The 57671-nt window shown below is 62.7% G+C and carries 46 protein-coding genes and 1 tRNA gene (2 of these 47 only partly in view); 12 read left to right on the forward strand and 35 right to left on the reverse strand.

Annotated elements, in window-relative coordinates:
* The 28 genes from FHW83_RS02525 to FHW83_RS02660 form a co-directional block, all read right to left on the reverse strand.
* A protein-coding gene (locus tag FHW83_RS02525) for an NADH-quinone oxidoreductase subunit M (protein ID WP_176644765.1) crosses the window boundary here: on the reverse strand, window positions 1-679 show its 5' portion. 821 nt of this gene lie to the left of the window's left edge; only the first 679 of its 1500 coding nucleotides appear in the window; its start codon is at window positions 677-679; the stop codon falls past the left edge of the window.
* Between the two features lie 31 nt (window positions 680-710).
* On the reverse strand, window positions 711-2798 hold the full coding sequence (nuoL, locus tag FHW83_RS02530) for an NADH-quinone oxidoreductase subunit L (protein WP_176644766.1): 2088 nt from the start codon (window positions 2796-2798) through the stop codon (window positions 711-713).
* Window positions 2799-2834: 36 nt separating this feature from the next.
* On the reverse strand, window positions 2835-3143 hold the full coding sequence (nuoK, locus tag FHW83_RS02535; protein WP_135200508.1) for an NADH-quinone oxidoreductase subunit NuoK: 309 nt from the start codon (window positions 3141-3143) through the stop codon (window positions 2835-2837).
* Window positions 3140-3769 (reverse strand): NADH-quinone oxidoreductase subunit J, encoded by a 630-nt coding sequence (locus FHW83_RS02540; protein ID WP_176644767.1) that lies wholly within the window; start codon window positions 3767-3769, stop codon window positions 3140-3142. Before FHW83_RS02540 ends, nuoK begins: the two co-directional genes overlap by 4 nt.
* A gap of 74 nt (window positions 3770-3843) precedes the next feature.
* Complete coding sequence (nuoI, locus tag FHW83_RS02545) at window positions 3844-4332, reverse strand: NADH-quinone oxidoreductase subunit NuoI (RefSeq protein WP_019920325.1); 489 nt, start codon at window positions 4330-4332, stop codon at window positions 3844-3846.
* 12 nt (window positions 4333-4344) lie between these two features.
* On the reverse strand, window positions 4345-5430 hold the full coding sequence (nuoH, locus tag FHW83_RS02550; RefSeq protein WP_176644768.1) for an NADH-quinone oxidoreductase subunit NuoH: 1086 nt from the start codon (window positions 5428-5430) through the stop codon (window positions 4345-4347).
* A complete protein-coding gene (nuoG, locus tag FHW83_RS02555) occupies window positions 5430-7748 on the reverse strand; it encodes an NADH-quinone oxidoreductase subunit NuoG (protein ID WP_176644769.1) in 2319 nt (772 codons plus the stop codon). Before nuoG ends, nuoH begins: the two co-directional genes overlap by 1 nt.
* Window positions 7749-7769: 21 nt before the next feature.
* On the reverse strand, window positions 7770-9065 hold the full coding sequence (gene nuoF, locus FHW83_RS02560) for an NADH-quinone oxidoreductase subunit NuoF (RefSeq protein WP_176644770.1): 1296 nt from the start codon (window positions 9063-9065) through the stop codon (window positions 7770-7772).
* Entirely contained in the window at window positions 9062-9541 is a 480-nt protein-coding gene (nuoE, locus tag FHW83_RS02565; protein ID WP_176644771.1) for an NADH-quinone oxidoreductase subunit NuoE, read from the reverse strand. Before nuoE ends, nuoF begins: the two co-directional genes overlap by 4 nt.
* Window positions 9542-9559: 18 nt before the next feature.
* The gene (locus FHW83_RS02570) at window positions 9560-10813 is read right to left on the reverse strand and encodes an NADH-quinone oxidoreductase subunit D (protein WP_176644772.1); all 1254 of its coding nucleotides are present in this window, start codon (window positions 10811-10813) and stop codon (window positions 9560-9562) included.
* A gap of 4 nt (window positions 10814-10817) precedes the next feature.
* On the reverse strand, window positions 10818-11408 hold the full coding sequence (locus tag FHW83_RS02575; RefSeq protein WP_176644773.1) for an NADH-quinone oxidoreductase subunit C: 591 nt from the start codon (window positions 11406-11408) through the stop codon (window positions 10818-10820).
* Between the two features lie 17 nt (window positions 11409-11425).
* Entirely contained in the window at window positions 11426-11902 is a 477-nt protein-coding gene (locus FHW83_RS02580; protein ID WP_008450353.1) for an NADH-quinone oxidoreductase subunit B family protein, read from the reverse strand.
* A gap of 3 nt (window positions 11903-11905) precedes the next feature.
* Window positions 11906-12265, reverse strand: a complete 360-nt coding sequence (locus tag FHW83_RS02585) for an NADH-quinone oxidoreductase subunit A (protein ID WP_072780614.1) — start codon at window positions 12263-12265, stop codon at window positions 11906-11908.
* A gap of 158 nt (window positions 12266-12423) precedes the next feature.
* A tRNA-Leu gene (locus FHW83_RS02590) sits at window positions 12424-12508 on the reverse strand.
* A 174-nt stretch (window positions 12509-12682) separates the two neighbouring features.
* Window positions 12683-13075 carry a preprotein translocase subunit SecG gene (secG, locus tag FHW83_RS02595; RefSeq protein WP_176644774.1) on the reverse strand — a complete coding sequence of 131 codons (393 nt, stop codon included), beginning with the start codon at window positions 13073-13075 and terminating at the stop codon, window positions 12683-12685.
* A gap of 61 nt (window positions 13076-13136) precedes the next feature.
* The gene (gene tpiA / locus FHW83_RS02600) at window positions 13137-13883 is read right to left on the reverse strand and encodes a triose-phosphate isomerase (RefSeq protein WP_176644775.1); all 747 of its coding nucleotides are present in this window, start codon (window positions 13881-13883) and stop codon (window positions 13137-13139) included.
* A 126-nt stretch (window positions 13884-14009) separates the two neighbouring features.
* Window positions 14010-14990 (reverse strand): NAD(P)H-quinone oxidoreductase, encoded by a 981-nt coding sequence (locus FHW83_RS02605; RefSeq protein WP_176644972.1) that lies wholly within the window; start codon window positions 14988-14990, stop codon window positions 14010-14012.
* 55 nt (window positions 14991-15045) lie between these two features.
* Window positions 15046-15654, reverse strand: a complete 609-nt coding sequence (locus tag FHW83_RS02610) for a tetratricopeptide repeat protein (protein WP_176644776.1) — start codon at window positions 15652-15654, stop codon at window positions 15046-15048.
* 5 nt (window positions 15655-15659) lie between these two features.
* Complete coding sequence (locus FHW83_RS02615) at window positions 15660-16424, reverse strand: GIN domain-containing protein (RefSeq protein ID WP_176644777.1); 765 nt, start codon at window positions 16422-16424, stop codon at window positions 15660-15662.
* Window positions 16425-16624: 200 nt separating this feature from the next.
* A complete protein-coding gene (locus tag FHW83_RS02620; protein ID WP_229224006.1) occupies window positions 16625-19144 on the reverse strand; it encodes a family 20 glycosylhydrolase in 2520 nt (839 codons plus the stop codon).
* 44 nt (window positions 19145-19188) lie between these two features.
* On the reverse strand, window positions 19189-20622 hold the full coding sequence (locus FHW83_RS02625) for an ATP-binding protein (protein WP_229223989.1): 1434 nt from the start codon (window positions 20620-20622) through the stop codon (window positions 19189-19191).
* A complete protein-coding gene (locus tag FHW83_RS02630; protein ID WP_176644780.1) occupies window positions 20615-21322 on the reverse strand; it encodes a response regulator transcription factor in 708 nt (235 codons plus the stop codon). Before FHW83_RS02630 ends, FHW83_RS02625 begins: the two co-directional genes overlap by 8 nt.
* Entirely contained in the window at window positions 21294-22592 is a 1299-nt protein-coding gene (locus FHW83_RS02635) for an ABC transporter substrate-binding protein (RefSeq protein WP_373997156.1), read from the reverse strand. The genes FHW83_RS02630 and FHW83_RS02635 overlap by 29 nt, the downstream gene beginning before the upstream one ends.
* Window positions 22593-22789: 197 nt before the next feature.
* Window positions 22790-25393: a TonB-dependent receptor gene (locus FHW83_RS02640; RefSeq protein WP_176644781.1), complete on the reverse strand. Its 2604-nt coding sequence runs from the start codon at window positions 25391-25393 to the stop codon at window positions 22790-22792.
* A gap of 43 nt (window positions 25394-25436) precedes the next feature.
* Complete coding sequence (locus FHW83_RS02645) at window positions 25437-26576, reverse strand: ABC transporter ATP-binding protein (protein WP_176644782.1); 1140 nt, start codon at window positions 26574-26576, stop codon at window positions 25437-25439.
* A gap of 13 nt (window positions 26577-26589) precedes the next feature.
* Window positions 26590-27408 carry a carbohydrate ABC transporter permease gene (locus FHW83_RS02650; protein WP_176644783.1) on the reverse strand — a complete coding sequence of 273 codons (819 nt, stop codon included), beginning with the start codon at window positions 27406-27408 and terminating at the stop codon, window positions 26590-26592.
* The gene (locus FHW83_RS02655) at window positions 27405-28304 is read right to left on the reverse strand and encodes a carbohydrate ABC transporter permease (protein ID WP_176644974.1); all 900 of its coding nucleotides are present in this window, start codon (window positions 28302-28304) and stop codon (window positions 27405-27407) included. The genes FHW83_RS02650 and FHW83_RS02655 overlap by 4 nt, the downstream gene beginning before the upstream one ends.
* Before the next feature lie 114 nt (window positions 28305-28418).
* Complete coding sequence (locus tag FHW83_RS02660; protein WP_176644784.1) at window positions 28419-29669, reverse strand: ABC transporter substrate-binding protein; 1251 nt, start codon at window positions 29667-29669, stop codon at window positions 28419-28421.
* A gap of 327 nt (window positions 29670-29996) precedes the next feature.
* On the opposite strand from FHW83_RS02660, the gene FHW83_RS02665 reads away from it, so the two are divergent.
* The gene (locus FHW83_RS02665) at window positions 29997-32681 is read left to right on the forward strand and encodes a TonB-dependent receptor (protein WP_176644785.1); all 2685 of its coding nucleotides are present in this window, start codon (window positions 29997-29999) and stop codon (window positions 32679-32681) included.
* On the opposite strand, the gene FHW83_RS02670 is transcribed toward FHW83_RS02665, so the two are convergent.
* Window positions 32678-33565 carry a LysR substrate-binding domain-containing protein gene (locus FHW83_RS02670; RefSeq protein ID WP_176644786.1) on the reverse strand — a complete coding sequence of 296 codons (888 nt, stop codon included), beginning with the start codon at window positions 33563-33565 and terminating at the stop codon, window positions 32678-32680. The genes FHW83_RS02665 and FHW83_RS02670 overlap by 4 nt on opposite strands.
* Before the next feature lie 77 nt (window positions 33566-33642).
* On the opposite strand from FHW83_RS02670, the gene FHW83_RS02675 reads away from it, so the two are divergent.
* Complete coding sequence (locus FHW83_RS02675) at window positions 33643-34044, forward strand: CidA/LrgA family protein (protein ID WP_176644787.1); 402 nt, start codon at window positions 33643-33645, stop codon at window positions 34042-34044.
* On the forward strand, window positions 34041-34724 hold the full coding sequence (locus FHW83_RS02680; RefSeq protein ID WP_176644788.1) for an LrgB family protein: 684 nt from the start codon (window positions 34041-34043) through the stop codon (window positions 34722-34724). Before FHW83_RS02675 ends, FHW83_RS02680 begins: the two co-directional genes overlap by 4 nt.
* On the opposite strand, the gene axe2C is transcribed toward FHW83_RS02680, so the two are convergent.
* Genes axe2C through FHW83_RS02715 form a run of 6 tightly spaced genes read right to left on the reverse strand, consistent with a single transcriptional unit; the run spans window position 34711 to window position 45889 of the window.
* Window positions 34711-35775, reverse strand: coding sequence for a bifunctional acetylxylan esterase/glucomannan deacetylase AxeC2 (gene axe2C / locus FHW83_RS02685; protein ID WP_176644789.1), 1065 nt, complete (start codon window positions 35773-35775; stop codon window positions 34711-34713). The two genes, FHW83_RS02680 and axe2C, sit on opposite strands and share 14 nt — an antisense overlap.
* 3 nt (window positions 35776-35778) lie before the next feature.
* On the reverse strand, window positions 35779-39900 hold the full coding sequence (locus FHW83_RS02695) for a GDSL-type esterase/lipase family protein (protein WP_218105922.1): 4122 nt from the start codon (window positions 39898-39900) through the stop codon (window positions 35779-35781).
* 2 nt (window positions 39901-39902) lie between these two features.
* A complete protein-coding gene (locus tag FHW83_RS02700; RefSeq protein WP_176644790.1) occupies window positions 39903-41105 on the reverse strand; it encodes a glycoside hydrolase family 27 protein in 1203 nt (400 codons plus the stop codon).
* Window positions 41102-42424, reverse strand: a complete 1323-nt coding sequence (locus FHW83_RS02705; protein ID WP_229223991.1) for a cellulase family glycosylhydrolase — start codon at window positions 42422-42424, stop codon at window positions 41102-41104. The genes FHW83_RS02700 and FHW83_RS02705 overlap by 4 nt, the downstream gene beginning before the upstream one ends.
* Window positions 42425-42440: 16 nt before the next feature.
* On the reverse strand, window positions 42441-44633 hold the full coding sequence (locus tag FHW83_RS02710; protein WP_176644791.1) for a beta-glucosidase: 2193 nt from the start codon (window positions 44631-44633) through the stop codon (window positions 42441-42443).
* Window positions 44630-45889 carry a sugar MFS transporter gene (locus FHW83_RS02715; protein ID WP_176644792.1) on the reverse strand — a complete coding sequence of 420 codons (1260 nt, stop codon included), beginning with the start codon at window positions 45887-45889 and terminating at the stop codon, window positions 44630-44632. Before FHW83_RS02715 ends, FHW83_RS02710 begins: the two co-directional genes overlap by 4 nt.
* Window positions 45890-46162: 273 nt before the next feature.
* Here FHW83_RS02715 and FHW83_RS02720 point away from each other — a divergent pair, with 273 nt between their 5' ends.
* The 9 genes from FHW83_RS02720 to fdhE all read left to right on the forward strand — a co-directional run.
* Window positions 46163-47191, forward strand: coding sequence for a LacI family DNA-binding transcriptional regulator (locus tag FHW83_RS02720; protein WP_176644793.1), 1029 nt, complete (start codon window positions 46163-46165; stop codon window positions 47189-47191).
* A gap of 2 nt (window positions 47192-47193) precedes the next feature.
* Entirely contained in the window at window positions 47194-48405 is a 1212-nt protein-coding gene (locus tag FHW83_RS02725) for an AGE family epimerase/isomerase (protein WP_176644794.1), read from the forward strand.
* 1 nt (window position 48406) lies between these two features.
* A complete protein-coding gene (locus FHW83_RS02730; protein WP_176644795.1) occupies window positions 48407-49315 on the forward strand; it encodes a carbohydrate kinase in 909 nt (302 codons plus the stop codon).
* A 75-nt stretch (window positions 49316-49390) separates the two neighbouring features.
* The gene (locus FHW83_RS02735) at window positions 49391-51484 is read left to right on the forward strand and encodes a TonB-dependent siderophore receptor (protein ID WP_176644796.1); all 2094 of its coding nucleotides are present in this window, start codon (window positions 49391-49393) and stop codon (window positions 51482-51484) included.
* 3 nt (window positions 51485-51487) lie between these two features.
* Window positions 51488-52759: a histidine-type phosphatase gene (locus FHW83_RS02740; RefSeq protein WP_176644797.1), complete on the forward strand. Its 1272-nt coding sequence runs from the start codon at window positions 51488-51490 to the stop codon at window positions 52757-52759.
* A 135-nt stretch (window positions 52760-52894) separates the two neighbouring features.
* Complete coding sequence (gene fdnG / locus FHW83_RS02745; RefSeq protein ID WP_176644798.1) at window positions 52895-55966, forward strand: formate dehydrogenase-N subunit alpha; 3072 nt, start codon at window positions 52895-52897, stop codon at window positions 55964-55966.
* Between the two features lie 18 nt (window positions 55967-55984).
* Window positions 55985-56899, forward strand: a complete 915-nt coding sequence (fdxH, locus tag FHW83_RS02750; RefSeq protein WP_176644799.1) for a formate dehydrogenase subunit beta — start codon at window positions 55985-55987, stop codon at window positions 56897-56899.
* Window positions 56896-57549, forward strand: coding sequence for a formate dehydrogenase subunit gamma (locus FHW83_RS02755; RefSeq protein WP_176644800.1), 654 nt, complete (start codon window positions 56896-56898; stop codon window positions 57547-57549). The genes fdxH and FHW83_RS02755 overlap by 4 nt, the downstream gene beginning before the upstream one ends.
* Window positions 57550-57603: 54 nt before the next feature.
* A protein-coding gene (gene fdhE, locus FHW83_RS02760; protein WP_176644801.1) for a formate dehydrogenase accessory protein FdhE crosses the window boundary here: on the forward strand, window positions 57604-57671 show its start. Its footprint extends 919 nt past the window's final position; only the first 68 of its 987 coding nucleotides appear in the window; its start codon is at window positions 57604-57606; its stop codon lies off the right edge, out of view.

Genomic DNA, 57671 nt, shown 5'->3' on the forward strand with positions numbered 1-57671 from the left:
CGGCGAACGCCATGAAGAAGGCCAGGAAGATGAAGATCTGTTCCGTCATCGTCAGCGGGGTCTTGTGCCAGTGCAGGATGTCCCAGCTGCCGGTCACGTTGTACAGGTAGACGATGGCCACCAGCGTCAGCAGCGAGCCGAAGAAGGTGTACAGGAAGAACTTGAACGACGCGTACACGCGGTTCTCGCCCCCCCAGATACCGATGATGATGTACATCGGGATCAGGGTCGCTTCAAAGAAGAAGTAGAACAGCAGGCCGTCGGTGGCCGCGAACACGCCGATCATGATGCCGGACAGGATCAGGAACGCGCCCATGTACTGGGCCACGCGCTTCTGGATCACTTCCCAGGCCGAGATCACCACGATGATGGTGATGAAGGCGGTCAGCGGCACGAACCACAGCGACAGGCCGTCGATGCCCAGCGCGTAGTAGATGTTGAAGCGCTCGATCCAGGCCGCTTTCTCGACGAACTGCATGCCGTGGGCGGCGTTGTCAAAGTTGGTGATCAGCGGAATCGTCGCGCCGAAGCTGACGATGGAGCCGATCAGGGTCAGCACGCGGGTGAAGCCGGCATTGCTGTCGCGCCCCACCGCCAGGACGATCAGGCCGAAAATAATCGGGAGCCAGATCGCCAGGCTCAGGTACGGAGGTAGTGTAGATATGGTTGACTGCATCATGGTTATCGTTATCTCTTTGCGTATCAGCTAATTAAGCGTGCCAAAACGGCAGGAAGTAGACCAGGAACCCCAGAATGCCGAGGATCATGACGAACGCATAGTGGTAGATGTAACCAGTCTGCGCCAGGCGGGTCAGCGTCGAGAACCAGCCGACCAGTTTGGCGCTGCCGTTCACCAGCAGGCCGTCGATCAGGGTCTTGTCGCCCACGTTCCACAGGCCATTGCCCAGCAGGCGGGCGCCGCCTGCGAACACGGTCTCGTTGAACTTGTCCATGTAGTACTTGTTGTCCAGCAGGGTGTGCAGGGCCTTGAACTTCTCGTAGAACCATGCGGGTACGCGTGGATTGATCATGTAGCAGTAGTACGACGCGGCCACGCCGGCGATCGCCAGCCACAGCGGCAGCGAGGTCAGCGAATGGATCGCCATGGCCACAGGACCGTGGAACTCGTGCGCCAGTTCTTCCATCGCGTGGTGGTTCTCGCCGACGAAGATCACGCCTTTGAAGAAGTCACCGAACAGCATAGGACCGATAGCCAGGGCACCGATGATGACCGACGGGATCGCCAGCGCAACCAGCGGGAACCAGACCACGAATGGCGATTCGTGCGGTTTCTGACCCGGGGCCAGGCCGTGGTGGGCGTGGTCGTCGTGATCGTCATGGCCGTGGTCGTCGTGACCATGGTCGTCGTGGGCAGCAGCCGCGGGCGCGTGATGGTGATCATCATGCGCATGCGCCTGACCGAAGCGCTCCTTGCCGTGGAAGACCAGGAAGTACATACGGAACGAGTAGAACGCGGTCACGAACACGCCAGCCAGCACGGCGAAGTGAGCGAAACCTGCACCAGCGATATGCGTTTCAGCAACGGCTTCGATGATCGAGTCTTTCGAGTAGAAGCCCGAGAAGAACGGCGTACCGATCAGGGCCAACGAGCCCAGCAGCGAGGTGATCCAGGTGATCGGCATGTACTTGCGCAGACCGCCCATGTTGCGGATGTCCTGGTCGTGGTGCATGCCGATGATGACCGAACCGGCGCCCAGGAACAGCAGTGCCTTGAAGAATGCGTGGGTCATCAGGTGGAACACGGCCACCGAGTAAGCCGAGCAGCCCAGCGCCACGGTCATGTAGCCCAGCTGCGACAGGGTCGAGTAAGCGACCACGCGCTTGATGTCGTTCTGGATGATGCCCAGGAAGCCCATGAACAGCGCGGTGATCGAACCGATCACGATGATGAAGGACAGCGCGGTGTCCGACAGCTCGAACAGCGGCGACATGCGCGACACCATGAAGATGCCGGCGGTAACCATGGTTGCCGCGTGAATCAGCGCGGAAATCGGGGTCGGGCCTTCCATCGAGTCCGGCAGCCAGACGTGCAGCGGGAACTGCGCCGATTTGCCCATGGCGCCGATGAACAGGCAGATGCAGGCCACGGTCAGCAGCATCCAGTCGGTGCCCGGCAGGGTCAGCGCGGCCAGCGCCTCGCGCTTGGCGAACACTTCCTGGTAGTTCATCGAACCGGCGTAAGCCAGCAGCAGGCCGATGCCGAGGATGAAGCCGAAGTCACCCACACGGTTGACCAGGAAGGCCTTCATGTTGGCGAAGATGGCGGTCGGACGGGTGTACCAGAAGCCGATCAGCAGGTAGGAAACCAGACCCACCGCTTCCCAGCCGAAGAACAGCTGCAGGAAGTTGTTCGACATGACCAGCATCAGCATGGAGAACGTGAACAGCGAGATGTACGAGAAGAAGCGGTTGTAGCCTTCGTCTTCCGCCATGTAGCCGATGGTGTAGATGTGCACCATCAGCGACACGAAGGTCACCACGCACATCATCATCGCCGACAGCGAATCGATCTGGAAGCCGACCTCCATCTTCATGCCGGCCACCGTCATCCAGTTGTAGATGGTGTCGTTGAAGGTGGCGCCGTTGAGCACGTCATTCAGCGTCATCGCCGAGATGATGAATGCCACCAGCACGCCCAGAATGGTCGCCGCGGTCGCGGTCTTGCGACCGACCACGTTGCCAAAGAATTTAGTACCCAGCAAGCCGGCCACCGCCGCGCCCGCGAGGGGCGCCAGTGGTACGACTAGCAGGAGATTAGGGTTAAGTGTAACCGCCATGATGAACCTTGATCGTTATTTTTCGAGAGGTTTAAATTAGCCCTTCAGGCTGTCCAGGTCTTCCACGTTGATGGTGTCCAGATTACGGAACAGCACCACCAGGATCGCGAGGCCGATTGCCGATTCGGCGGCCGCCACGGTCAGGATAAAGAAGACAAAGATCTGCCCTGCCGCATCACCGAGGTAATGCGAGAACGCGATGAAGTTCATGTTCACTGCCAGCAGCATCAGTTCGATGGCCATCAGCAGGATGATGACGTTCTTGCGGTTCAGGAAAATACCAACGATCGAGATCGCGAACAGGATCGCGCCCAGGACGAGGTAGTGAGCCAGGGATAAAGTCATGGTGCCTCCTTAACTTCAGTTTCGGCCGCGCCACGGGTGGTGACCGGGTCGATCTTGACGATCTTCAGACGGTCATTGCGTTTGACGCGCACGGCGTCGGCAGGGTCGAAGTGTTTGGTGTCCTTGCGCTTGCGCAGGGTCAGCGCCACGGCTGCGATGATCGCGACCAGCAGGATGGCGGCGGCGATTTCAAAGCCGTAGATGTATTTGGTGTAAATCAGGATGCCCAATTCCTTGGTGCCGCCGATGTTGCCGGCATTGACTGCCTGCTGGTCGAACGACAGGAACGAGCGCCACAGCACGGCGGCCATTTCCAGCACGATGATCACGCCCACGAAGGACGCCACCGGCAGGTAGCCCCAGAAGTTTTCGCGCAGCTTGTCGGTGTCGATGTCCAGCATCATCACCACGAACAGGAACAGCACCATCACGGCGCCGACGTAGACCAGCACCAGCACGATGGCCAGGAACTCGGCCTCCAGCAGCATCCAGATGCCGGCGGCGTTGAAGAACGCCAGCACCAGGAACAGTGCCGCGTGCACCGGATTGCGGGCCGTAATTACGCGCGTCGAGGCCAATACCATGATGGCCGCGAAGACGTAGAACAAAGCAGTTTTAAATTCCATAACTAACCCAAGAGACGTACAGTTTGTTGATCAGATCGCTGTAAGGGCGGCCGGTACGGCGCCGCCCTCTTCCGTCAGCGATATGGAGCGTCCGCCGCGCGGGCCTCGGCGATCTGGTTTTCGTAACGATCGCCAACGGCCAGCAGCATCTCTTTCGTGTAGTACAGATCGCCGCGTTTTTCGCCGTGGTATTCCAGCACATGCGTTTCAACGATCGAATCAACCGGGCACGACTCCTCGCAGAAACCGCAGAAGATGCACTTGGTCAGGTCGATGTCGTAACGGGTGGTGCGGCGCGAGCCGTCATCACGCTGTTCCGATTCGATGGTGATGGCCATCGCCGGGCACACCGCTTCGCACAGTTTGCAGGCGATGCAGCGCTCTTCGCCATTCGGGTAGCGGCGCAGCGCGTGCAGGCCGCGGAAGCGAGGCGACATCGGGGTCTTCTCTTCCGGGTACTGCACGGTGATCTTGCGCGAGAACATATACTTGCCCGTCAGCGCCATCCCTTTGATCAGCTCGGTCAGCATGAAGCTGCCGATGAAGTCTTTTAAACGTTCCATTTTCTTTAATCCTTACTTCCAGATATTCCAGGAGGTCTGCATCCAGCCTGCAACGAACACCAGGTACACCAGCGTCAGCGGGATAAAGACTTTCCAGCCCAGACGCATGATCTGGTCGTAACGGTAGCGAGGGAAAGTACCACGCACCCAGATGAAGACGGACACCAGGAAGAACGCTTTCGCGAACAACCAGAAGAAGCCGCCGAAACCGCCCCAGAATTCCAGGAAGGCGAATGGTGCCGACCAGCCGCCCAGGAACATGATCGAACCCAGCACAGCGATCAGAATCATGTTGGCGTATTCAGCCAGCATGAACATGGCGTAGGCCATGCCCGAGTATTCCACCATGTGGCCGGCCACGATTTCCGATTCGCCCTCCACCACGTCGAACGGGTGGCGGTTGCACTCGGCCAGGCCGGAGGTCAGGTAGACCACGAACAGCGGCAGCAGCGGAATCAGGTTCCACGACAGGAAATTCAGGCCATGCTCGGCACCGAAGCCCTTCTGCTGGCCTTGCACGATGTCGATGAAGTTCAGCGAGCCGGACACCATCAGCACCACCACCAGCACGAAGCCCATGGCGATTTCATACGAAATCATCTGAGCCGAAGCGCGCATCGCGCCCATGAAGGAGTACTTCGAGTTCGAGGCCCAGCCCGCGATGATGATGCCGTAGACTTCCATCGAGGTGATCGCCATCAGCAGCAGCAGGCCGGCGTTGACGTTGGCCAGCACAGCTTCCGGACCAAACGGCACCACCGCCCAGCAAGCCAGCGCCGGCATGATGGTCATGATAGGACCGATCACGAACAGGCCAGGGTTGGCCTTGGCCGGGGTGATGATCTCTTTGAACAACAGTTTCAGCGCGTCAGCGATTGGCTGCAGCAGGCCGCCAGGGCCGACGCGGTTCGGACCGACGCGGATCTGGATCCAGCCGATGAACTTGCGTTCCCACAGGGTCAGGTAAGCAACCAGACCCATCAGTGGCAGCAGCACCACGACGATGCGGATCAGGGCCCAGACGGCCGGCCACACAGGGGCCAGCACGCTGTTCGCGCCCAGGGAATTGATGGTATTGACGAATTCAGGCAGAGCCATTATTTCACCTCTCCTGCTTTTTCAACGGTGATGGAACCGAACATGCCGCCCAGTGCGGCGGTCGACGCGTGCGCGGCGGCCACGCGCACGGCGTTGGCTGGCAGTTTGGCGTCAACAGCGGCGACCAGGATCGCGCTGCCGGAACCTTGGGTGACTTTGACCTTGTCGCCGGCGGCGACACCCAGTTGCTGCGCCAGGGCGCTCGACAGGTGCGCTTTCGGCGCGGCCGCGTCGGCCATCTTCTGCAGCGACTCGGCGCGGCGCACGATGGCGTCGGCAAAGTAGATCGGTACGTCGGCGATGCGTTCGGTGCCGGTCGAGACAGCGGTGGCTGCGCTCAGTGCCACTTTGGACACGTTGTTCAGCTTGGCCGACACGTCGGTCACGCCGGCGCCCAGCACTTCGTCGCGGATCGCTTCCGAGGTGTCGTAGTCGAAGCCCGACAGGCCCAGCACGTTGCCCAGCACGCGCAGCACTTTCCACGCGGGACGGGTTTCCAGCAGCGGCTTGACGGTGCCGTTGAAGCTTTGCGCGCGGCCTTCGCAGTTGACGAAGGTGCCCGAGGTTTCGCTGAATGGCGAAACCGGCAGCAGCACGTCGGCGTAGTCCAGGCCATGCTTGTAGGCCGACATCACCACCACCATCTCGGCTTTTTTCAGCGCGGCAATGGCGGCTTGCGGGTTGTACGCGTCCAGTTCCGGCTCGGCGTTCAGCAGCAGGTAAGCTTGCTTCGGCTCGGTGAAGGCTGGCACTTTGCCGCCGTTGGCGTTGGCGATGTACGCACCGACGGTGTTGGCGGCTTCGGTCAGGTAGCCCAGCTTGGCGCCGGTCTGCTCAGCGATCCACTGTGCGGCCGCGTGCAACGCGGCAGCTTGCGGGTGCTGGGCGGCGGCGTTACCCAGGAACACGCCCTTGTTCTCGCCCGACAGCAGCGAAGCGGCGATCGCGGCAGCAGCGTCGGATGCTTGCACACCTTCGAAGCCGGCAGGAGCGGCGACCTCTTTGGCCTTGGCAACGGCAACCACCACTTGCGACAGCGCCGACAGCCACTCCGACGGCGCAACGATCATCTTGTTGGCGACGTTCATCAGCAGGTCGTCGTCGGTCGCGTGCAGGATCGACAGCTTGGCGCCGCCCTTCACCGCCGTACGCAGACGGGTGGCCAGCAGCGGGTGATCCTTGCGCAGGAACGAGCCGATCACGAAGGCGCGGTTCAGCGCGCCGAATTCGGTGATCGACATGCCCAGCCATGGGGTCACGTCCAGCGAGAAGTCGCTTTGACGCAGACGGGTTTCCACGCTGTCCGAGCCCATGGCGCGGGTCAGCTTTTGCAGCAGGTGCAGTTCTTCCAGCGTCGAGTGCGGCGTGGCCACGGCGGCCAGCGCATTGGCGCCGTGTTCGTGCTTGATGTTCTTCAGGCCGTGCGCCACGTATTCCAGGGCGGTCTGCCAATCGACTTCTTTCCACTCGCCGCCCTGCTTCAGCATCGGCTGGGTCAGACGGTCGGCGGTGTCCAGGCCTTCGTACGAGAAGCGGTCCTTGTCGGAAATCCAGCACTCGTTGACGGCGTCGTTTTCCAGCGGCAGCACGCGCTTGACCTTGCCGCCCTTGACCTGAACGATCAGGTTGGCGCCCAGGCCGTCGTGCGGCGAGACCGATTTGCGGCGCGACAGTTCCCAGGTACGGGCGCTGTAGCGGAATGGCTTCGACGTCAGCGCGCCGACCGGGCACAGGTCGATCATGTTGCCGGACATTTCCGAGTTCACGGTCTGGCCGACGAACGCGGTGATTTCCGAGTGTTCGCCGCGGCCGATCATGCCCAGCTCCATCACGCCGGCCACTTCCTGGCCGAAGCGTACGCAACGGGTGCACTGGATGCAACGCGCCATTTCCTGCATCGACACCAGCGGGCCGGCATCTTTAGGCGCGACCACGCGCTTGTCTTCTTCGTAGCGCGATTCGCCCTTGCCGTAGCCCACGGCCAAGTCTTGCAGCTGGCACTCGCCGCCCTGATCGCAGATCGGGCAGTCCAGCGGGTGGTTAATCAGCAGGAACTCCATCACGGACTTCTGTGCCTGCACGGCCTTGTCCGACGAGGAGCGCACAATCATGCCCGCCGAGACCGGCGTGGCGCATGCTGGCAAAGGCTTGGGGGCCTTCTCCACTTCGACGAGGCACATACGGCAGTTGGCTGCGATCGACAATTTCTTGTGATAGCAGAAGTGCGGAATGTAGGTTCCCAGTTTGTTGGCGGCGTCCATCACCATGCTACCAGCAGGGACTTCGACTTTTTTGCCGTCTATTTCGATTTCAACCATGGTGATCGTTACCTGTGACGCTTAGATGTAAGCGGGCACGCAGCATTGCTTGTGCTCGATGTGGTGTTCAAATTCTTCGCGGAATTGCTTGATGAACGCACGCATAGGCATGGCCGCCGCGTCGCCCAGCGCGCAAATCGTGCGGCCCTGGATGTTGTCGCAAACCGAGTTCAACACGTCCAGGTCCGACGGGCGGCCCTGACCGTTTTCGATACGGTGGATCATGCGGTACATCCAGCCCGTACCTTCACGGCATGGGGTGCACTGGCCGCACGATTCTTCAAAGTAGAAGTACGCCAAGCGTTCCATGGCCTTGACCATGCAGCGGGTCTCGTCCATGACGATGACCGCGCCCGAACCCAGCATCGAACCCGCTTTGGCGATCGAATCGTAGTCGAGGTCGGTCTGCATCATGATCTCGCCGCGCACCACTGGCGCGGAGGAGCCGCCTGGGATGACCGCCTTGATCTTTTTGCCGCCGCGCATGCCGCCGGCCAGTTCCAGCAGTTTGGCGAACGGGGTGCCCAGCGGGACTTCATAGTTGCCCGGACGCTCAACATCGCCCGAGATCGAGAAGATCTTCGAGCCGCCGTTGTTCGGACGGCCGATCGCCAGGTACTTCTCCGGGCCCATGTTCAGGATGAACGGCACGGCGGCGAAGGTTTCGGTGTTGTTGATGGTGGTCGGTTTGCCGTACAGGCCGAACGACGCCGGGAATGGCGGCTTGAAGCGTGGCTGGCCTTTCTTGCCTTCCAGCGATTCCAGCAGCGCGGTTTCCTCGCCGCAGATGTAGGCGCCATAGCCGTGGTGCGCGTGCAGCTGGAAGCTGAACTCGCTGCCCATGATGTTATTGCCCAGGAAGCCGGCGGCGCGCGCCTCTTCCAGCGCTTCTTCAAAGCGGGTGTACACCTCGAAGATTTCGCCGTGGATGTAGTTGTAGCCGACGGTGATGCCCATGGCGTAGGCGCCGATGGCCATGCCTTCGATCAGCGCGTGCGGGTTGTAGCGCAGGATGTCGCGGTCCTTGAAAGTGCCCGGCTCGCCCTCATCTGAGTTACATACCAGGTACTTCTGGCCCGGGAACTGGCGCGGCATGAAGCTCCACTTCAGGCCGGTAGGGAAACCCGCGCCGCCACGGCCGCGCAGCGACGACGCTTTCAGGTCGGCGATGATCTGTTCCGGGGTGATTTTTTCTTCGATGATACGGCGCAGGGCGCTGTAGCCGCCGCGCTTGACGTAGTCTTCCAAATGCCAATTCTCGCCGTCGAGGCCGGCGAGAATGACTGGATCGATGTGACGGTTATGGAGTGACGTCATTTCTTGAGTTCCTCCACCAGGGAGTCGATTTTATCGTTGGTCATGAAGCTGCACATGCGGTGGTTATTCACCAGCAGCACAGGTGCGTCGCCGCAGGCGCCCATGCACTCGCCTTCCATCAGCGTGAACTCGCCGTCGGCCGTGGTGTCACGGTAGTCGATGCCCAGCTTTTGTTTCAGGTGGTGCGCCGCGCGCTCGCCGCCCGACAGGGCGCAAGGCAGGTTGGTGCACACGGTGATCTTGTGCTTGCCGACCGGCTTCAGGTTGTACATATTGTAGAAAGTCGCGACTTCCTGCACGGCGATGGCCGGCATGCGGATGTAGTCCGCCAGTTCCTGCATGACGTCCGGCGACACCCAGCCCAGCTCCACTTGCGCGTGGGCCAGCGCGGCCATCACGGCCGACTGGCGCTGATCGTCTGGGTACTTGGCCAGCTCGCGATCGATTTTTTTGTAGCACTGCTCAGATAACAACATTCTTTTTGCCTCTCGGACTTAGCGGTCAATACTGCCGAACACGATGTCTTGCGTGCCAATGATGGTCACAGCGTCGGCAATCATGTGGCCACGCGCCATTTCATCCAGCGACTGCAAGTGTGCGTAGTCTGGAGCGCGCAGTTTCACGCGGTATGGCTTGTTGGCGCCATCGGACATCAGGTAGACGCCGAATTCGCCCTTCGGATGCTCCACCGCGCTGTACGCTTCGCCCGGCGGCACGTGGAAGCCCTCGGTGAACAGCTTGAAGTGGTGGATCAGCGATTCCATGTTGGTCTTCATGTCCACGCGCGATGGCGGCGCCACCTTGCGGTTGCTGGTCATGACCGGACCCGGGTTGTTGCGCAGCCATTCAACGCACTGCTTGATGATGCGGTTCGACTGGCGCAGCTCTTCCACGCGCACCAGGTAGCGGTCGTAGCAGTCGCCGTTGGTGCCGATCGGGATGTCGAAGTCCATCAGGTCGTACACTTCGTACGGCTGGTGCTTGCGCAGGTCCCACTGGATGCCCGAGCCGCGCAGCATGGCGCCGGTGAAGCCCATGGCCAGCGCGTCTTCCGGCGCCACCACGCCGATGCCGACGGTACGCTGTTTCCAGATACGGTTGTCTGTCAGCAGGGTTTCGTATTCGTCGACGTAGGTCGGGAAGCGGTTGGTGAAGGCTTCGATGAAGTCCAGCATCGAACCCTGGCGGTCTTCGTTGAGCTTGTCGATGGCCTTGGCCGAACGGATGATCGATGGCTTGTGCTGCGGCATGCTGTCCGGCAGGTCGCGATACACGCCGCCCGGACGGTAGTAGGCCGCGTGCATGCGCGCGCCCGACACCGCCTCGTAGCAGTCGAACAGGTCTTCGCGGTCGCGGAAGCAGTACAGGAAAGGCCCCATGGCGCCGACGTCCAGCGCGTGCGCGCCCAGCCACATCAGGTGGTTCAGGATACGGGTCATCTCGTCGAACATGACGCGGATGTACTGTGCGCGCAGCGGCACGTCGATGCCCAGCAGCTTCTCGATCGCCATCACGTAGGCGTGCTCGTTGCACATCATCGAGACGTAGTCCAGGCGGTCCATGTACGGCACCGACTGCAGGTAGGTCTTCTGTTCCGCCAGCTTCTCGGTGCCGCGGTGCAGCAGGCCGATGTGCGGGTCGGCGCGCTGGATCACCTCGCCGTCCAGCTCCAGCACCAGGCGCAGCACGCCGTGCGCGGCCGGGTGTTGCGGACCGAAGTTCAGGGTGTAGTTCTTAATTTCTGCCATGTTCTTACTTCCCGTAGTTTTCTTCGCGGATCACGCGCGGCACGTTTTCACGCGGCTCGATGGTGACCGGCTGGTAGATCACGCGCTTCTGCTCGGGGTCGTAACGCATTTCGACGTAGCCCGACACCGGGAAGTCCTTGCGGAACGGGTGACCGATGAAACCGTAGTCGGTCAGGATGCGGCGCAGGTCGTTGTGGTTCTCGAACAGGATGCCGTACATGTCGAACGCTTCGCGCTCGTACCAGTTCATGGCGCGCCACAGCGGCGTGATCGACGGCAGCAGCGGCATGTCGTCGTCGGCGCAGAACGCGCGCACGCGCACGCGCCAGTTGTGCTTGACCGACAGCAGATGCACGACCACGGCGAAACGCTGGCCGTCCCAGGCGCCGTCGCCGTAGTTCAGGTAGTCGATGCCGCACAGGTCGATGGCCTGATCGAAGCCCAGCGATTTGTCATCGCGCAGGGTCTGCATCACGCCGTAGTAGTCGGCGGCCTTCACCGTGATGGTGATCTCGCCTAGCGCAACGACCGTAGTAACGCGATCGCCCAGGGCAGTGCCGAGGGCGGTTTGGAGTTTTTCCAGATGAGTAGTCATTTCTTGTAGCGCCCCCGTTAGCGTGCGATGGTGTTGGTGCGCTTGATCTTGTTCTGCAGCTGCATGATGCCGTACAACAGGGCTTCAGCAGTTGGAGGACAGCCTGGCACGTACACGTCGACCGGCACGATGCGGTCGCAGCCGCGAACCACGGAGTAGGAGTAGTGATAGTAGCCGCCGCCGTTGGCGCAGGAACCCATCGAGATGACCCAGCGCGGCTCCGGCATCTGGTCGTAGACCTTGCGCAGTGCCGGGGCCATCTTGTTGCACAGCGTGCCGGCCACGATCATCACGTCGGATTGACGCGGCGATGGACGGAACACCACGCCGAAGCGGTCCATGTCGTAACGGGCCGCGCCCACGTGCATCATTTCAACCGCGCAGCAGGCCAGACCGAACGTCATCGGGAACATCGAACCCGTGCGCGCCCAGTTGATCAGCTTGTCGGCCGAGGTGGTGATGAAACCTTCGTTTAATACGCCTTCAATAGCCATGGCTTATTCCCAATCAAGGGCACCTTTCTTCCAGATATACCAAAAACCGACCACGAATTCAGCGATGAACACCATCATCGTCACGAAACCCTGCCAGCCCAGTTCGCGCATGGATACGCCCCAAGGGAAGAAGAATGCCGTTTCCAGATCGAACAAAATAAAGAGAATTGCGACGAGGTAGTAACGCACGTCGAATTTCATGCGCGCGTCTTCGAAGGCTTCGAAGCCGCATTCATACGGGGACAGCTTTGCAGCGTCAGGCTTTTTCGGGCCCAGGATATGGCCCAGCACTTGGGGAGCGATACCTACGCCGAGACCGACGAGGATGAACAAGAGAACGGGGAGATAATTTTCGAGGTTCACGATTGATGAGCTTATGTTGAACGGTCAGTTGAAAGGACACATCGCGGTGTTTTGCGGTGCGCTTAACGTTCGCCCCAATCGTATTGCTGAAGACCAGGATCGAACGACACATCCTCGTAAAAAAGCCAGCTTGGTACCACCCTTGCTGGCCTATGTTCTGGTGCCGACGACGAGACTCGAACTCGTACAGCTTGCGCCACTACCCCCTCAAGATAGCGTGTCTACCAATTTCACCACGTCGGCATAAGGCCGTTATTTTACTTCGTTTTCACGCGGTTGTTAATCCCGTATTGCGTCAAAACAAGAAGAAACACGATAAATCTTTAACTATTTTTGCCATCGCCAAGATACTGCCAAAACAATGTGCAAACAACTTAAAAAAATATCAACAACGACTGATTTACTACAGCGATTATATTACTTCGGGATCGAGTTTGCAGGAGCCGGGGTCGAAGCGGCTGGTGCGGCTGGTGCGGCCGGCGCGGCCGGAGCTGCCGCAGGCGCCGCGGCCGGAGCGGCAGGTGCCGCCGGCAGGGCTTTATCCATCACGCCGCCGCTGACATTGTTGGTCTGATGAGTGGTGATGTACGACAGGGCCAGGGTGGCGCTGAAGAAGATCGCCGCCGCCACGCCCGTGGATTTGGACATGAAGTTCGACGAGCCGGTGGCGCCGAACAGGCTGCCGGAAGCGCCGGAGCCGAAGGCGGCGCCCATGTCGGCGCCCTTGCCATGCTGCAGCAATACCAGGCCAATAATGGCGATTGCCGATACCACCTGCACTACGATAACCAGATTGAACAAGCTGCCCATGTTATTCCATTCCAAAATAAAAGTTTTGTATCGTTTTGTTTCTACTGCTTAAATCAGTGCTTTAAACGGCCTGGATAATCCCGAGGAAATCAGTCGCCTTTAATGCCGCACCGCCAATCAGGCCGCCGTCAATATCCGGCTGGGCCATCAATTCTTTCGCATTCTCCGGCTTCATGCTGCCGCCGTACAGAATTTGCACACCCTGCGCCGCCACCGCATCCTTCCTGGCCACGCACTCGCGCAGGAAGCGGTGGGCGTCTTGCGCGATTTGCGGCGTGGCGGTCTTGCCGGTGCCGATCGCCCAGACCGGCTCGTAAGCCAACACCAGCTTGCCCACCTGCGCCGGCTCGATCGCATCCAGCACGGCTTGCAGCTGGGCGCAGATCACATCCTCGGTCTGCCCCGCCTCGCGCTGCGCCAGCGTTTCGCCGAAGCACACCACCGGGGTCAGGCCGGAAGCCAGCGCGGCCAAGGCTTTTTGCGCCACCAGCGCGCTGCTCTCGCCATGATACGCGCGGCGCTCGGAATGGCCGCACAACACATAGGTCGAACCGAAGTCCACCAGCATGGCGGCCGACACCTCGCCGGTGTAGGCACCGCTGGCGTGCACCGAGACATCCTGACCACCCCACGCCACCGGCGTGCCGGCCAGCTGCGCCTGGCACTGGGCCAGGTAAGGCGCGGGCACACACACCGCGCAATCGGCGCCAAAGTCATTCAGACCGGCGACGATGCCGGACAACAGTGCCGAGTTGGCGGCGCGGTTGCCGTTCATTTTCCAGTTACCGATGACGAGTTTGCGACGCATAGCTAGCCTAAAGATTAATCAACTCGCCATTTTACCGTGCGCAAAAAGCGCCGGTCAAACAGGCAAAGGAAATCCCCGGCTAGCTAAAACCGTAAATTTACTACGCATTTTACAATGAAATCGCTATCAAATCACCTGCAACATGATTTTTCCGACGTGGCTGCTGCTCTCCATGAGCGCATGCGCGGCGGCCGCCTGTTCCAACGGGAAGACGGTGTGGATCACCGGCTTGAGTTTGCGTTCGGCCATCATCGGCCACACCCTTTCCTTCAGCTGGCGCGCGATCGCGCCCTTGAATTCCGCCGAACGCGGGCGCAGCGTCGAGCCGGTGATGGTCAGGCGGCGGCGCAGCACCTGGCCCACGTCCAGCGTCGATTTGCCGCCGCCCAGGGTGGCGATGACGGCGATGCGGCCATCGTCGGCAAGGCAGGAAACCTCGCGTGGCAGGTAGTCCCCGGCCACCATGTCGAGAATCACGTCGACGCCGCGGTCGTTGGTGAGCGACTTGACCACGGTGGCGAAATCCTCGGTTTTATAGTTGATGCCGCGCTCGGCGCCGAGCGCCACGCAGGCCGCCACCTTGTCGTCCGAACCGGCGGTGGCGAACACGCGATGGCCCATGGCCGAGGCCAGCTGGATCGCCGCGACGCCGATGCCGGAGCTGCCGCCCTGCACTAATAATGTCTCTCCGCCAACTAATTTGGCGCGGTCAAACACGTTGCTCCAGACTGTGAAGTAATTTTCCGGAATTGTGGCCGCTTCCAGCATCGACCAGCCTTTTGGGACCGGTAAAACCTGCTGCACGGGCGCAACAACATACTCGGCGTAGCCGCCGCCCTGCACCAAAGCGCACACATGATCGCCAATATCGAGGGTGGTGTAATCGAGGTCGCCGTCGACGATTTCGCCGGCCACCTCGAGGCCGGGGATGTCGGAGGCGCCCGGCGGCGGCGCGTAATTGCCCATGCGCTGGAACACGTCCGGGCGGTTGACGCCGGCGGCATGCACTTTAATCAACACTTCGCCGGCCTTGACCGCCGGCATCGGGCGTTCGCAGAGTTTCAGGACATCGGCCGGGCCGGGGTGGGTGATTTCAATCGCGCGCATCATTCGCCCTCTATCAATGCTTATTAATAAAGGGCGATTGTACGACTTCCGGGCCTCAGCCGCCGCCCGTGCGCGATTTCTGCGGCAGCGGCGTGTTCGGCTTCCAGGAGGCCGACAGCGCCTGCCCTTCCTCGATCTGCTCCGGCGTCATGGTCTTGATGACGGCCGAACGCTGCTCGGCCGCGTTGACCGAGCCGTTGGCCGCCGCCAGGTTCCATAACATATAGGCAATCACGTTATCCTGCGGCATGCCGCCGATGTGATAGCGATACATCAGGCCCAGCACCTGCTGCGCATCCGGATGGCCCTGCTCGGCGGCGCGGCGGAACCAGGACACCGCCTGCTTGTGGTCCTGGATCACCGCGTTGCCGGTGTAATACATGGCGCCCACCACGTATTGCGCGTCGGCCTTGCCCTGCTGCGCCGCCTTGCGGTGCCATTCCAGCGCCTGCTTGTAATCCTGTGGCACGCCACGCCCCATGTAATACATCAGGCCCAGCAAGTGCTGGGCGTCGGCGTTGCCGGCTTGCGCCAGCGGCCGTATCTCTTTCAATGCCACCGCGTAGTTTTTACTGTTGTACGCGGTTGCTCCCTCGGCGAATCCGGCCATCGCGGCTTGCGGCAAGCCCAAGGCGATGACCAACATGAGTATGATTTTTTTCATAGTTATTATTTCCAGCTGACTTTGCCCAAACCATCAACACTGACGTTGCGATTCAAAGGCTTGCCATAAACGATGACTGATCCCAGGCCACTCAGGTTCAGGGTGGCGTTGGTTTTGGCGGTGACGGTGGCGTTGCCCAGTCCGCTCAACTCGACATTGACCGACTCGGCCTGGAACTGCTGCGCGTTCAAGCCGCCCACCCCGCCCAGATTGGCCTTGAGCAGCTTGCTGCGCCCGCCCAGCGTGATGTAGCCGGCGCCGCGCAGGTCGAGGTCGGCGTGCTCGTTCTCGCTGACCCACAGGTTCATGCTGCCCACGCCGCCCAGATTGGCCTTGATCGCCTTGTAGTCACACACCACCTTCATGCTGCCGGCGCCATCCATGGTGAGTTCCAGCTCCTCGCCGCTGAAACCGTTGATTTCGGTCTGGCCCACGCCTTCCGACACCACTTGGCGCAAGTTTGGCAGCACCAGCTCGGCACGGGTGGTTGAACGCCCCACTTTCATGCCGCGCCCCTCGGTTTCGAGATGCAAGGTGTCGCCGCTTTGCGACGCCGTCAGTTTTTCCAGATAGCGCCTTTCGCCGATCAGGCGCAGCGAGGGCACGTCGCCCTGGCGCAATTTCAGGTCGATCACGCCGTCCAGCTTGACCCGCACCACGCGCGCGTCGATGGGAATCGAGCGGGTTTCGGTGTCATCGGCGGCATCCGCGCGGCCAAACAGGGCGCAGAAAGCGGCAAACAGCAGGCCAAACTGGAGAAACTTATTCATGGGAGAATCCTCGGATATTAGTCAAACAATCATACTCCCGCCCCGCCGCCCACCTCCGCGGATTGCGACGAACTGCAGAAACTGTGGAATAAGCCGCTGTCATTCCGGCGCAGGCCGGAATCCATGGAAGGCGTGAGCAGTGCTGCCGCATGCGTTCCACGAACCGCGGCGGCGGACCGCTCACCTACGCCGGATAACGATCAACGATTGACGATGCGCGCCACCAGCCCGGCGCGGCCGGTGCGGTCGAACGCGGCGGCCCGGATCACGCCCTTGGTGCCGATCGGCCCGGTGACCGGCTTGCTGCGCGCCGTGGGCGCACTGCCGTCGGTGGTATAACGCAGGGTCAGGCCGGGCAACGCGTGGTTGACCAGCACCTTGCCGCCCTCCACCACCATCCCCGGCGGCGCGATCCGGTAGCGCACGTCGCCGCGCTCCAGGTCGAGGCGCGGCAGCACCCGCTGGCCGAGCGTGTTCACGAAACCGGACCACGCCGCCCGGTGCAGCGCGGCGGCGCGCGCAGGGTCCGGCTCCAGCGCCCATGCCGGATCGGCCGCCCACGCGCGTTCCGCCACCGCCAGCAGGCGCGGCATCATCAGGTAATCGAGGCGGCTGGCGTCGCGGATGGTTTCCGAGAACAGCGTGGCCTCGATGCCTCGGATGCGCCGGCGGCCGGCGTCGGTCAGGCTGGCGCCGAGCGGCTTGAAGTCGTACACCGAATCCAGCTCCACGTAGGCGCCCCAGTTCACGCCCGGTTCCTCGGGGTTGGGATTGGCAGCCATGTCGAGATACATATTGGTGACCGGCGCCAGCACGATGTCATAGCCGGCGTTGGCCAAGCGGTAGGCGAAGTCCTCGTTGCCCGGCGTGTTATTCCACACATAGAGACTGAAGCCGCGCTGCGTGAAGCGCGGGTTGGGCAGCTGCTGCCCGCCCTCCTTCTCCGAGCGGCGCGCGCCCAGCTCCTCCCAACCGGAGGCGAACATGCCGTGCTTGCGCAGGATGCCGTCGACGCGGTTATAGAAGTAGTCCCACAGGTCGGCGGTGCCGGCCAGCTTCTCGCGCTCCATCAGCGCGCGGCTGAGCGGCGATTTCTCCCACGCGCCGTGCGGCAGCTCGTCGCCGCCCACGTGCATGGTCTTGAGCGGCGCGCCGGCTTCGCGGTGCAGCGTCACCACTTGCGCCACCACCTGCTCGATGAAGGCGTAGCTGGATTCCAGGCCCGGGTTGATCACATGGTCGGTGTACTCCTGCGGCGAGCGATACACCGAGCGGTCGTCGAAATCGTTCAACAGGTATTGCGCCGCGCCCTGCTCGCCGGCCGCCCGCATGCGATGGTAGCGCGCCTCCATCGCCTTGACGGCGGCGCGCGCGTGGCCCGGCATCTCGATCTCCGGAATGACCTCGATGTGGCGCGCGGCGGCGTAGCGCAGGATCTCGATGTAGTCGGCGCGCGTGTAGTAACCGCTGCCATGCGGATCATCCGTACGCGGGCCGGAACCATAGGTGGGCGGCAGGCGCTGACCTTCCTTCGTGTAATGGCCGCGCACCGCGCCGATGCTGGTCAGCTCCGGCAGGCCGGCGATCTCGAGCCGCCAGCCCTCGTCATCGGTGAGGTGGAAATGCAGCTTGTTCAGTTTGTAGGCGGCCATCAGGTCCAGCGTCTTGAGCACCACTTCCTTGGGCTGGAAGTTGCGCGCCACGTCCAGCTGGAAGCCGCGATAGGCGAAGCGCGGCGCGTCGGTGATTTCCAGCTCCGGCAGCGCGAGTTGCGCGCCGTCCGATGGCGACGCGGATGGCAGCGGCAGCAGGTCGTGCAGCGATTGCAGGCCGCGCGCGACGCCGGCCGCGCTGTTGCCGGTGATGTTGATGCCGGCCTCGCCGCTGATGGTGAGTTCATAGGCCTCGGGCGACGTCTGGCCATCGATGGCGTTGATGCGCAGGCGTAGCGGCACCGGGGCGCGGCTGGTGTCGCCATGCGGCAGATAGCGGGCGAACAAGGCGCGGGCGAAGGCGGTTTCGTTTTGCAGGCCGGGGCCGGAGATCACTTGCGGCGCGCGAACCAGTCGCACCGTGCCGCTGCCGGTCTTCAATTGCAGCGGCGTTGGGAAGACAGGCGGCAGCGCGCCGGCAGGCAGCACGTCCGCGCCGGCATTGCGGCGGTAGATGTCCTGCGTGGTCACCAGCGCGTGCTGGTCGCGCGGGCGTTGCAGTTGTTCCGGGCGAGTGGGCAACCGTTGCTGGTAATCGTTGATGGCATAGGCCACCTCCGGCGCGGCATCGAACACCAGATAGGGACCGACCGGCGCGCGCGCCATCTTGATCACCAGGTTGGGATAGTCGTAATCAATGTTCAGCGTGCGGCCGGCGGGCAGGCCCTTGAAGCCGGCCGTCGGGCGGACGCGGAACAAGCTGCCGCCCACCACCTGCTCCAGCAGCAGATTGCCCGGCAGCGGACCGGTGAGCAAACCGTCCATGCAGTTGAAGTACAGCGACCAGCCCTGCGCCGGCAGCGATTGGCCGCGCAGCGGCGTCACGCTCAGGCGCGCCTTGGTGCGGCCGCCCTGCGCGCTCAACTCGTTGCGCAGGATCTCCCAGCGCATGCTGACCGGCGCGGCGGCAGGCGCCAGCGAGGCTGCGGCGCCGGCCACACCGGCATCCGCGACGTTGGCGGTGGATGCGGTCGCGCCTTGTGTGGCGACGCCTAACGCCAGCGCCATTGCGGCCACGGATATTCTGCTTATAAGTTTTGTCATCGTCTCTCTCATGCAGGCAAACGGATGGTGGCATGCAGGCCGCCCTCCGGATGATTCTCCAATATCAGCTGGCCGCCATGCGCTTCGATCACGCCACGCGCGATGCCCAGGCCCAGCCCCAAGCCATTGTCATTCTGCTCGCGCCCATGCTCCAGCCGCACATACGGATCGAACAAGCTGGCCAGCGCATCCTCCGGCACGCCCGGCCCATGATCGCGCACCGCGATCGCCACCGCGCCGTCTTCGGCCCGCGTGCTGATCTCCGCGCGCTTGCCATAGTACAGCGCGTTGTCCAGCAGATTGCCAATCGCCCGCTTCAACGCCAGCGGCTTGCCGCGCACCGTCAATCCGGACTCCCGATATCCGACCTCATGCCCCGCCAGCCGCGCGCTGCGCACCAGGCGCCCCAGCAAGGCATCTAGCTTGATCTCGGCCGGGTTCTCATGAATGTCGCTATCCTTCACGCACTGCAAGGCGCCCTTCACCATCATATCCAGTTCGTCGAGGTCCTCCTCGAACTCATTGCGCAGCGCCTCGTCGTCCAACAACTCGGAACGCAGCTTGAGCCGCGTGATCGGCGTGCGCAAATCGTGCGAGATGGAGATGAACAGGCGCTCTCGATCCTCGATGTAGCGCTGGATGCGCTCCCGCATTGCGCTGAACGCGCGCGCCGTCTTGATGAACTCCCGGCTGCCCGTCTCCGGCAGCGGCGGCGTATGCTCGCCCTGGCCGAACGCGCCGGCCGCATCGGACAGCGCCGCCAGCGGACGCGTGATCGAGCGCACCACCAGCAGGCAAAGCAGCAGCACCACCGCCAGCGACAGGCCTTGCAGCGCCAGGCGGTCCCACGCCCACGGATCGTTCGCGCTCAGGAAATACGGATTGGGCATCAGGGCCGCCATGTACAACCAATTGCCCGGTTCAAGCTCGGTCTGGATCACCAGTATCGGCGCCGGCTCCGGCTTGACCAGCAGGATGTGCTGCACCCACGCGTCAGGCAGATCGCTCAGGTGCACCTCGTCCGACACCGCCAGTTGCTCGGGCCACGCGAACGCCAGGCGCGCGGCCGGCAGATGCGGCAAATCGCTTTTCAGCGCCGAAGCCAGCGTCGCCTTCACGCTGTCCGCCAACGGATGCGGCGCGATCTCTTGCACCGGCACGTAAGCATGATTGAGATTGACGAAGAAGCGTGTGCCGCCCATCTCGCGCATTTGCTGGATCACCAGCACGCGATAGCTGAGCGGCAGACTGCGGTAAAAGCGGATCGCCGCCGCAGCGCTATGCGCCACGTACCGCGCCGCCGATTGCGCCTCGACTTGCGCCTTGGCGCGCAGCTGCGCGGCCCAGATGGCGTTGGCCACCAGCTGCGTCACCAGCAGGCCGGCAACCATCACCAGCGTGAGGCGGCCCAGCAGCGACGCCGGCCAAAGACGCTTAAGCATGCGACACGTTGACTTCGGCCGAAAACACATAGCCGGCGCCGCGCACCGTCTTGATCAGCGCCGGCTGCTTGCCGTCGTCGTTGAGGCGCAGGCGCAAGCGGCTGATCTGTACGTCCAGCGAACGGTCGAGCGGGCCGGCGTCGCGCCCGCGCGTCTCCTCGCACAACACGCCGCGGTCCAGGATAACGCCGGGATGCTCGACGAAGTACTTCAACAGCTGGAAGTCCAGCCCCGTCAACGCCAGCGGCGCGCCGGCGCTGTCCACCACCTTGCGCTCCTTCAGGTCCAGCGTGAAGCCCACGAACCGGTAGTAGCGCACCGACGGCGCATCGACGGCGGTACGCCGCAATATCGCCTTGATGCGCGCCAGCAGCTCGCGCGGGCTGTATGGCTTGGCGATGTAATCGTCCGCGCCCAGCTCCAGGCCTACGACGCGATCCGTTTCGTCCGAACTGGCGGTCAGCATGATGATCGGCACGTTGGAGCGCTGGCGTACCTGCTTGCACAGCGCGAAACCGTCGGTGTCGGGCAGCATCACGTCCAGTATCACCATCGACAGCTGGTCGGCGTGCGTGTGCAGCTCGGCCAGAAAACTCTCGCCGTCATGCGACAGCACCACGTCGTACTGATTCTTCTCGAGATACGTCTTGAGCAGAACGCGGGTCTTTTGGTCATCGTCTACGATCAGTATCTTGCGCACCGAATGCTCCTTGACTTCTCAGGTTAAACAGCCGGAACAGCACCCCCAGGCGGCGCTGCGCCTCGGCCGGCGTGGTCCGGTCATCCAGAAAATACCGATGGATCTCGGCGATGATGGCGTCGCGGCTGGCCTCATCGGTCGCCATGCGGTGCACCAGGCTGGGCGCCTGCACCGCCGCGCCTTGCGCGAAGGTGGTCCACGAGGCGCGCGCGCAGCTGTCCATGCGTGCGGCATCCGCGTCGCGCCGCACCGGCACCGATCCCTTGTAGCCGTTGTATTCGACCTGCACCGGCGGCGACACCAGCAGGCGCGCCATCTTCTCCTGCGCCGCCATGTGGCGATAGTCGCCGGCGAACATGGTGAAGCTGTCCACGCTGTACAGGTGATACCTGCCGGTGCCGGGCGGCGCGCCGCAGGCGAAGTCCTCGTCCAGCGTCATGCCCTGGTCGCGTAACTCCGGCTTGGCCCAGTCGCCCATGATCATCATGGCCGCCTCGCGCCGCGCGAACTGGCGCGCCACCTCCGGCCACGAACGCTCTTCGATCTGGCCATTGGCCCAGCCCTTGATGATGCGCAGGCGCTGCAACGCTTCGGCCGTGCGCCTGTCCGCGGCGGCCGCAGGGTCGCGCCTGACGAACAGCTGGCGGTAGAACTCCGGGCCGCTCTCCGCCAGCAGCAGATTCTCGAACAGCGTCGCCACCTGCCATGCTTCGCTGCTGAGCGCCAGCGGCGTCACGCCGGCCGCCTTCAGCTTGTGGGCCGCGTCCTCGAAATCGGCCCAGCTTTGCGGCGGCGCGATGCGCAGCTGCGCGAACAAGGCGCGGTTGTAGAACAGGGTGTTGACGCGATGGATGCCGACCGGCGCCGCCACCACATGCCTGCGGTGCGTGACCAGCGCCTGTATGGTCGGGAACAGCGCGCCGTTCCAGTTGCCGGCGCTGGCGACGTTGTCGATCTCCAGCAGCAGCCCGAGATCCGCCCACTCCGCGATCGACACGCCGATCATCTGCGCCACCTCCGGCGCATCGCCGGCCAGCACGCGGCTCTTGAGCACCTTGCCGGCGCCCAGCCCCGCGCCGCCCGGAATGGCGGCGTCCTTCCATTCGATGCCCTCATCGGCCGCGCGCGCCGCCAGCGCGTTGGCGGCCTTGCGCTCCGACGGCGACGTCCACCAGTGCAGCACCTGCAGGGTCGCCGCGGCCTGCGCGGATGGCGCCAGCAGGCACGCGGCCAGCAGGCCGCAGATGGAACGTGTACGTAGGCGTATCACTCAGCATCCCAAATGGAAATAATGACACGATTGTAATAGAAAAAAGCCCGACGCCAAACAGCCAGTCGGGCTTGCGCCAAAACGAAAGCGGTGTCAGAACTTAATGCCGCTAAGTTAAGCCTTTTTTGACCGCAAACTGATGCGCCGTCATTCCCGCGCAGGCGGGAATGACGGCGCATAATTTAGCGGCATTACCGTCAGAACTTGGCTTTCAAACCGATGCTGTAGCGCGCACCGTTTTCGTACACGCCAACCGGCAAACCGTCGGTGGTATTGGTGCGGATGACCTCATTCCCGATGTTCACCGCCGTCAGGTACAGCGAGATTTTCGGCGTCACATCCCAGCTGGCCGAGGCATCCCACTGGCCATAGGCGCTGGTCACATCCTGGCCGCCCTCATCCAGCGCGCCATAGGATTTGGAACGGTAGTTGTACGACAAGCGCGCGCTATAGCCGTTCTTCTCCCAGAAACCAGTAATGTTGGCCTGGTTGCGCGAATTGCCGATCACATTCAGCTTGCGGCCTGCCGCGTTGGCACCAGTCTTGGCGTCGGTGAAGGTGTAGTTGACGATGGCGCCGAAGCCACTGCTGAAGGCCTGCTGCCACTGGATTTCCAGACCATTGACCGTGGCGCCGTTGTTGGCGTTGTACGGGCGGGTGACGGAGCGCGTCACGCCGGCCACGTTCTCGGTCGCGGTCTGGGTGTAGATGAAGGTATCCAGCTTCTTGGCGAACAGCGTGGCCGACAGCAGCGACGCGTCGGCGTAATACCACTCGGCGCCGATCTCGCCCTGATTGGCGTGGAATGGCTTAAGCAGCGGATTGCCAGCGGTGGCGGCGTTGGTGGTGCCACTGACCTCGGTACTGGCGCTCAAGTCGCTGTAGGTGTTACGCGCCATGACGCGCGCCACGGCACCGCGTATCAGCAGGTCCTTGCTGACGTTGTAGACGGCGTTCAGGTTGGGCAGCACGTCGGTGTAGCTGCGCTTCACGTCGCCCAGCACGTAGTTGCCGTTGCCGGTCAGGTCCTGGTAGGCTTCCGAGGTCTGGTCGGTCTTCACCACGCGGGCGCCGAAATCGCCGCGCCACTGGCCCACCGCGAAGTCGGCGCGCACGTAGGTGGCGTAGATTTTTTCCTTGATCTTGTAGTACTCGCCCTTGGCCTCGGCGTAGGTCATGGCCTTGTCGTACATCGGGAAGCCCTTGGAGTAGGCCAGGCCATCATCCACCCACGCATACTGCGTCAGCGAGCCGGCGGTGGCGGCTTCCTGGCTCAGCATCGGCGACGGGCCGGTCGACAAATCCGCCAGCGAGTAGGAGATCCAGCCAGGGCTGCCCGGACCGGCGGTGCCGATGGTGCGGCGGTTCTGCACCGTGGTGTCGCGCAGCTTGGCGCCGATCTTGATCGACTTGAAGAAGTCGCCGTTCAGGTCCAGCGTCAGGTCGCCCTGTGCGTAGTTCTCCTTGGTCTCCATGCGGCGGATCCAGTCACGAGCGCTTTGCAGCGTGAGTTTGCTCGGGTCCAGCGGGCTGATATCGAGGTACTTCACCTCGTAGGTATCGGGCGAGATGTTGAAGGTGGTGCGCGTATTCCCGACGAACCAGAAATTGCGGTCATGGCTGCTGCCGCCCGAACCCTTGGTGGTACCGGCCTGGCCGTGGAACTTCCAGTTGTCTGCGTCATAGGTGCCTTCCAGGTCCAGCACTTCCGACTTCACGTAGGACTGGCGGAAGATAGGCTCGAACGACACGCCGCCCGTAGGACCGACGGTGCCGCCGACCAGCGCCTTGGTGCCGTCCGAGGTGGTGATGAACTTGGGATTGGCGACCTGGATATTGCCCTTGGCATCCGCCAGGCCGCCCGCTTCCCACAGGTAGTTCTGGTTGCTGTTGTCCATGTCCATATCGGAGTTCATGTAGTTCAGCGTGATATCGGTATTGGCATTCGGGCGCGCCTGCAAGGTCAGGTTGCCGGTGGTGCGCTCGCGGTCCTGGCGGAAGATGGCCGAGCCGCCGCCCCATGAGGCATAGGCGCCCGGCGTCACCGCGCCGTTCTGGTCGACGATGTTGTACTTGGTCGAGTCGGTGAAGTTCTCCAGACCGTCGCGGCGCATGGTGCGTTTCTGCTTGCTGACGGCCAGCAGCGCGCCGAAGGTTTTCTGCTCGTTGGTCCAGCTCAGCAAGCCGGAAAATTGCGGATCGGTTTTCTTCGGCAGTTCGCTGTAGGTGGCTTCCACCGAGGCCTGCGCCACAAAGGGCTTCAGCTGGAACGGCTTGCGGGTCTTTACGTTGACCAGACCACCGATCGAACCCTCATCCAGGTCCGCCGATGGGCTCTTGTACACGTCGATGCTGCCGACCAGTTCCGACGCCAGGATGTCGTAGTTGAAGCCGCGGCTTTGCGAATCGTTCTTCCACCAGTAGCCGGAAGCCACGGCCTGGCCGTTCAGTTGCGTGAGGTTGAGGTTCTTGTCGGTGCCGCGCACGAAGATATCGCGGCCTTCGCCCCAGGTGCGATCGACCGAAATGCCCGGCACGCGCTGCAGCGAGTCGGCCACGTTCTTGTCGGGGAACTTGCCCACCTCCTCGGCGGTGACGGTGTCGATCACATTGCCCGCATCGCGCTTTTCCGCCAGATTGCGCTTGAGGCGTTCGCGGATGCCGCGCACCTCGACGGTGTTGGCTTCCGCAGCCGATACAGTGTTATCCGCCTGCGCGTGGACCTGTGGGGCAAAGGCCCCGCTCACGGCCAGCGCGATCACGTGAGGTAGTATTTTCTTCTTGAGTACCGGCTGTTTCATTAACGCTCTCCCTATTATTGAAAGTAAAAGAACCCCTTGAGTGTCAGGCGGTGCGCATCATGCCGCGCGCCGCAGACACCATATTTCCGGGACGCAGACGCCGCCGCGCCTCGCCCTTTTCGTCAAACACGTGGAAGGCGGTACTCTCGGCCGAGAAGGTGATGGGCTGTCCCGGCGCGACGTGGCGTTCGCCATCCCCGCGTATCACTACGTCTTCCCTGCCCTCATGGCTGACGTAGATGTAATTGGCTTCGCCCAGGTGTTCGACCACACTGACCTCGCCCGTGAAAATCTCCGAACCGCCGCGCGATTCGCTGATGTGTTCCGCCCGCAGGCCCAGCGTGATGTTTTCGCCGATACGCAAGCCGGCACCGTCCACCGCCGCGCGCACGGTTTCGCCGCTGCTCAACAGCGCGGTGACGCCGTTGGCGTGCGCTTCCAACACCGTGCCCGTCATGAAGTTCATCTTGGGCGAACCGATAAAGCCCGCCACGAACAGGTTGCGCGGCTGCTGGTACAAGTCCAGCGGCGAACCGGCTTGCTGGACGTGCCCCTCGTGCATGACGACGATCTTGTCGCCCAACGTCATCGCCTCCACCTGATCGTGCGTGACATAGACGATGGTGGCGTCCAGCTGGCGATGCAGCTTGGCGATCTCCAGCCGCGTTTGCACGCGCAACGCCGCATCGAGGTTGGACAGCGGTTCGTCGAACAAAAACAGCTGCGGTTCGCGCACGATGGCGCGGCCAATCGCCACGCGCTGCCGCTGGCCGCCAGACAGCTCGCGCGGCAGGCGCTCCAGCAAGTGATCGATCTTCAGGATGGCTGCCGCCTCGCTGATACGTTGCTTGATGGCCGTCTTGTCCTTGCCGGCCACCTTGAGGCCAAACGCCATGTTCTGGTACACCGTCATATGCGGATAAAGAGCGTAGCTCTGGAATACCATGGCGATGCCGCGTTCCGCCGGCGGCAGATTGTTGACGGTGCGCTCGCCGATTTTCATCGTGCCGCTGGTGATGCTCTCCAGGCCGCACAGCATGCGCAACAGCGTCGATTTGCCGCAACCCGACGGCCCGACCAGCACCACGAATTCCCCATGCGCGATGTCCAGGTCGATGCCGGCCAGGACGTCGGTCTTGCCGTCATACGATTTGCGCAGTTCTTTCAGACTTACACTTGCCATTGATGCCTTCTCCTTATTTCACAGCACCGGCCGTGAGGCCGCGTATCAGTTGGCGCGAGAACAGCGCGTACAGAATCAGCATCGGAATCACCGCCAGCGACAACGCGGCCAGCACCGAGTTCCAGTCCGTGACGTACTGCCCGATGAACTGCTGCACGCCCAGCGTGACGGTTTTGGTGCGGTCGGATGGCGCGAGGATAAGCGGGAACCATAAGTCGTTCCACGCCGGGATCATGGTGAACACCGCCACCGTCGCCATCGCCGGCCGGATCAGCGGCAGAATCACCTTGAAGAAGATGCTGATCTCGCCCACGCCATCGCAGCGCGCCGCATCCTTCAACTCGGGAGGCACCTGGCGCATGAATTCGGACAGGATCATCACCGCCAGCGGCAAGCCTTGTGCCGTGTACACCAGCACCAGCGCGGCCAGCGTGTTCACCAGCTCCAGCTTGACCATCAGCTCCAGTATCGACACCGTGCCAAGCCGGATCGGGATCATGATGCCGAACGCGATGAACAGCGCCAGCGCACGGTTGCCCATGAAGCGGTACTCCGACAACGCCCAAGCGGCCATGGCGCCAAACAACAGGATGAAGAACAGCGCCAGCACCGTCACGATCAAGCTGTTGCCGAAGTAAAGCAGGAAGTTGGTGCTGGCCAGTACCTTCTGGAAGCCGACAAAAGTCAGCGACTCCATGGTGGGCAGCGCCAGCGGATCATCGAAGATCGCCTCGCGCGTCTTGATCGAGTTAATCAGGATGAGCGCAATCGGAAACAGCGCCAGCACCGTGTACGCCATCAGGGCGCCATGTACCATCAGGCGGTTCTTCATAGCGCGAACCTCGTCAGGCGGCGCTGCACGCCAACAAAGTAGATGCCAACGCCGGCGAGGATCACCAGGAACATCAGGGTCGCCACCGCCGAACCGAGATAGGCATTGCCGACCTGCGCCTGGTATCCGAAGAAGGTCCGGTAGAACAAGGTGCCAAGGATATCGGTCGAATAATTCGGTCCCGCCAGCGCCCCCTTGATCGAATAGATCAAGTCAAACGCGTTGAAATTGGCGACGAAGGTCAGGATGGTGACGAGGCCCAGCGTCGGGTAGATCAACGGCAGCTTGATTTGCCAGAAGATGCGCATGGCGCTGGCGCCTTCCACGTGGGCCGCCTCCACGATTTCGTCCGGCACCGCCAGCAGCGCCGCGTAGATCAGCATCATCGGCATGCCGATGTATTGCCACACGGAGACCATCGAAATGGCCGCCAGCGCGCTCTCCTCCTCGCCCAGCCACGGCGCGAAGAAGTCCGCCAGGCCGGCAAAGCCCATCAGCTTCTCGCCCACGCCCCACAGCGGCGACAGGATCAGTTGCCAGATAAAGCCGATGATCACCACCGATAACAGCGTGGGCAGAAAGATCAGCGTGCGATAGGTGCGCGCACCGCGCAAGCCCTTCAGGCTAAACAAGGTCGCCAACAGCAGGCCTATCGGATTTTGCAGCAGCATGTGAATGCAAAAGAATTTGGCGTTATTGACCATGGCGTTCCAGAAGCCCGCCGACCAGTCAGGGTCCAGCAGCACCGTGCGGAAGTTCTGCAAGCCGGCGAAGGCCGCGTGGCCGTTGTCGTCGGCGACGAAGAAGCCCTGTCCCAAGGTCTGCGCCAGCGGCAGTGCGCTGAACAAGCCGTAGACCAGCAGGGCCGGCCCAAGGAACAACAGCAACTGCCACATCTTTACTTCATGCTTCAAGAGCACCTCCGGAATTCAGGAAAAAAGAACCGGCGCCGCGCCCGGCGCCGGCCCAACTGGATCACACACAATCGACGGGAGAGATGTAGTGTGACGCTACTTTTGCTGTGGTTTGTACCACTTGGCAAAACCGCTCTGCAGCCGCGCCGCCGCATCCTTTGGCGCCAGCTTGCCGTTCAAAACCTGCGCGTTGATGTTCCAAAGTTCGCTTTCCATGCTGGGCTGTCCGCGGTTCAGCACCTGCGCATTGAAGCGGATGGTCGAGGCGCAGCTGTTGCGCCACTCCGCCATCTGCTTGGCAACCGGGTCGCGCACCGAAATCAGGTGGTGCGACAGCGAGAAGAAGCCGGTCACGCGGTTGGTGTAGATGTCCGCGAACTCCTGCGAGCCCACCCATGCCAGGAACTTGAACGCGTCATCCTTGTTGCGCGATTTCCGGTTGATGCCGATGCCGATGTCCATGTGGTCGGAGATAAAACAGGCGTCGCCCGCTTTGCGCACCGGCGGCGCGAACGCGCCGAGTTCCAGTCCCGGCGTTTGGCTGAAATACGAGATGTCCCACGAGCCGGTTGGATAGATGGCGGCGCGGCCCAGCGCGAACTGGTTCTGGCTGTCGCCGTAGGTTTGGGCGCTGGCACCCCGCCCCATATAGCCGCCCATGCGCTGCTCGAACTGCAGCGCTTCCACGAACGGCGCGTCGGTCAGCTTGGCCTTGCCGGCGATAAGAGCCTTGCGCCCTTCCTCGCCACGCCAGAAGTTGGGACCGATATTGGTATAAACCATTTGGCTCGATTCCCACTGGTCGGCCGTGCCCAGCGCCAGCGGCGTGACGCCGGCTTTCTTCAACGCCTCCAGCAGCGCGAAAAATTCGTCCACTGTTTTCGGCGGCTGCAGGTTGAGCTTCTTGAAAATCTTCTTGTTGTACAAGAAGCCGTGAATCACCGACGCCACCGGCATGCAGAAAGTGTCCTTGCCATCGTCAGTCTGCCATGCCACGGTGGCGGTGGCCGGGAAGTTCTGCATCCCCGCCTTGCCGTCGAGTTTTTCGAGATGGCCTTTTTTGTAAAGTGCCAGCGACACGTCGAATGGACGGCAGGCGATCAGGTCGCCGGCGGTGCCGCCGGCCAACCGCGCGGCCAGGCTGGAGTCGTATTCGGTCGGCGCGGTCGGCGCGAATTTCACTTCGATGCCGGGATGGTTTTTCTCGAACGCGGGGATCAGCACTTTCTCCCACAAAGTCTTGTCGTCCACGCGCCAGCTTTCGATCACCAGCGTGCCCGCGCGGACATTTGTTGCGGAGAGCATGGCGAGCAGCAGAGCGGTGCTGATCTTGCGGCGGAGCGGCATTGATGTCCCTTTCATTACAACGATGGGACCATCCTAGCTTGCTTTTTCCGTAACAGCACCCACGCCCCGCCGCAATCTAAGTCATTGAATTGATTACTATCCCGCCCTGCCGCGATTACATTTCCTAACGCCGCAAGGTACGGCGGACGCGCGGGCTGCAACACTACGCAAGATACGCTTACAAAACTTAACAAAAAGGTGTGACGGCTGTTGCACAAAGACCGAGTTTAGTAAAAACAAAGAAACTTCCAGTCGTTTTCTGGATTCGTTTGACCTTGTTTTTTTTGCAGCAAATACTAAAAAAGCAAACAAAACCAAGGAGACGACATGCGACACACCACACAACAGACTTTGATTAGCCTGGCCGTCGCCAGCGCCTGCACGTTCATGAGCGCCGGCGCTCATGCGCAAGCCGGAAATGGCGCCAGCGGCGATGCACAAGCGGCGACCGCCGCCGCGCCCACCACGCCGCAAGACCAGATCCCGGAAGTGAAGGTCACCGCCACGCGCTATTCCACCTCGCTGCTGAAAACCCCGTTGGCGGTGACGGCGCTGAGCCAGGACCAGCTGACGCGCAAAGGCGCCACCAGCCTGCGTGACCTGAGCGGCGAGATGCCCAACGTGGTCATCGAGAACACCGGCCTCGATTCGGCGGTGCAGATCACCATTCGCGGCATCACCTCGACCAACTTCACCGAGACCGGCGACCCGGCGGTCGGCTTCCACGTGGACGGCATGTACTCGCCGCGTCCACAAGGCGCGCAGGCGCTGATGTTCGATCTTGAACAAGTCGAGGTGCTGCGCGGGCCGCAAGGCACGCTGTTCGGTCGTAACTCCACCGGCGGCAGCGTCAACGTCATCCCGGCCAAACCAGATTGGACCGGCAACTACGGCAAGGCCGATCTGGATCTGGGCAACTACGACAAGAAGCAAATCAATCTGGTGCAGAACGTGGTGGTCAACGACTCGCTGGCCCTGCGCGGCACCTTCATGAAAGTGAAGCGCGACGGTTACGCACACCAGACGCGCGACGTCAGCGAGGCCAACGCGCCGGCGCTGGGTTGGGTCCCGAACGGCAAACCGGACGTCGACCAGCGCTTCAACCGCTACGTCGGCCCGAGCGAGTACTACACGAATCAGAACGAGTGGGCCGGCCGTCTGAGCGCCCTGCTGAAGATCAATCGCGACGTCACCGCCAAGGCGTCGTATGAAGAGTTCCAGGACTCCAGCGCTGGCGGCGCCGCGTTCCGCGATTGCGAGGCCGGCGCCGGCACGCGTTACGCCTGCACCGACCAGGGCAAGTGGGACATCAACGTCAACGTGCCCGGCCACATCGACATGAAGATACGCACCCTGCGCACCGGTGTGAACTGGAATATCAACGATCATACCAACTTCGACTACACCTTCCAGATCGCCGATCAACGCCGCAACGAGATCACCGATGACGACAAGGGCTTGCAGAACGCCGCACCATTCCAGATCAACGGCGCCTACCCGAACTCCGCGGATGGCAACTGGGGCACCTGGCCGCTGACCGACTCCTTCCACCGCACGCTGGATTCGCGATACCTGTCAACTGTGCACGAAGCCCAGCTCAAGCAGCAACTGGGCAGTGTGAAATACGTGGCCGGCCTGTTCTGGATGCACGAACGGAACAACATCGACTACGAAATCACCAACACCATCCAGAAGCCTTATGGTGACGTCGGCAGCGTGTTGTATCACCAGCCTAACCGCCAGGTGGATGCGAAGGCCGCCTTCGCGCAGGCCGACTGGCAGTTCATGCCGACGTGGACCGCCACCGCCGGCGCGCGCTACAGCGTGGACAGCAAGGAGGACAAGGGCGGCGAAGTGTATGGCGCCAACTGGATCGGCAATCCGGCCTACTACAACGGCTGGTACTCGCAAGGCACGCCGGGCACGCCGGGCTTCCACGTCCACGATGGCACCGACCTGTCGCCGGGCATGGGCGGCAGTGTGGCGGCCTATCATCTGTATGGTTCTCCAACCTCCAACGACCACAAACAGACTTGGAACAAGGTGACCTGGCGCCTCGGTCTGCAAAAGCAGATCGACAACAACAAGATGGTGTATGGTTCCATCTCCACAGGCTACAAGGCCGGCGGCTTCGCCGACAAGACCGATAGCTGCAACTACCACAAGTGCGCGGACGGCAAACCGGGCGTGGTCACCTTCCTGCCGTACGAACCGGAGACCGTCACCAACTATGAACTGGGCTTCAAGGGCAAGTTCCTGGAGAACCGCTTGAGCCTTTCGGCGACGGCCTTTTTCATGAAGTACAAGGGCATGCAGCTGACCGGCACTTACTTCGTCAACCAGATCATCCCGGACAACGGCCTGCCTTGCCCGGCCGACCAGCCGAAGTGCGACGTGTATGAAACCTGGCGCACCATCAACGTCGGCAAGGTGAATATTCCCGGCCTGGAGCTGGAGTGGGATTACAAGCCATGGCGCGGCGGCCGTATCGGCGGTGGTTTCGCCTACATCAACACCAGTGTGCACGACTTCAATTCGTACAGCGACGATTATCAATGCGACGTGCGTACCGAACTTGGTCTGCCGGCTTGCCCCGCGGTGTACAACGGCCCTGACAAGACGCTGCTGGGCCGCCGCCTCGCCAACATCGAGGGCAATCACCTGCCGAACACGCCGAAGTATCAGTTCAACATCAACTTCTCCCAGGAGTTCGGGCTGGATAACGGCTACAAGCTGATTCCCTATGTGAAGGTGAACTGGCGCGACAAGGCTTACTTCGATCTGCTGAATTCCGACTTCGCGCACATCGGCCGCTATCAGAAGGCGTATGCGATGACCGACGCGTCGGTGCGGTTCGAGGCTCCGGAGGACAAATGGCACGCGGAGCTGTACGTGCGCAACCTGACCGACGAGCATGCGAAGACCAGCACCGATTCGGCCTTCGGCGGCTTCATGCGTGCCTATTACGTGGAGCCGCGCATGTATGGCTTCCGCATCGGCGCCAACTTCTAAGCTTTACTTCTCACCAGCTCCAGCCAGGCGCGCGCGGCGAATGAAAGATGCGCGCCGCGCCGCCAGGCCAGCATGAGCTTCCAATCCAGGGCCGGCTCCTCCAGCTTCGCGATGGTGAACTGGCCCTGCTCCAAAGTGTCGCAGAATACCTTCGGCAGCAGCGTGATGCCCACGCCCAGCCGCACCAGCGACGCCACGAAATCCCATTGGCCGCTACGGCTGCTGATGCGCGGCGTGAAGCCGGCGCGCTGGCAGGCATCCGCGATGATGTCGTTCAGGGCGAAGCCTTCGCCGTAGAAAATGAAGGCGCTGTCGGCCAGTTCGCGCAGCTTGACGCGCTTGCGGCCCTGCCACGCCGAGTCTCTGGGCGCGAGCAGGCACATAGGTGAACGCACCAGCGGAAACGAGTCGAAGTCCTGCCAGATATGCTGGTTGGCGGCATGATCGAGCAAGGTGCCCATTTCCAGCACGCCGCTACGCAAGTCTGTTTCGATGCCGTGCGAGCCACCCTCGAATAGTTTGAGTTCGATCTGCGGATGGCGGCGGTGATAGGCGGCCAGCAGCGGCGCCAGCGGTGCGTGCGCCTGCTGGGTGACACCGATGCGCAGGTCGCCGCGCCGCAGTTGCTGCAGGTCCGCCAGTTCCACGCCCATCTCCTCGTGCATGGCCAGCAGCGCGCGTCCGCGTTGCAGAACGATCTGGCCGGCGTCGGTCAGGGTGAAGCGCTTGCCGGCGCGCTCCAGCAGCGGCAGGTCGAGCGACTGTTCCAACTGCTGAATCATCTTGCTGACGGTGGGCTGGGTGACGTACAGCGCTTCGGCGGCGCGGCTGAAGCTTTGATGGTCTACCACGGCGACGAAATAGCGCAATGCGCGGATGTCCATGATGCATTCCATTTACGAATGATTTTTATAATTTTAATTCATTTTATCTTTGATTCCAGCTTGCCTAGAATGGTGGCATGAAACGCATAGCCTTTACATTAATGCAGGTGCTCGGGCTGATCGCGGCGTGGTATGCGGCGGACCGCGCGTCCGCCTGGCTGGGATTACCCTTCTCTGGCGGCTTGGTCGGCCTGATCGCCGTGGTCGCGCTGCTGCGGAGCGGCATGCTGCGTCCGGCCGCCATCGAGCATGGCGCGGACTGGCTGCTGTCGAACATGCTGCTGTTCTTTATTCCCTTGGTGGTGTCGGTGGTGCAGTTCACCGGTTTGCTGAAGGCGGATGGTCTGCGCCTGTTCGCCGCCATCGGCTTAGGTTTTATCAGCGTGCTGCTGGCGACGGCGTTCACGGTGGAGTGGGTGTGCCGCTTTGAGCGCGGCCGCCGCCTGCGTCATCTGCGAGCGCGGCGAGGCCTGTCGTGAAGCCGCTGCTTTACCTGCTGTTGACATTGAGCCTGTTTTACGCCAACCAGGCCTTGCATCGGCGTTATCCGCACTGGTGGCTGACGCCAGCCATCGCCACCTCGGCGGTGCTGATCGCGGTGGTGCAGCTGTCGTCAACGCCCTTCCCTGTCTACTTTGGCGACACGCGCTGGCTGTCCTGGCTCCTCGGCCCGGCCACGGTGGCGTTTGCGCTACCGATCCATCAGTACCGCGATCTGGTGCGGCGTCACTGGCTGGCGCTGACGCTGGGCAGCCTGGCCGGCATCGTCGCGTCACTGGCCAGCACGCTGCTGCTGGACCGGCTGCTTGGCCTGCACGGCAGCATCGCGCAAAGCCTGCTGGCACGCTCGGTGTCGACGCCATTCGCGCTGGAGGCCACGCGGCATCTTGGCGGCTCGGCGCAATTGACCGGCGTGTTTGTGATTATTACCGGCCTGTTTGGAATTCTGCTCGGGCAGGTGCTGCTGGCGCGGCTGCCGCTGCGCATGCGGATCGCGCGTGGAGCGCCGTATGGCGCCGCGGCCCATGGCTTTGGCTTGAGCAAGGCGCGCTCGATCGGGCCGCAGGAAGGCGCGGTCGCCAGCCTCACCATGATTTTCAGCGGCGTGCTGATGGTGCTGCTGGCGCCCGTGATCGGGCATCTGCTTACCAGTGCATGACGGCGCGCACTTGCGGCAGCAGGTCGTTGACGATGCTGACGTTCTGTTCTTTGGTCGGGTGGCCGTCGATGGCGTCGCCGGGATAGCCGGTGGAGGCGATGGCATCCACACGCTGGTCGCCAACGCGCCGCACCGTCTCCGCGATGTAGTCGCGTAGCGCGGCCTGTTTCTCATCGCGCAGGATGCCGCCTTCAGTCAGCATGATTTGCGCCTGCCGATGGTCTTGCAGCAGCGTGCGCACCAGCGATACGTAGGCTTGCACGTATTGTTCGCGGTCCGGTATGCCGACGGTCATGTCATTGGTGCCGATGGCGACCAGGATGGCGTCCGGACGGTAGTCGTTCTGGTTCCATGGTACGGACGTGGGTTGCGTGGGCAGCGCCATACCGTAGTAGTCGGCCAGATTGAGTTCGTCGGTCTTGCCTTCCCATGTGCGGACCAGGCCCCGGCCGCCGTAGCAGACCAGTTGTACTTGCGCGTTAAGCTGCCTGGCCATCAGCATTCCGTAGCTTGCGCGCGGATTGGCCCAGGAAGCGCCGGATTTTTCGCCGGCCACGCGGTCGATCGAGGCGCCGCAGGTGACCGAGTCGCCCAGCAAGAGCAGCTTGCGCGCCGGCAGCGTTGGCGCGGCTTGCCATGTGCCGTCGGTGTCGAAGGACAGCAGCGCGGCATTGCCCTGCCAAGTTTCGGAGCGATTGACGATTTCCACCGTGTGCCTGCCGGAAGCCAGGCCTTCCGCCAGCGTCACCGTTTGCCGGCCGGCGGCCAGCCGCAGCTTGCGCGCCGCGCCGTCCACGATCACGTCGAGATAGGTCTGGTCGCCGCTGGCCTGCGCCTCGGCGTTCAAACGCGTACCCTCGAAGTTCAGATAGAAGCTGACACCCGGATAGCTGAAACGCACCCCGCCATCCGCGTCCAGCGCCGCCCGCCCCATGCGGGCGACATGCGGGTCGCTCGCGGCGATGACGCTGCCTGCCACAGCGGAGGTCACGCCCGCAGTCATGAAGGCGATGGCGATTGCCGCGCGCGTGGCGGCCAGACATGGATGCATGGCTTACTCCATCAGTTTGCGTATATCCGGCAGCATGGCGTCCGACCAGATCTGGTAGCCCTTGGCCGTCGGATGGAGGAAATCACCCATCACTTCCGCCGACATATCGCCGTTCGGTTGCAGGAACTGCCTGCCGTAGTCGTGATACAGCACCTGCTTGCCATCGCCCAGCGTCGCGATCATGCGATTCATCTCCGCCACCTGCAGGCGCTGCGGGCTGGTTGGGTACTGCCCATACGGCAGCACCGCGTTCAGCAAAATGCGCGACGATGGATACAGCTTGCGCAACTGCGTCACCACCGCCTTGACGCCCTCAAACGCCTGCTCCGGCGTCGCACCGCAGAAGCCGAGGTTATTCACGCCGACAGTCAGCACCACCAGCTTCGGGTGCAGCTTGTCCGCATGCCCGTTCTGCAGGCGCCACAGCACATTACCCGTGTGATCGCCGCCGATGCCGAAGTTCGCCGCACGCCAGCCGCCGAAGGACTTGTTCCAGATTTCCTGATTCCAGCCCTCGGTAATCGAGTCGCCAACGAACAGCAGATCGACGTCGCCCTTGTCGGCCACCGCCACGTCTTCCCTGAACATCTTCTGCCACTTCTCGCGCGACATCCAGTGATAGTCGATCTTGCGCGGCTCCGGCGTCAGGCTGCACGCCGCGCCATCGCCCGCCAGCCCGGACTTGTTGTCCACCGCCAGCGACTGCGGCGCCACGTTCCAGCCGCGCAGCTCCAGTTTTACATCCCCTTCCGCCTTGAAAACCGCCTTCACCGTGCGGCTTTCGCCCGGCGGCAGCGTGACGTAGTTGTCCGAATAGTAGACAGGCAGCACGCGCGCGCCGTCCGCCTTCAACAAGGTCAACTTGCCGGCCAGCGCCGGCACGCCGTTACGGTTTTGCAGCGTAACCTCCAGCTGACGCTCGCCTTCCTTCTCCGCCTTGCCCCAGCGTGCCGTCACGCTCAGCGGCACTTGCGGCAGCTGGTTCAAGGCCTGGCGATCCCGCGGCGTCGCGCCCGGCCAGTAGATATTCTGCGAGACCAGCTGGTTGCCGGCATCGCGCAAGCTCAAACGCACGATCAACAGCTTATGCTGCGCCAGCAGCGCATCGAGGCCGATATCGAGCGGCGCGGAGACGCCACCGGCGGGCGCCGACACCGGCACATTGGTGCCGCCCACCAGCTTGCCGTCCGCCGTCCATGCCACCCACGTCAACGTGGCGTCTTTCAAGGGCGCCTGCGGATTGTTCACCACGACGACGCGATGATCCGGCAGATTCATTTGCACGTGCACCGGCTCCGCCGCACTCTTCACGCCATAGAAAGCCGCATGGGTATCGTAATCGTGGCTCAGGATCTGCCACATGGTGCTCGGCCATGCCGGCTGCGTCATCCACAGCATGCGGCCCGAGTTCTGTGTCCACAGCCCTGCGTTCATGCCCTCGAAAATGGCGCGATGGCTTTCGTAGTTCATCAGCTGCGCCTTGCGTTCGAAGTCCGCCAGCGAGGCCGGCGCACCATACTCTGTCTCCATCGCCTGGTTGAAGGTCTTCACGCCGCCATTGCCGTCCGGATGCCAGTCGTGATATGCCACCGTATCGCCCAGCGGCCACAGATCGGTGGCCGGAACGGCGGCCTTGATGGACTCCAGCGTCGGGAAGGACTGTGTGCCGACTTCCACCGAGAAGCCTTTGGCATGATCAGTGAAATAACTGGCGGCCGGCTGGTAGTTATACGGGCCGCTGTTTTGCAGGTTAACGCGATTGGAACTGCCGGTGTACCAGCGCGTGCCATCGAGCTTGTAGATCATGGCTTCCAGCTGCTCGTTCAGCACCGGTTGTGGCACACCTTCATTGCGGCCGAACCACAGCACCACCGACGGGTGATTGCGGTAGCGTCGCACCACGTCGCGCGCGTTTTCCATGAACAGATTGACGTCCTGCGGCTCCAGGTTGTAGTCCTGCGTGGAAGCCCAGAAGTCGTTCAGCACCATCAAACCATATTCATCGGCCAGGTCGAAGAACGCGTCCTCGGTGTTCTGCCCCACCCAGTTGCGGATGATGTTGACGTTTGCGTCCCGGTGCTGGCGGAAGTATGGTTCCAGCCGTTCGCGTTCGATGCGCTTGCGCCAGTCTTCCGTGCCCCAGTTGCCGCCGCGCGCCGCGATGCGCACCCCGTTCACCTTGATGACGAGGAATGGACTGAGCGTGGTATCCGGCAGCGCCTTGATGGCTGCCGTTCCGTCGGCCTCCGCGCGCAGGCTGGTGGCCCAGTTGTTATCGGCCAGTTTCCTGATCGCCTGGTGACTGCCATCGGTAATGCGTACGCCGAGCTCACGGCCCTTGGTGAAATCCGCCTCGACGCGACGCAGATGGCCGCCCTGGTCCACCAGCGACAGCTCGTAGGTCACCGCGCGCACGCCGAAGCGGGTGTTGCTGGCATCGGACAGCTGTTTGCCCTGCACCGCTTCCAGTTTCAGCTCGTGCAGGTCCGGGGCGCCGTAACCGTTGGGCCACCAGAGTTTAGGATTCTTCAGAATCAGCTTGTCGAAGCGGACGTTTTGCTGTCCAGGCGCCAGCGTGACTTCCTTGCTGATCTGGACCGGCTTCATGCTGCCGTCGCGGCGAGAGATGGTGGCGCGCACGGTGGTGCGTTGCGCCGTCTTCGACAAGTTGATGACCGGGACTTCGATGCTGATCTCCGCCTCGCTGTTGTCGGCTTTGGGCAGCGCGGTGATGACGTGGGCATCGCCCAGTTTCAGGTCGTGCGTGGCGTGCAGGACCACGTCCTGCCACAGGCCGGTGTTACGGTCGCGGACGGACGGAATCCAATCCCAGCCCTCGGCGGCGATGAAGGTGGGACCATCTTGCGCCAGCGTGCCGCCGTTCTCGCCGACGCCGGCGGTCATCGACTCCTCCTGCGGAATGCCGGGATGCGGCGGAGGCGAGACCTTGACGGCGATGACGTTCTGGCCTTTGGCCTTCAGGTATGGACTGAGATCGAAGGTGCCGCGCACGAAGGCGCCCTTCATTCCGCCCAGTTTGCGGCCGTTGATCCACACTTCGGCTTCGTAGTTCACGCCCTTGAAGGTGACGAACAGGTGCTGGCCCGGCTTGAAGCCGGCCGGCAGCTCGAACGGGCTGCGATACCAGTAATCCTGTTTGTTCAGTTGTTCGGGGATGGCGAGGTTGTTCAGGCCATAATCCGGGTCCGGATAGACGCCACGGTCCACCAGCGTGGTGAGCACGGTGCCGGGCGTGGTGGTGGCGTACCAGCCCTCGGCGTTAAAGCCAGCCGAGGAGATCTGCTCCGGCGTCGCGCGGACTTCAGGCGCGGCCCGCAGCTTCCAGGACTTGAGCGTCCAGAGGTTGAAGGCGTTCTGCGCCAGCGCGGGGCCGTCGTAGGCCGGCTTGGCGACCGGCGCTTGCAGCGGTGAGCCGGATTTCGGCAACGTCCAAGGATCTTGCGGTGCGAGTTGGCCATACATCTGGCGGACCTGGATCGGCCACGATGGGCTGCCCGTTTCGAAGTTGATCAGCGACTCCTTGGGCGGGGTGGCCGATGCGGCGCGCAGCGCGTCCGCGTCCAGCGCCGTGCCGGTAACGACGAAACCGGCAATGCGGCCCGCGTACCCCATCAACGCCTTGCTGCGCGGCCCGAGCGATACTTGCGCCACAGCGCCCGCGCTGTCCACCGCCTCGCCGGACAACGCGACATCATGCCGGGCGATGGCCGCGCCGTTGGCGTAGAGGGTGATCTGCTTGCCGTCGTAGCTGGCCGCGAGGTGCGTCCAGGCGTTGGCCGGCAACGTCAGCGGCGAGACGACTTCCGTACCGTAGCCGCAGAAGCCGAACTTGCCGTCCACGCTGCACAGGAACCATCCCGTTCCGGCCCGCGCGCCGGTCACGCCGGCGATCAGCGTGCGTCCCACGGCAGGTTCACTTGGCTTGAACCAGCCACTCAAGCCGAATGGCTGTACCGCCGCCGTGCCGAAAATCCCGCCCTGCGTGACTTTCTTCAGCAAGCCATCACTGGCCGACGGGAACTCCGCGTTATAAGGCCCCCACTGCGCCCCCGCCTGCGCGGCGGCGGAGGCCAGCGCCATCAACACCATCAACTTGCGGCTCATGTCTATCCTCGCGCCTTCAGGCGCAACAACAGCACGCTGTGCGGCGCGAGTTTCGCGTCCAGCTTGCGGGAAGTATCACCCGACTTGCCGGCCCAGATATCACGCCAATTGTAGACAGCCTTCTTGAAGTCGATCTCGCGCTTGCTGACGTCATCGCTGACAAAATGGGCTTTCCAATCGTAGTTCAGCGTCACCGGCTTCTCGTCGCGATTCAGCACCAGCACCGCCCACTCGCCGTCGGCCATCGGCCTGGCCCAGTACTCAAGCTTCCCTTCGCTGAAGAACTTCCAGGCCGGGATGCCCAGCTTGTCCTGGCTGATCGCGATCACATCCTTGTTGGTCAGGATGCGGCGCGTGGAATCGGGCATGCTGCGCAGGTCATTCCCCAGAATCAGCGGCGACGCCAGCATCGCCCACAGCGCGAAGTGCGCGCGGTCCTCGTCCTCCGTCATGCCCATGCCGACTTCCAGCATGTCCATGTCGTTCCAATGACCCGGCCCGGCGTACTTGCGCAAGCCGGCCTGCTTGTCGAGAATCCGCATCACGCCATAGCGCGCGAACGAATCGTGATTCAGCTCGCAATCCCAGCACGGATAGATATCCCCGGTGGTGCGCCACGAATGGCCGATATCCTTCGCCCACTCCCACGGCTTGTTGTCGCCCCATTCGCACATGCTGAACAACATCGGCCGCCCGGCGCTGCGGATGGCGTCGCGCATGGTGGTGTAGGCGCCGACCGCGCTCAGGCCCTTGCTGTCGCACCAGTCGTACTTGACGTAGTCCACACCCCAGGCGGCGTAGGTGATGGCGTCTTGGTACTCATGCCCACGGCTGCCCGGATGGCCGCCGCAGGTGGTGGCGCCCACGTCCGAGTAAATGCCCAGTTTGAGCCCTTTGCCGTGCACGTAGTCGGCCAGCGCCTTCATGCCGGACGGGAAGCGCTCCGGATTGGGGTGGATAACGCCATTGGCATCGCGCTTGCCATGCCAGCAATCGTCGATGTTGACGTATTCATAGCCGGCGTCCTTGAGGCCCAGCTTGACCATGGCGTCCGCGGTGTCGCGGATCAGCTGTTCGTTGATATCGCAGGCGAACGAGTTCCAGCTGTTCCAACCCATTTGCGGCGTGGCCGCAAGGCCTTCGAACTTCTGGGCGTGGGCGCCTGCGCTGGCGGCCAGCGCCAGCAGGATGAGTGCGCGCTTCATCGTTTGATCGCGTGCAGACGGTCGGCGTATTCTTTGATCAGCAGCAGCGACGTCACGTCGGAATCAAAGACCGAATACAGGCCCTGTTCTTCCTGCGGCGGATCGCCGACGAAGTCATTGCCCGGCTTCCACCAGTAGTCCGCGTTGGCCGCGCGGCCGGCGCCGCCCCATGCCCAGAAATTGAAGCCGGCGATAGGATCGCCCTTGGCGGCGCGAGTGGCCACGATGTCGAATACCTCGCGATAGAAGCGGTCGCGGATCTTGGTGGTGGCCTTGATGCTGAACGACGGGCCGTCACGGTCCAGTCCAAACTCTTCCAGCACGATGGGCTTGCCCAGCTTCTTGGCCAGCTCGATGTGCGAATTCAGGTAATCGCGGCTCTTGGCGATGGCGTTATCCCAGGTGCCGGTCGGATTGTTGGAATCGAACCAGCCCCAGTTCTTCGGCCACAGGTGGTAGGTCAGGTAATCGATGTTCTTGGTGCGGTGCGCGTCAAGGTACAGCTGCGCATCCTGCGCCGAACCGGTCAGGCCCTCGCTGCCGCTGCTGACCAGGTGATTCTTGTCCAGGCTATGGATGTAGCCCGCCACATCGTCCACCCACTTGACGTAGACCGCCTTCTCTTCCGGCGTGGCGTTGCCATTGCCCGGACGCGGCTCGTTCGCCAGCTGCCAGGACAGGATGTGCGTATCTTCGCTGTATGGCTTGCCGGTGATGGTGTTCACGCGCTTGACGATCTTGGCGATGACGTTGCGGTACTCGGCCTGCGCGGCGGCGTTGCGGTAGAAGCCAGCGGTCTTCTGCATGTAGGTGTCGTAGTCCTTGGTCACGTTCGGGTCCAGCGCCGGTGTGCCTTCAAACCAGTTCAGGTACTGCGTCATGCCGCCAGACCATTGCCAGAAGTTGTTCAGGTAAAGCACCACGGTCATGTCGCGCTTGGCCACTTCCGCCATCAGGAAGTCCAGGCCGGCCAGCAGGTTCTCGTCGTACTGGCCCGGCGCGTTGGTGGTGGCCGGGCTGACGGCGCTCTTCATCTCGGTTTTCTCGGACACCGCCAGCACGCGCAGGTTGTTGATGCCGATGGCCTTCATGTTGTCCAGTTCTTTCAGCAGGCGGGCGCGCTCGCCCACGCCGCTGGCCGCGCCGAGGTAGCCGCCGTACCAGAAGTTGGCGCCGACGATGTAGTAGGCCTGGCCCTTGCGGGCGAAGTGGGTGTTCTTCACGGTGACGAAGTCGCCCTTGGCGGCGGGCGCCGCTTCAACGATGCCGCATGCGCCGATCATCATGGCCGCGGCGCAGAATTTGTACAGTTGTTTCAAGTCTCGCTCCTTGGTGTTATTTGCCGCTCACGTTCAGCGTGCGCTGCGGCAGTTGTACGGTGATGCTGCTGGCTTTCGGGTCCGCCGCGTCCTGCGCCAGCAGTACCTTGTAGCCGCCCTTGGCGATGCGCCAGGTTTTGCTGCGGCTGTCGAACACGCCCAGCAGGCGCGGATCGACGGTCACGCTGACTTGCTTGCTCTCGCCCGGCGCCAGCTCCACCTTGTCCCAGCCGGCCAGGCGCTTGGGCGCCTCCCACTTGGCCTTGAGCGGCGCCACGTACACCTGCGGCACGTCCTTGCCCTTCACCGCGCCGGTGTTGGTGATCTTGAAGCTCACCGACAGTTTGCCATCCTTCTGGCTGGCCGTCAGGCCGGAATACGCGAACTGCGTGTACGACAGGCCGTGGCCGAACGGGAACAGCGGCTTCAGGCCCTTGAGGTCGAACCATTTGTAGCCGACCGCCGCGCCCTCATGATAATTGACGGTGAAGCGCGCGGCCTCGTTTTTCGGATCGCCATCCAGCTTGGGACGCGGCAGCTGGCTTTCCGAGGCCGGGAAGGTCGCCGGCAAGTGGCCCGATGGATTCACTTCGCCAAACAGCACGCGCGCGATCGCCTCGCCGCCGGCGGTGCCTGGATACCAGGCCTGCAGGATGCCGGCCGCCTGATCCACCCACGGCATCAGCACCGGGCCGGAAGTCTCCAGCACCACCACGGTTTTCGGGTTGGCCTTGGCCACCGCGCCGATCAGCGCATCCTGATTGTCCGGCAAGGCCAGCGACACCGCGTCCAACGCCTCGCCGACCCACTGCTGGGCAAACACCAGCACCACGTCGGCGTCGGCGGCGGCTTGCGCCGCGGCGGCGGGATCGCGTCCGTCGTTGAACACCACCTGCGCGCCCGGCGCCCGCGCCTGGATCGCCTTCATCGGCGAGGACGGGTGATACACCACAGGCCCCGGCCACACGGTCGGCGCGATGCCCGGCACCGCGTTGCCGCCGATCGGATACACCAGCGACGAGCCGCCACCGGCCAGCACGCCGACGTCCGCATGCGCGCCGATGATGACGATCTTCTTCGCGCCGGCTTTCAGCGGCAGCACATCGCCGGTGTTCTTCAGCAGTACCATGCCCTCTTCCGCGTCGGCACGGCTGACCAGATTGTGCGCGGCGTAGTCGATCGCGCCGCCTTCCGCCACCGGGTTGTCGACCACGCCCTTGTCGAACATGGCGCGCAACACACGGAACACCATGTTGTCGAAGCGCGCTTGCGACACGTGGCCATTGGTCACCGCCTCTTCCAGCGCGCCGCCAAAGTACTGCGATTTATCGAACTCCCAGCCGGACTGCTGATCGAGGCCGGCGTTGGCCGATTCCACCGTGCTGTGGGTCGCGCCCCAGTCGGTCATGACGTAGCCTTTGTAGCCCCAGTCTTTTTTCAGGACCTGGTTCAGCAGGTAATCGTTCTCGCAGGCGTAGACGCCGTTCAGGCGGTTGTACGAGCACATGACCGAACCGGGATCGGCCTGCTCCATCAGGAACTGGAACGCCAGCAGGTCGGACATGCGGTTGCTGGCATCGTCGAGACGCGCATCCACCACGAAGCGGCCGGTCTCCTGGTCGTTCACCGCGTAGTGCTTCATGGTGGCGATGATGTTGTTCGACTGGATGCCCTTGACCTGTTGCGCCACCATGGTGCCGGCCAGCAGCGGATCCTCGCCCGCGTATTCGAAGTTGCGGCCATTGCGCGGCTCGCGCAGCAGATTGACGCCGCCGGCCAGCATGACGTTGAAGCCGGAGGCGCGCGCCTCGGCGCCGATCATGGCGCCGCCCTGATAGGCCAGCTCGCGGTTCCAGGTCGCGGTGGTGGCAAGTCCGGACGGCAGCGAGGTGCGCTCGCGCGGCGTCTTGGTGGCTTGCGTGGCCACGCCCAGGCCCGCATCGGTTTCAAACAGCGCCGGCAGGCCGAGACGCGGCACGCCTTCGATGTAGCCGGCCGAGAAAGGCAGCGCGGCCGGATGCTTCTTGGTCTTGTTGCCGAAGTCCGAACCGAAGTGGCCCAGCACCCAGCGCAGCTTTTCCTGCTGCGTCATCGCCTGCAGGGCCAGCTCCGCGCGCTTGTCGGCGCTCAGCGATTTATCCATCCACGGTTCCGCCGCCTGCGCCGACATCGCGGCCAGGGCGAGCGCGATCGCCAGTTTCAACTTCATACAGTCTCCTTGTTGTTATACATGCCGGCGTATTTCAGGCCGAAGTACAGAATAAACGTATAGCAGGCGGCAGGCACGAAGAACGACCATTGCAGGCCGATGGTGTCCGCCAGCAGGCCTTGCGCGAACGGCACCAGCGCGCCGCCGACGATGGCCATGCACAGGATGCCAGAACCCTGGCCGGTTTGCTTGCCCAGTTTGTGCAGGGCCATGCTGAAGATGGTCGGGAACATGATGGAGTTGAACAGCCCCACCGCGATGATGGACCACATGGCCAGCTGGCCGCTGCCGAAGATCGCCGTCAGGATCAGGATGATGGAGGCGGCCGAGTTGAAGGCCAGCGCCTTGCCTGGGCTGACGTAGCGCATCACCGCAAAGCCGATGAAGCGGCCGATCATGGCGCCGCCCCAGTAGTAGCTGACATAGTGCGCGGCCGCGCCGGCCGGCAGGCTGGCGACGTTGGCGTCGCCCAGGAAGTTGATCAGGAAGCTGCCGATGCTGACCTCTCCACCCACGTACAGGAAGATGCCGATGGCGCCCAGCAGCAGATGGCGATGCGCCAGCACGCTGGTCTCCACGCTGGTGGCGACATCATCGTCGGCGTGGCTGATCTTCGGCAGGCGCACCAGCGCGAACAACATGGCCAGCGCCAGCAGCGCTCCGGCCAACGCCAGGTAAGGCCCCTGCACCGCCGCCGCTTCCTCGGCCTTGGTGCGCACTACGTCGGTCACGCCTTCCGACAAGATCAGCATGCCGCCCAGCGCCGGGGCGATGGTGGTGCCCAGCGAGTTGAAAGCCTGCGTCAGCGTCAGGCGGCTGGAGGCGGTGGCGGGAGCGCCCAGCACCGTCACGTACGGATTGGCCGCGACCTGGAGGATGGTGATGCCGCTGGCCAGCACGAAGAACGCCAGCAGGAACAGCGCGTAGCCGCTCGTCGACGCCGGGAAGAACAGCGCGCAACCGGCCGCCGCCAGCACCAGCCCACTGACCGCGCCGCGCTGGTAACCGATCTTCTTGATCAGCATCCCCGCAGGCAGCGAAACGATGAAGTAGGCGCCGAAGAAGCAGAACTGCACCAGCATGGCCTGCACGTAGTTCAGCGTGTAAATCGACTTCAGATGCGGAATCAGCACATCGTTTAGCGATGTCAGTAATCCCCACATGAAGAACAGCAGTGTGATGATGATGAGCGGGACCGTGTTCCCGCCGTCGGCGTGGCCGTGCGGGCGCACAGTTGCGGATGCAACGTGTTCCATGAGCGTCTCCTCGTATGGATGGTTTTTGTATTAATGAAAAGATTCTGCATAGTTGGCGCCGCACGGTCAAACAACATGCGATTTTTGGTCTCAGTTTAGCTATCTTCACTAAACACCAGAATATGGGCTAGACGCGGCATCCGGCGCCTTCGGGCGCGCTAAAGCCGTCGTGTTTAGTAAATTGCGCTAAACTCAAAGGCCAACTCCATATCGCGGTTGACCGTCAGTAGACGCTAATGCAAGACTTCATTCACACGAGGAGACATAACAAAAATGGGCACGAACGTAACGATCAGGGATATCGCCCGAGTCGCTGGCGTATCGGCGGGGACGATTTCACGCGCTTTGAAGAATGAACCCGGGCTGACCGAAGCCACGCGCCAGATGGTACTGGAGACCGCGCGTGAGCTGGGCTACGACTTTTGCAAGCTGCGGCCGAAGCGCCTGCGGCGCCTGACCTTCCTGCTGCATCGCCAACACAACACGGCGTCCAGCAGCCCGTTTTACTCGCCGGTGCTGCACGGTGCGGAGGAAGCCTGCCGCAAGCAAGGCATCGTGCTGTCCTTCATGGCGGTGGGTCCGGCCGATGGCCTGATCGACCAGATACGCATGCACGCGCCGGACGGCATTGTGTGCGCGGGATTCTTTGAGCCGGAAACATTGAGCGCCCTGCGCTCGACCGGCAAGCAACTGGTGCTGATCGATATGAAGCTGCGCGGTTACAGCTCGGTCAACCCGGACAATATGATGGGCGGCTACCTGGCGACCAAACATTTGATCGACACCGGCCGCACGCGCGTCGGCTTCATTTCCGGTCCGCTGGCGCACTACAGCATCCGCGAGCGCGCGCGCGGCTACCGCCAGGCGCTGTTCGAGGAAGGCATCCTGGCCGATCCGCGCCTGGAAGCCGGCCTGCCGGACGGGGTGGACCTGGAAACCGGCGCGTGGGAAGCGATGGAGCAGCTGCTGGACCTGCCGCATCCGCCGGACGCGGTGTTCTGCTACAACGACAGCGCCGCGCTGGTCGCCATGCGCTGCTGTCTGGCGCGGGGACTGAAAGTCCCGCACGATATCGCCATCGTCGGTTTCGACGATATTTCGAGCGCCGTGCTGGGGCATCGTCCCCTGACCACGCTGCGCATCGATAAAAAAGCTTTGGGCGCGCTGGGCGTGGAATTACTGCTCAACGGCCCGCATGAAGTACCGGTGGAGAAGACCTCGCCGGTGGAGTTAATTGTCCGCGCCAGCACTGTGATTGAAGGCTGGCGCCCCAAGAACCTGGTAACTTTCAAACGGACCTGAAGATGGCCCCTGATTTCCGATCCCGCACCACGCTGCTGAACCACATTCGCCACACCAAGCATTTTTACGATGTCCGCTGCACCGATCCTAGCGGCGGCTTGTATCACTTCTACAAGGACGACGGCACTGTCTACGATGCGCACACGCGCCATCTGGTCAGCAGCACCCGCTTCGTCTTTAACTATGCGATGGCGTGGCGGCAGTTTGGCGACACCGAGGATCGGCAACGGCTGCGCCACGCGCTGGCCTTCCTGCGCGACGCCCACCGCAATCCCGCCACCGGCGGCTATGCGTGGCAGCTGGAATGGAAAAACGGCGAAGGCCGCGTCACCGACGGCACCAACCACTGCTACGGCCTGGCCTTCGTGCTGCTGGCCTACAGCCACGCGCTGATGGCCGGCGAAACCCAGGCCGCGCCATGGATCGACGAGACCTTCGCGCTGATGGAGCAGCGCTTCTGGGACGCCAAGTATGGCCTGTACGCCGACGAAGCCAGCGCCGACTGGTCGCATCTCGACGGCTATCGCGGCCAGAACGCCAATATGCACGCCTGCGAGGCGCTGATCGCCGCGTTTGAAGCGACCAACAATCGCGCCTACCTGCTGCGCGCCGAAACGCTGGCGCACAACATCGCCGTGCGCCAGGCCGCGCTGGCCGACAACATGGTATGGGAACACTATCACGCCGACTGGACGGTCGATACGGAATACAACCGTCACGACAAGAGCAACATCTTCCGCCCATGGGGCTACCAGCCGGGCCACCTGACCGAATGGGCCAAGCTGCTGCTGCTGCTGGAACGCCACGGCGCGCACCTCGCCAACAACCCGAACTGGCTGCTGCCGCGCGCGGTGGAGCTGTTCGACGCGGCGCTGGCCAAGGCGTGGGACCATGAACACGGCGGCATCTACTACGGCTTCGCGCCGGACGGCAGCATCTGCGACGATCTCAAATACTTCTGGGTGCAGGCCGAAAGCCTGGCCACCGCCGCGCTGCTGGCGGATCGCACCGGCGAGGCGCGCTACTGGACCTGGTACGACAAGATCTGGGCCTACAGCTGGGAACATTTCGTCGATCATCAACACGGCGCGTGGTATCGTATCCTCGGCACCGACAACAGCAAGCTGACCGACGAGAAAAGCCCGGCCGGCAAGGTGGATTACCACACCATGGGCGCCTGCTACGAAGTGCTCAATGTGCTGAAAAAGGACTGAGATGAGCTTTCCCCTGTTTGTGGCGGCCGGCGAGGCCCTCACCGATATGATCGTGCAGGACCCGGCGCGCCAGCACTGGTTCAGCCAGGTCGGCGGTTCGACCTGGAACGTGGCGCGCACCATGGCGCGGCTGGACGTGCCGACCGCGTTCGCCGGCGCCATCAGCAGCGACGTGTTTGGCGACGCGCTGTGGCAGGCCAGCGAGGCGGCCAAACTGGACCTGCGCTTCCTGCAGCGCTATACCCATTCTCCTTTGCTGGCGATCGTGCATCGCACCGATCCGCCAGCCTATTTCTTCGTCGGTGACGACAGCGCCGACTTGCAGTTCGACGCGAGCCTGCTGCCGAAAGGCTGGCGCGCGCACTGCAAGTGGGTGCATTTCGGCGGCATCAGCCTGGCGCGCCAGCCGCTGGCGGGCAAGCTGGTGGCGCTGGCCGAGCAGCTCAAGCGCGACGGCATCCGCATCAGCTACGATCCGAACTACCGCCTGCTGATGGATGCCAGCTACGACGCCACCTTGCGCCGCATGACGGAGCTGGCGGACGTGGTGAAAGTCTCGGAGGAAGACCTGGAAGGCCTGTTCCGCACCAAGGATATCGACGGCGCCTTCGCCACCCTGCGCAGCTGGAATCCGGCCGCGACCTACCTCTACACCAAGGGCGGCGACGGCGCCTCGCTGCACGTGGGCGCCGAGTCTTGGTCGCTGCCGGCGCCACAAATCACCGTGGTGGACACGGTGGGCGCGGGCGACGCCAGCATCGCGGCGCTGGCCTGGAGCATGATGTATCGCGCCGACGCCACGCCTTTGCAGCACCTGCAGTTCTCGGTCGCGGCGGGCGCCGCCGCCTGCCTGGGCGCCGGCGCATCGCCACCGTCGCTGGCGGATATCCAGAACCTTACCAACTTGTAATGGGGTTCGTCACAGGGTTGTAACACAGGACCAATACGATGGCGGGCTTTACCAGCTCACCATCGTCAGGTTCTCATGTCTTCGAAAACTCCTTTCGCTCCATCCCGTCTGCAACTGGCGCTTGCCGCCGCCGGCCTGTGCGCCCTTCATTTCTCCGCCATGGCGGAGGATGCGGGCGGTGCGCTGTCCACGGTTGAGGTGAAGGCCACCGTCGAGAAGAAAAAACTGGGCGATAGCGTCAGCAGCGGTGCCCTGGGCCGCAAGTCGGAACTGGATACGCCGTTCTCCACCAAGGCCGTCTCCAGCGAAGAAATCGAAGACCGCCTGGCCACCAGCATCTCCGAGGTGTTGAAGTACGACGCCTCGGTCACGGCCATCTCGCCGCCGATCTCCACCCACCCGGCCACCATCCAGATGCGCGGCCTGCGCATCGACGATTTGAATGGCTACAAGGTGAACGGCCTGGCCAACATCAACCGCGGCACCGAGATGCCGCTGGAGATGTTTGAAAGCGTGGAAGCCCTGAAAGGCCTGACCGGCTATATGTACGGCTTCGGTTCGCCGGGGGGCATCGTCAACTACGTCAGCAAGCGCCCCACCACCAGCCAAAGCTTCAGCGCGGCGATGGGTTATCAGGAAGGCGGTGCGATCAAGGAGCATATCGATACCGGCGGCCGCCTGGGCGATGAAGGCGGGTTTGGCTACCGTTTGAACCTGCTGCATGAAGACGGCGACCTGAAACAGGAAAGCGGTTCGATCAAGCGCAACGCCGCCGGCCTGAATCTGGAATGGCGACTCACCAACGATCTGGCGCTGACTTACGATGCGATCTACCAGCGCCGCCGCAGCGTGGGCGGTACCGACATCGTCATCGCGCCGGCCTACAGGATTCCGACGCCGATCGACGGCGACAGCAAATTGAATAGCGTCGGCGCCGGCAGCGACGTGGAATACACGCTGGCCACCACCGGCATCGAATACCGCATCGCGCCGCAGTGGGTGGCCAACGCCTCTTACCGCACCTCGGACTCGACCCGTGTGTACAAGAAGGACCAGTACTACATCACCAGCAACGCCGGCGATTACAAGGACCGCGTGACATCGGAACTGCACGGCTACCACTTCGATCAGGTGCAAGCAACCGTCAACGGCAGCTTCGACAGCAATGAGGTGGTGCTTGGTGTGATGTCCCAGAATCTGGTGTCGACGTCTTCGGTGGTGACACCCAAGGTCTATCTCGGCACCGGCAACCTGTATGCGCCGACCATCATCAATATCTGGGGTACCAACTACAGCGGTGGTACTTATCGCGACGAGACCACGCGCCAGGATGCTGTCTTTGCCAGCGACACGCTCAAGCTGGGCGACCGCTGGTCCGTTGTGGGCGGCCTGCGCTACACCCAGTTCGTCGACAACGCCTACTCGACCAAGGGCGCGCTGACCGCGCGCTACACGACCAACAAAACCACGCCAACCGTGGCGCTGATGTACAAGCCAGCCGCCGACACCACGCTGTACGCCAGCTACGTGGAGGCGCTGGAACAGGCGGCCAACGCGCCGACTTCCACCGTCAACGCCAACCAGACCTTCGCGCCGATCAAGAGCAAGCAGTCGGAAGTCGGCGTGAAGACGGAACGCAGCTGGTGGAACGCCACCGCCTCGCTGTTCCGCATCGAACGCGGCGCCCAATACACCAATGCCGCCAATGTGTACGTGCTGGATGGCGAGACCAAGTATCAAGGCATGGAGTTCAACACGGTGGTGCAGGCGTCGAAGAATGTGTCGATCGAAGGGGGCATCATGCTGCTGGACGCCACGCTGGAAGATGCGGCGCCGGGCTACAGCGGCAAGCGTGCTGTCGGCGCGCCACGCCGCCAGGCTTCGGTGCAGGCCACCTGGCGCGAAGTGCTGCCAGGCCTGGCGCTGCACGTGGGCAGCCAGTATCTGGGCGAACTGCCGATGGATGCGGCCAACGCCAACACCTTGCCGGCCTACACGCTGTTCGACGCGGGCTTCAACTACCGCCACCGCTACTTTGGCAAGATGATCAGCGTGCGCGCCAACGTCTCCAACATCGCCAACCGCAAATACTGGACCTACTATCAGGAGAACTACCTGAACATCGGCGCGCCGCGCACGGCCAGCCTGAACGTCCGAGTGGACTTCTAATACATGAGCGCTTTCGCACTTGCCCTGCTGCTGTCGACCAAAACGCCCTACGCGCCGCGGCAGGACAGCGCCAGCTACGAGGCGCCGCCGCCCGGCTACACGGCGGTCTACACCCAGATGCTGGCCCGCCATGGCTCGCGCGGCCTCACCAGCCCCAAGACCGCCGAACGGTTGCACGCGCTATGGCAACAGGCCGCCGACGCGGACGCCTTGACGCCGCTCGGCCGCGAACTGGGACCGGACATCAAGCGGATGATGCAGGCGAACGAGCGGCTTGGCTACGGCAACGAGACGCGCCAAGGACTGGAGGAGCACACGCAACTGGCACAGCGCATGTACGCACGCCTGCCAGGGGTGTTCAGCGACGCGACGGACGGCAGGACGGCACAGGCGCGCCGTATCGTGGTGGTCAGCTCGGGCAAGGATCGGGCGGCGGACAGCGCGACGTTCGTCATCCGCGCGCTGAGCCAACAGCGGCCTGGCCTTGCGCCATTGTTCGATTCCAGCGTGGACCGCTCCACGCTGTATTTCCACAAGCTGAACGCCGACGCCAGCCTGGCCTACCAGCGCTGGGCCGGCGGCGACGAGCTGCAAGCCCGCGAAGCCGCGATTCACGCGCAGCCGCCATTGCGCTCCGCCGCGCAAGCGACGCTGGCGCGCCTGTTCTCGCCGGCGTTCGTCGCGGCCCTCGACGCGGACCAGCGCACAGACGCGGCGCTGGCCCTGTACGCGCTGTACGCGGCGGCGGCCGACATGCGCTACGAACTCGATGCCGACTTCACCAAATACATCCCGGCGGACGAAGCGTACCGCTACGCCGAGGCAGAGGACGCCGTGGCCTTCTACGAAAAAGGCCCCGGCATCGCGGAGAACGGCGACGTCACCTGGCGCATGGCCGGCGTGCTGATGGACGACTTTTTCAACGAGGCGGACGCCATCGACCGCGGAGACCTGTCGCACGCCGCCAAGCTGCGCTTCGCCCACGCCGAAATCGTCATCCCCATGGCCAGCGCCCTGGGCATCCCGGGCATGTCGGAACAGCTGCCGCGCGCCGCGACCTACAGTTACCAGAACAGTCCATGGCGCGGCGCGCACACCGCGCCGATGGCGGCCAATATACAGTGGGATCTGTACCGTAACAGTGCCGGACGTGTACTGGTACGGATGCTGTACAACGAACGCGAAACCGACTTCAAGGCCGCCTGCGAAAGCGCCAGAATCAGCCCATCCAGCCACTTCTACGACTACCGCCGATTGAAACATTGTTATAAATAAAACCAAGATTATCAAATCCACTATACCAAAAGGCGTTTCTGGCCGAATAGCAACAATTAATACAAATCTACGCTCGCGAATCGCCAGTTGCCGGTGCTAAACTCAGCAGGTCACCAGACAAAAAGAGAGGACACCATGAACCAGATGTCACGACGCCAGTTCCTTCGGGTGACCGGCGCGACCATCGCGGGTTCGAGCATCGCGCTCCTCGGCTTTGCACCGGCGACGGCCCTGGCCGAAGTCCGGCAATACAAGCTGGCGCGCAGCACCGAAACCCGCAACACCTGCCCCTACTGCTCCGTTGGATGCGGCCTTCTGATGTACGGCTTGGGCGACGGCGCCAAGAACGCCTCGGCCAGCATCATCCACATCGAGGGCGACGCCGATCACCCGGTCAACCGCGGCACCCTGTGTCCGAAAGGCGCCAGCCTGATCGACTTCATCCACTCCCCGAACCGCCTGCTCGCGCCGCAGTACCGCGCGCCCGGCGCGACCGAATGGACGCCCATGTCGTGGGATGAAGCGCTCAACCGCATCGCCAAATTGATGAAGGCGGACCGTGACGCCAACTTCGTCGAGAAAACCGAGGACGGCAAAACCGTCAACCGCTGGACCACCACCGGCATGCTGTGCGCGTCCGCCAGCACCAATGAAGTAGGCTACTTAACCCATAAAACGATGCGTGCCACCGGCATGCTCCCATTCGACAATCAAGCACGCGTATGACACGGTCCAACGGTGGCAGGTCTTGCCTCGACATTTGGACGTGGTGCGATGACGAATCACTGGGTCGACATCAAGAATGCGGATGTCATCCTGGTCATGGGCGGCAACGCGGCGGAAGCACACCCTTGCGGGTTTAAATGGGTCACGGAGGCCAAGGCGCATCGCGGCGCCAAGCTGATCGTGGTCGATCCGCGCTATACCCGAACCGCTTCGGTGGCGGACTATTACGTCCCTACCCGTACCGGTGCGGACATCGTTTTCCTGGGCGGTATCATCAACTACCTGCTCACCAACGACAAAATCCAGCACGACTACGTCCGTAATTACACGGACATGCCGTTCATCGTCCGAGAGGATTTCGCCTTTAACGACGGCCTGTATTCGGGCTGGGACAACGAGAAGAACAAGTACACGGACAAGAGCAGCTGGAACTACGAGATCGGCGAAGACGGCTTTGCCAAGATCGATCCAACGCTGGAGCATCCGCGTTGCGTGTACCAGCTGATGAAGAAGCACTACGCGCGCTACACGCCGGAGATGGTGGAGAAAGCCTGCGGCGTGCCGCCGGAGAAATTCCATCACGTGGCGGAGCTGCTGGCGTCGACCGCCGTGCCGGGACGTGCCGCGACCATCCTGTACGCATTGGGCTGGACCCAGCACTCGACCGGCGCGGAAACGCTGCGCACCGGCGCCATGGTGCAGCTGCTGCTCGGGAACATGGGCATCGCCGGCGGCGGCATGAACGCGCTGCGCGGCCACTCCAACATCCAGGGCCTGACCGACCTTGGCCTGCTGACCAATATGCTGCCGGGTTATCTCTCGCTGCCGGGAGAGGCGGAACAGGAGTGGGATGCGTACGTGGCCAAGCGCGCGCTCAAGCCTCTGCGCCCCAACCAGTTGAGCTACTACAGCAACGCCAAGAAGTTCCTGGTCTCCTTCATGAAGGCCTGGTGGGGCGACGCCGCGACCGAGGAAAACAACTACGCCTTCGACTACCTGCCCAAGCTCGATAAGCCTTACGACATGATGCAGGCGTTCGAGCTGATGATCCAGGGGAAAATGACCGGCTACATCTGCCAGGGCTTCAACATCCTGGCGTCGGCGCCGGACAAGCAGAAGACCACCGAAGCGTTGTCCAGGTTGAAGTGGCTGGTAATCATGGACCCGCTGCAAACCGAAACCGCCGAGTTCTGGAAACCGCACGGCGACTTCCATAAGGTCGATCCAGCGCAAATCCAGACCGAGGTATTCAGCCTGCCGACCACCTGCTTCGCGGAAGAACGCGGCTCGCTGGTCAGTTCCTCGCGCGTGCTGCAATGGCACTGGCAAGGTGCTGAAGGACCGGGCCAGACCAAGAGCGATCTGGAAATCATGTCGGGTATCTTCCTGCGCATGAAGAAGGCGTACCAGACCGAGGGTGGGAAATTCCCTGATCCGATTCTGAACCTGACCTGGAACTACGCCAATCCGGCATCCCCCACGCCGGAAGAACTGGCGATGGAGTACAACGGCAAGGCCCTGAAGGAGATCACCGATCCGAAAGACCCGACCAAGGTAATCCTGAAGAAAAACGAACAGCTGGCAGGCTTCGCGCAACTGAAGGACGACGGCAGCACCGCTTGCGGTTGCTGGATCTTTGCCGGTTGCTGGACCGCTGCCGGCAATCAGATGGGCCGCCGCGACAACAGCGACCCGACCGGCATCGGCCAGACGCTGAACTGGGCATGGGCATGGCCGGCCAACCGCCGCGTGCTGTACAACCGCGCTTCCTGCGACCCGAAAGGCAAGCCATGGGACCCGACCCGCAAGCTGATTGCGTGGAACGGCACCAACTGGGGCGGCGCCGACGTACCGGACTTCAAAGTGGATGAACCGCCCGAAAACGGCATGGGTCCATTCATCATGCTGGCCGAAGGCGTGGCACGCTTCTTCTCGCGCGACGCGATGGCGGAGGGCCCGTTCCCCGAGCACTACGAGCCATTCGAATCGCCGATCGGGCATAACCCGCTGCATCCGAACAATCCGAAAGCCTTCAACAACCCGGCCGGCCGCATGTTCCCCAACGACCGCAAGAAGTTGGGCAAGAAGGAGCAGTTCCCGCATGCGGCGACCAGCTATCGTCTCACGGAGCACTTCCACTTCTGGACCAAGCATGCGCGCCTGAACTCCATTATCCAGCCGGAGCAGTTCGTCGAAATCGGCGAAGCGCTGGCCAAGGAGGTCGGTGTGGTGCATGGCGACCGCGTGAAGGTGACGTCGGGACGCGGCTACATCATCGCGAAAGCGGTGGTGACCAAGCGTATCAAGCAGTTGACCATCGATGGCAAACCGATGCACCACGTCGGCCTGCCGATCAACTTTGGCTTCAAGGGGCTCACTAAACCGGGCTACTTGGTTAACACGCTGACGCCTGTCGTGGGCGACGGCAATTCACAGACACCGGAATCGAAGTCGTTCCTGGTGAAAGTGGAAAAAGCTTAACGGCCGGAGGAGATAAACATGGCATTACAATCACTTGATATCAAGCGCATGTCGGCGACGACGGTGCAAACGCCGGTGGCCCGCACACCGGTGACCGGCACTGTCGCCAAGCTGATCGACGTTTCCAAGTGCATCGGGTGCAAGGCTTGTCAGACCGCCTGCATGGAATGGAACGACCTGCGCGACGAGGTGGGTGAAACCACCGGCGTCTACGACAATCCTTTGGACCTGACGCCGCAATCGTGGACCGTCATGCGCTTCTCGGAATACGAGAATCCGAAGGGCGATCTGGAATGGCTGATCCGCAAGGACGGCTGCATGCACTGCGAGGATCCGGGCTGTCTGAAGGCCTGCCCTTCGCCGGGCGCCATTGTGCAGTACACCAATGGCATTGTGGATTTCCATCAGGAGAACTGCATCGGCTGCGGCTACTGCGTGGCAGGCTGCCCGTTCGATGTGCCGCGCATTTCCAAGCAGGACAGCCGCGCCTACAAATGCACCTTGTGCTCGGACCGCGTGGCCGTCGGCCAGGAACCCGCGTGCGTGAAGACCTGCCCTACCGGCGCCATCATGTTCGGCACCAAGGAGGATATGAAGGAGCATGCGGAGGAGCGCATCACGGACCTGAAATCGCGCGGCTTTGCGCAGGCGGGCTTGTACGACCCGGCCGGCGTCGGCGGCACGCACGTCATGTACGTGCTGCACCACGCGGACCAGCCGACGCTGTACCACGGGCTGCGCGAGAATCCGAGCATCAGCGCCACCGTCGGTTTGTGGAAGGGCCTGACCAAGCCCTTGGCGCTGGCCGGCATGGCGATCACCGCGCTGGCGGGATGGTTCCACTACTCGCGCGTGGGTCCGAACGAGGTGTCGAAAGACGAGGAAGCCGAGGCGGTGGCGGAAGCTAAACGTATCAGGGAGGAAGCACCATGAGCTCACCTAACCGTGATAAAGACGGCAATCCGCTGATCCAGCGCTACACCAAGAATGAGCGCAGCAATCACTGGGTCACTGCCATCTGCTTCGTTCTGCTGGCCGTCTCCGGGCTGGCCATGTTCCACCCGGCGACGTCATGGATGGCGGTGTTCCTCGGTGGCGGCCAATGGACGCGCATCCTGCATCCGTTCATCGGGCTGGTGATGTTTGTGTCGTTCGCGATGCTGGTGCTGCGCTTCTGGCATCACAACCGCATGGACGCGGCGGACAAGCAGTGGCTGCGGCAGATGGACGATGTGCTCAACAACCGCGAGGACAAGCTCCCGAAGATCGGCATGTACAACGCCGGCCAGAAGATCCTGTTCTTCGTGCTGATCGCGTCGATGTGCGGACTGCTGTTGTCCGGCATTGTGATCTGGCGCGCGTATTTCGCCTTCTACTTCCCGATCGAGATCGTGCGGCTGGCGGCTCTGCTGCACGCGTTCAGCGCTTTTGTGCTGATTTGCTCGATCATCGTGCATATTTACGCGGCGTTCTGGGTCAAGGGTTCGATCGGCGCCATGGTACGCGGCACAGTGACCTACGGGTGGGCGCGCAAGCACCATCCCCGCTGGTTTGAGGAGGTGGTTCGCAAGAGTCGCGACTAGGTTTAGAATGCTCCCTGCGCCGGGACATCCTGGGCCTGTTTCAGGGAGATTTTTTTGGTACAACGCTTGCTAGAACCCGGTGAGATCGAGGCGCTCGATCACACCGCCATCCCTCGCCTGCT

Origin of the sequence: Duganella sp. SG902 (assembly GCF_013376005.1) — a bacterium.
In the GTDB taxonomy this organism is placed as follows: Bacteria; Pseudomonadota; Gammaproteobacteria; order Burkholderiales; family Burkholderiaceae_D; genus Rugamonas.

Excerpts from the sequence above, each read along its gene's own strand:
- FHW83_RS02650 (WP_176644783.1), bottom strand. The coding sequence starts at position 27,408 with ATGAAGAACCGCCTGATGGTACATGGCGCCCTGATGGCGTACACGGTG.
- FHW83_RS02730 (WP_176644795.1), top strand. The coding sequence starts at position 48,407 with ATGAGCTTTCCCCTGTTTGTGGCGGCCGGCGAGGCCCTCACCGATATG.
- FHW83_RS02605 (WP_176644972.1), bottom strand. The coding sequence starts at position 14,990 with ATGCGCGCGATTGAAATCACCCACCCCGGCCCGGCCGATGTCCTGAAA.
- secG (WP_176644774.1), bottom strand. The coding sequence starts at position 13,075 with ATGGGCAGCTTGTTCAATCTGGTTATCGTAGTGCAGGTGGTATCGGCA.
- tpiA (WP_176644775.1), bottom strand. The coding sequence starts at position 13,883 with ATGCGTCGCAAACTCGTCATCGGTAACTGGAAAATGAACGGCAACCGC.
- FHW83_RS02670 (WP_176644786.1), bottom strand. The coding sequence starts at position 33,565 with ATGGACATCCGCGCATTGCGCTATTTCGTCGCCGTGGTAGACCATCAA.
- nuoK (WP_135200508.1), bottom strand. The coding sequence starts at position 3,143 with ATGACTTTATCCCTGGCTCACTACCTCGTCCTGGGCGCGATCCTGTTC.
- FHW83_RS02655 (WP_176644974.1), bottom strand. The coding sequence starts at position 28,304 with ATGTGGCAGTTGCTGTTGTTCCTTGGGCCGGCCCTGCTGGTCTACGGC.
- axe2C (WP_176644789.1), bottom strand. The coding sequence starts at position 35,775 with ATGCATCCATGTCTGGCCGCCACGCGCGCGGCAATCGCCATCGCCTTC.
- nuoL (WP_176644766.1), bottom strand. The coding sequence starts at position 2,798 with ATGGCGGTTACACTTAACCCTAATCTCCTGCTAGTCGTACCACTGGCG.
- FHW83_RS02710 (WP_176644791.1), bottom strand. The coding sequence starts at position 44,633 with ATGAAGTTGAAACTGGCGATCGCGCTCGCCCTGGCCGCGATGTCGGCG.
- FHW83_RS02725 (WP_176644794.1), top strand. The coding sequence starts at position 47,194 with ATGGCCCCTGATTTCCGATCCCGCACCACGCTGCTGAACCACATTCGC.
- nuoF (WP_176644770.1), bottom strand. The coding sequence starts at position 9,065 with ATGACGTCACTCCATAACCGTCACATCGATCCAGTCATTCTCGCCGGC.
- FHW83_RS02625 (WP_229223989.1), bottom strand. The coding sequence starts at position 20,622 with ATGCTTAAGCGTCTTTGGCCGGCGTCGCTGCTGGGCCGCCTCACGCTG.
- FHW83_RS02695 (WP_218105922.1), bottom strand. The coding sequence starts at position 39,900 with ATGAGCCGCAAGTTGATGGTGTTGATGGCGCTGGCCTCCGCCGCCGCG.
- FHW83_RS02610 (WP_176644776.1), bottom strand. The coding sequence starts at position 15,654 with ATGAAAAAAATCATACTCATGTTGGTCATCGCCTTGGGCTTGCCGCAA.
- FHW83_RS02580 (WP_008450353.1), bottom strand. The coding sequence starts at position 11,902 with ATGGCTATTGAAGGCGTATTAAACGAAGGTTTCATCACCACCTCGGCC.
- nuoG (WP_176644769.1), bottom strand. The coding sequence starts at position 7,748 with ATGGTTGAAATCGAAATAGACGGCAAAAAAGTCGAAGTCCCTGCTGGT.
- FHW83_RS02740 (WP_176644797.1), top strand. The coding sequence starts at position 51,488 with ATGAGCGCTTTCGCACTTGCCCTGCTGCTGTCGACCAAAACGCCCTAC.
- fdxH (WP_176644799.1), top strand. The coding sequence starts at position 55,985 with ATGGCATTACAATCACTTGATATCAAGCGCATGTCGGCGACGACGGTG.
- FHW83_RS02660 (WP_176644784.1), bottom strand. The coding sequence starts at position 29,669 with ATGCCGCTCCGCCGCAAGATCAGCACCGCTCTGCTGCTCGCCATGCTC.
- FHW83_RS02720 (WP_176644793.1), top strand. The coding sequence starts at position 46,163 with ATGGGCACGAACGTAACGATCAGGGATATCGCCCGAGTCGCTGGCGTA.
- FHW83_RS02570 (WP_176644772.1), bottom strand. The coding sequence starts at position 10,813 with ATGGCAGAAATTAAGAACTACACCCTGAACTTCGGTCCGCAACACCCG.
- FHW83_RS02715 (WP_176644792.1), bottom strand. The coding sequence starts at position 45,889 with ATGGAACACGTTGCATCCGCAACTGTGCGCCCGCACGGCCACGCCGAC.
- FHW83_RS02755 (WP_176644800.1), top strand. The coding sequence starts at position 56,896 with ATGAGCTCACCTAACCGTGATAAAGACGGCAATCCGCTGATCCAGCGC.
- nuoI (WP_019920325.1), bottom strand. The coding sequence starts at position 4,332 with ATGGAACGTTTAAAAGACTTCATCGGCAGCTTCATGCTGACCGAGCTG.
- FHW83_RS02575 (WP_176644773.1), bottom strand. The coding sequence starts at position 11,408 with ATGACTACTCATCTGGAAAAACTCCAAACCGCCCTCGGCACTGCCCTG.
- FHW83_RS02640 (WP_176644781.1), bottom strand. The coding sequence starts at position 25,393 with ATGAAACAGCCGGTACTCAAGAAGAAAATACTACCTCACGTGATCGCG.
- FHW83_RS02620 (WP_229224006.1), bottom strand. The coding sequence starts at position 19,144 with ATGGCGCTGGCGTTAGGCGTCGCCACACAAGGCGCGACCGCATCCACC.
- FHW83_RS02735 (WP_176644796.1), top strand. The coding sequence starts at position 49,391 with ATGTCTTCGAAAACTCCTTTCGCTCCATCCCGTCTGCAACTGGCGCTT.
- nuoH (WP_176644768.1), bottom strand. The coding sequence starts at position 5,430 with ATGGCTCTGCCTGAATTCGTCAATACCATCAATTCCCTGGGCGCGAAC.
- FHW83_RS02675 (WP_176644787.1), top strand. The coding sequence starts at position 33,643 with ATGAAACGCATAGCCTTTACATTAATGCAGGTGCTCGGGCTGATCGCG.
- FHW83_RS02665 (WP_176644785.1), top strand. The coding sequence starts at position 29,997 with ATGCGACACACCACACAACAGACTTTGATTAGCCTGGCCGTCGCCAGC.
- FHW83_RS02540 (WP_176644767.1), bottom strand. The coding sequence starts at position 3,769 with ATGGAATTTAAAACTGCTTTGTTCTACGTCTTCGCGGCCATCATGGTA.
- FHW83_RS02700 (WP_176644790.1), bottom strand. The coding sequence starts at position 41,105 with ATGAAGCGCGCACTCATCCTGCTGGCGCTGGCCGCCAGCGCAGGCGCC.
- FHW83_RS02645 (WP_176644782.1), bottom strand. The coding sequence starts at position 26,576 with ATGGCAAGTGTAAGTCTGAAAGAACTGCGCAAATCGTATGACGGCAAG.
- nuoE (WP_176644771.1), bottom strand. The coding sequence starts at position 9,541 with ATGTTGTTATCTGAGCAGTGCTACAAAAAAATCGATCGCGAGCTGGCC.
- FHW83_RS02615 (WP_176644777.1), bottom strand. The coding sequence starts at position 16,424 with ATGAATAAGTTTCTCCAGTTTGGCCTGCTGTTTGCCGCTTTCTGCGCC.